At 68.6% G+C, this 47318-nt stretch carries 50 protein-coding genes, 1 tRNA gene and 2 pseudogenes; 33 read left to right on the top strand and 20 right to left on the bottom strand.

Annotation, left to right across the window (positions count from 1 at the left end; all coding sequences use genetic code 11):
* A partial coding sequence (locus HLH48_RS22995; protein ID WP_220795213.1) for a hypothetical protein occupies positions 1-181 on the top strand: 181 nt, incomplete at its 5' end.
* A 72-nt stretch (positions 182-253) separates the two neighbouring features.
* On the opposite strand, the gene HLH48_RS19525 is transcribed toward HLH48_RS22995, so the two are convergent.
* Genes HLH48_RS19525 through HLH48_RS19535 form a run of 3 tightly spaced genes read right to left on the bottom strand, consistent with a single transcriptional unit; the run spans position 254 to position 3466 of the window.
* Positions 254-1411, bottom strand: a complete 1158-nt coding sequence (locus HLH48_RS19525; protein WP_182999155.1) for a GNAT family N-acetyltransferase — start codon at positions 1409-1411, stop codon at positions 254-256.
* 17 nt (positions 1412-1428) lie between these two features.
* Complete coding sequence (locus HLH48_RS19530; RefSeq protein WP_182999156.1) at positions 1429-1893, bottom strand: RidA family protein; 465 nt, start codon at positions 1891-1893, stop codon at positions 1429-1431.
* A gap of 19 nt (positions 1894-1912) precedes the next feature.
* Positions 1913-3466: a TSCPD domain-containing protein gene (locus HLH48_RS19535; RefSeq protein WP_246387566.1), complete on the bottom strand. Its 1554-nt coding sequence runs from the start codon at positions 3464-3466 to the stop codon at positions 1913-1915.
* 220 nt (positions 3467-3686) lie between these two features.
* Between HLH48_RS19535 and HLH48_RS19540 the strand changes: the two genes are divergently transcribed.
* The 7 genes from HLH48_RS19540 to HLH48_RS19570 all read left to right on the top strand — a co-directional run bounded on the left by HLH48_RS19540 (position 3687) and on the right by HLH48_RS19570 (position 8457).
* Positions 3687-4055, top strand: a complete 369-nt coding sequence (locus HLH48_RS19540) for an NADH-ubiquinone oxidoreductase subunit NDUFA12 family protein (RefSeq protein WP_182999158.1) — start codon at positions 3687-3689, stop codon at positions 4053-4055.
* 103 nt (positions 4056-4158) lie between these two features.
* Positions 4159-4701: an outer membrane lipid asymmetry maintenance protein MlaD gene (gene mlaD, locus HLH48_RS19545; RefSeq protein ID WP_182999159.1), complete on the top strand. Its 543-nt coding sequence runs from the start codon at positions 4159-4161 to the stop codon at positions 4699-4701.
* The gene (locus HLH48_RS19550) at positions 4698-4922 is read left to right on the top strand and encodes a hypothetical protein (RefSeq protein WP_182999160.1); all 225 of its coding nucleotides are present in this window, start codon (positions 4698-4700) and stop codon (positions 4920-4922) included. The genes mlaD and HLH48_RS19550 overlap by 4 nt, the downstream gene beginning before the upstream one ends.
* Positions 4919-5755 (top strand): DUF2155 domain-containing protein, encoded by an 837-nt coding sequence (locus HLH48_RS19555; protein ID WP_343065452.1) that lies wholly within the window; start codon positions 4919-4921, stop codon positions 5753-5755. The genes HLH48_RS19550 and HLH48_RS19555 overlap by 4 nt, the downstream gene beginning before the upstream one ends.
* An 82-nt stretch (positions 5756-5837) precedes the next feature.
* Positions 5838-6596, top strand: coding sequence for a trehalose-phosphatase (otsB, locus tag HLH48_RS19560; protein ID WP_182999161.1), 759 nt, complete (start codon positions 5838-5840; stop codon positions 6594-6596).
* Positions 6584-7933 (top strand): alpha,alpha-trehalose-phosphate synthase (UDP-forming), encoded by a 1350-nt coding sequence (locus HLH48_RS19565; protein WP_182999162.1) that lies wholly within the window; start codon positions 6584-6586, stop codon positions 7931-7933. The genes otsB and HLH48_RS19565 overlap by 13 nt, the downstream gene beginning before the upstream one ends.
* Positions 7930-8457 (top strand): disulfide bond formation protein B, encoded by a 528-nt coding sequence (locus HLH48_RS19570; protein WP_182999163.1) that lies wholly within the window; start codon positions 7930-7932, stop codon positions 8455-8457. The genes HLH48_RS19565 and HLH48_RS19570 overlap by 4 nt, the downstream gene beginning before the upstream one ends.
* On the opposite strand, the gene HLH48_RS19575 is transcribed toward HLH48_RS19570, so the two are convergent.
* Positions 8411-8587, bottom strand: a complete 177-nt coding sequence (locus HLH48_RS19575; protein WP_182999164.1) for a DUF1328 domain-containing protein — start codon at positions 8585-8587, stop codon at positions 8411-8413. The two genes, HLH48_RS19570 and HLH48_RS19575, sit on opposite strands and share 47 nt — an antisense overlap.
* Positions 8588-8771: 184 nt before the next feature.
* On the opposite strand from HLH48_RS19575, the gene HLH48_RS19580 reads away from it, so the two are divergent.
* Together HLH48_RS19580 and HLH48_RS23370 are read left to right on the top strand one after the other, a co-directional pair.
* On the top strand, positions 8772-10823 hold the full coding sequence (locus tag HLH48_RS19580) for an NAD(+) synthase (protein WP_182999165.1): 2052 nt from the start codon (positions 8772-8774) through the stop codon (positions 10821-10823).
* An 807-nt stretch (positions 10824-11630) separates the two neighbouring features.
* A pseudogene (locus HLH48_RS23370) lies at positions 11631-11893 on the top strand (hypothetical protein).
* 244 nt (positions 11894-12137) lie between these two features.
* On the opposite strand, the gene HLH48_RS19585 reads toward HLH48_RS23370, so the two are convergent.
* Both HLH48_RS19585 and HLH48_RS19590 read right to left on the bottom strand, forming a co-directional pair.
* Positions 12138-12308 carry a metallothionein gene (locus HLH48_RS19585; protein ID WP_182999166.1) on the bottom strand — a complete coding sequence of 57 codons (171 nt, stop codon included), beginning with the start codon at positions 12306-12308 and terminating at the stop codon, positions 12138-12140.
* Positions 12305-12631, bottom strand: a complete 327-nt coding sequence (locus tag HLH48_RS19590) for an ArsR/SmtB family transcription factor (RefSeq protein ID WP_182999167.1) — start codon at positions 12629-12631, stop codon at positions 12305-12307. Before HLH48_RS19590 ends, HLH48_RS19585 begins: the two co-directional genes overlap by 4 nt.
* A 466-nt stretch (positions 12632-13097) precedes the next feature.
* Here HLH48_RS19590 and HLH48_RS19595 point away from each other — a divergent pair, with 466 nt between their 5' ends.
* Entirely contained in the window at positions 13098-13355 is a 258-nt protein-coding gene (locus HLH48_RS19595; protein WP_182999168.1) for a type II toxin-antitoxin system ParD family antitoxin, read from the top strand.
* On the top strand, positions 13352-13648 hold the full coding sequence (locus HLH48_RS19600) for a type II toxin-antitoxin system RelE/ParE family toxin (RefSeq protein ID WP_182999169.1): 297 nt from the start codon (positions 13352-13354) through the stop codon (positions 13646-13648). The genes HLH48_RS19595 and HLH48_RS19600 overlap by 4 nt, the downstream gene beginning before the upstream one ends.
* Before the next feature lie 475 nt (positions 13649-14123).
* On the opposite strand, the gene HLH48_RS23380 is transcribed toward HLH48_RS19600, so the two are convergent.
* Complete coding sequence (locus tag HLH48_RS23380; RefSeq protein WP_306309933.1) at positions 14124-14378, bottom strand: NAD(P)-dependent oxidoreductase; 255 nt, start codon at positions 14376-14378, stop codon at positions 14124-14126.
* A 136-nt stretch (positions 14379-14514) separates the two neighbouring features.
* Between HLH48_RS23380 and HLH48_RS19610 the strand changes: the two genes are divergently transcribed.
* Positions 14515-14736, top strand: coding sequence for a LysR family transcriptional regulator (locus tag HLH48_RS19610; protein ID WP_182999171.1), 222 nt, complete (start codon positions 14515-14517; stop codon positions 14734-14736).
* A 99-nt stretch (positions 14737-14835) separates the two neighbouring features.
* On the opposite strand, the gene HLH48_RS19615 is transcribed toward HLH48_RS19610, so the two are convergent.
* Together HLH48_RS19615 and HLH48_RS19620 are read right to left on the bottom strand one after the other, a co-directional pair.
* Positions 14836-17550 carry a TonB-dependent receptor plug domain-containing protein gene (locus HLH48_RS19615; RefSeq protein ID WP_343065453.1) on the bottom strand — a complete coding sequence of 905 codons (2715 nt, stop codon included), beginning with the start codon at positions 17548-17550 and terminating at the stop codon, positions 14836-14838.
* A 377-nt stretch (positions 17551-17927) separates the two neighbouring features.
* Positions 17928-20732 (bottom strand): glycosyltransferase, encoded by a 2805-nt coding sequence (locus tag HLH48_RS19620; RefSeq protein ID WP_182999173.1) that lies wholly within the window; start codon positions 20730-20732, stop codon positions 17928-17930.
* Between the two features lie 165 nt (positions 20733-20897).
* On the opposite strand from HLH48_RS19620, the gene HLH48_RS19625 reads away from it, so the two are divergent.
* From HLH48_RS19625 to HLH48_RS19635, 3 genes are all read left to right on the top strand, one after another.
* Positions 20898-22250 carry a beta strand repeat-containing protein gene (locus tag HLH48_RS19625; protein ID WP_182999174.1) on the top strand — a complete coding sequence of 451 codons (1353 nt, stop codon included), beginning with the start codon at positions 20898-20900 and terminating at the stop codon, positions 22248-22250.
* A gap of 9 nt (positions 22251-22259) precedes the next feature.
* Positions 22260-24974 carry a glycosyltransferase gene (locus HLH48_RS19630; protein WP_343065454.1) on the top strand — a complete coding sequence of 905 codons (2715 nt, stop codon included), beginning with the start codon at positions 22260-22262 and terminating at the stop codon, positions 24972-24974.
* A gap of 292 nt (positions 24975-25266) precedes the next feature.
* Entirely contained in the window at positions 25267-25536 is a 270-nt protein-coding gene (locus HLH48_RS19635; RefSeq protein WP_182999175.1) for an HU family DNA-binding protein, read from the top strand.
* Between the two features lie 129 nt (positions 25537-25665).
* Here HLH48_RS19635 and HLH48_RS19640 read toward each other — a convergent pair.
* From HLH48_RS19640 to HLH48_RS19660, 5 genes are all read right to left on the bottom strand, one after another.
* Positions 25666-25740 (bottom strand) — tRNA-Gln (locus HLH48_RS19640).
* A gap of 78 nt (positions 25741-25818) precedes the next feature.
* The gene (locus HLH48_RS19645) at positions 25819-26469 is read right to left on the bottom strand and encodes a TetR family transcriptional regulator (protein WP_182999195.1); all 651 of its coding nucleotides are present in this window, start codon (positions 26467-26469) and stop codon (positions 25819-25821) included.
* 105 nt (positions 26470-26574) lie between these two features.
* Positions 26575-27399 (bottom strand): pyrroline-5-carboxylate reductase, encoded by an 825-nt coding sequence (gene proC, locus HLH48_RS19650; protein WP_182999176.1) that lies wholly within the window; start codon positions 27397-27399, stop codon positions 26575-26577.
* A complete protein-coding gene (locus HLH48_RS19655) occupies positions 27396-27899 on the bottom strand; it encodes a type III secretion system chaperone family protein (RefSeq protein WP_182999177.1) in 504 nt (167 codons plus the stop codon). Before HLH48_RS19655 ends, proC begins: the two co-directional genes overlap by 4 nt.
* A gap of 192 nt (positions 27900-28091) precedes the next feature.
* Complete coding sequence (locus tag HLH48_RS19660; RefSeq protein ID WP_182999178.1) at positions 28092-28415, bottom strand: accessory factor UbiK family protein; 324 nt, start codon at positions 28413-28415, stop codon at positions 28092-28094.
* Between the two features lie 139 nt (positions 28416-28554).
* Between HLH48_RS19660 and rfaD the strand changes: the two genes are divergently transcribed.
* From rfaD to HLH48_RS19730, 14 genes and pseudogenes are all read left to right on the top strand, one after another.
* On the top strand, positions 28555-29535 hold the full coding sequence (rfaD, locus tag HLH48_RS19665) for an ADP-glyceromanno-heptose 6-epimerase (RefSeq protein WP_182999179.1): 981 nt from the start codon (positions 28555-28557) through the stop codon (positions 29533-29535).
* A 43-nt stretch (positions 29536-29578) separates the two neighbouring features.
* Positions 29579-30430 carry a prolipoprotein diacylglyceryl transferase gene (gene lgt, locus HLH48_RS19670; RefSeq protein WP_182999180.1) on the top strand — a complete coding sequence of 284 codons (852 nt, stop codon included), beginning with the start codon at positions 29579-29581 and terminating at the stop codon, positions 30428-30430.
* Positions 30427-31449 carry a class I SAM-dependent methyltransferase gene (locus HLH48_RS19675; RefSeq protein WP_182999181.1) on the top strand — a complete coding sequence of 341 codons (1023 nt, stop codon included), beginning with the start codon at positions 30427-30429 and terminating at the stop codon, positions 31447-31449. Before lgt ends, HLH48_RS19675 begins: the two co-directional genes overlap by 4 nt.
* A gap of 14 nt (positions 31450-31463) precedes the next feature.
* Entirely contained in the window at positions 31464-32279 is an 816-nt protein-coding gene (gene pgeF / locus HLH48_RS19680; RefSeq protein ID WP_182999182.1) for a peptidoglycan editing factor PgeF, read from the top strand.
* A 71-nt stretch (positions 32280-32350) separates the two neighbouring features.
* The gene (locus HLH48_RS19685) at positions 32351-33289 is read left to right on the top strand and encodes a hypothetical protein (RefSeq protein ID WP_182999196.1); all 939 of its coding nucleotides are present in this window, start codon (positions 32351-32353) and stop codon (positions 33287-33289) included.
* A 125-nt stretch (positions 33290-33414) separates the two neighbouring features.
* Positions 33415-34395: a ribose-phosphate pyrophosphokinase gene (locus tag HLH48_RS19690; protein WP_182999183.1), complete on the top strand. Its 981-nt coding sequence runs from the start codon at positions 33415-33417 to the stop codon at positions 34393-34395.
* A 78-nt stretch (positions 34396-34473) separates the two neighbouring features.
* Positions 34474-35070, top strand: coding sequence for a histidine phosphatase family protein (locus HLH48_RS19695; RefSeq protein WP_182999184.1), 597 nt, complete (start codon positions 34474-34476; stop codon positions 35068-35070).
* Between the two features lie 110 nt (positions 35071-35180).
* The gene (locus HLH48_RS19700; protein WP_182999185.1) at positions 35181-35822 is read left to right on the top strand and encodes a 50S ribosomal protein L25/general stress protein Ctc; all 642 of its coding nucleotides are present in this window, start codon (positions 35181-35183) and stop codon (positions 35820-35822) included.
* Positions 35823-35858: 36 nt separating this feature from the next.
* Complete coding sequence (gene pth / locus HLH48_RS19705) at positions 35859-36437, top strand: aminoacyl-tRNA hydrolase (RefSeq protein WP_182999186.1); 579 nt, start codon at positions 35859-35861, stop codon at positions 36435-36437.
* Complete coding sequence (gene ychF / locus HLH48_RS19710; protein WP_182999187.1) at positions 36437-37531, top strand: redox-regulated ATPase YchF; 1095 nt, start codon at positions 36437-36439, stop codon at positions 37529-37531. Before pth ends, ychF begins: the two co-directional genes overlap by 1 nt.
* A 188-nt stretch (positions 37532-37719) precedes the next feature.
* Positions 37720-38979: a glutamate-5-semialdehyde dehydrogenase gene (locus tag HLH48_RS19715; protein ID WP_373320189.1), complete on the top strand. Its 1260-nt coding sequence runs from the start codon at positions 37720-37722 to the stop codon at positions 38977-38979.
* A 2-nt stretch (positions 38980-38981) separates the two neighbouring features.
* A pseudogene (locus tag HLH48_RS19720) lies at positions 38982-39599 on the top strand (nicotinate-nucleotide adenylyltransferase); the annotation flags it as partial.
* 138 nt (positions 39600-39737) lie between these two features.
* Positions 39738-40190, top strand: coding sequence for a ribosome silencing factor (gene rsfS, locus HLH48_RS19725; RefSeq protein ID WP_264812371.1), 453 nt, complete (start codon positions 39738-39740; stop codon positions 40188-40190).
* Between the two features lie 15 nt (positions 40191-40205).
* Entirely contained in the window at positions 40206-40661 is a 456-nt protein-coding gene (locus HLH48_RS19730) for a 23S rRNA (pseudouridine(1915)-N(3))-methyltransferase RlmH (protein ID WP_182999198.1), read from the top strand.
* A 266-nt stretch (positions 40662-40927) separates the two neighbouring features.
* Here HLH48_RS19730 and HLH48_RS19735 read toward each other — a convergent pair whose 3' ends face one another.
* The 4 genes from HLH48_RS19735 to HLH48_RS19750 all read right to left on the bottom strand — a co-directional run bounded on the left by HLH48_RS19735 (position 40928) and on the right by HLH48_RS19750 (position 44146).
* On the bottom strand, positions 40928-41713 hold the full coding sequence (locus tag HLH48_RS19735) for a CHAP domain-containing protein (RefSeq protein ID WP_373320188.1): 786 nt from the start codon (positions 41711-41713) through the stop codon (positions 40928-40930).
* Between the two features lie 303 nt (positions 41714-42016).
* A complete protein-coding gene (locus HLH48_RS19740; protein ID WP_182999190.1) occupies positions 42017-42367 on the bottom strand; it encodes a RidA family protein in 351 nt (116 codons plus the stop codon).
* Between the two features lie 70 nt (positions 42368-42437).
* Complete coding sequence (locus HLH48_RS19745) at positions 42438-43067, bottom strand: nucleotidyltransferase family protein (RefSeq protein WP_182999191.1); 630 nt, start codon at positions 43065-43067, stop codon at positions 42438-42440.
* A 5-nt stretch (positions 43068-43072) separates the two neighbouring features.
* Positions 43073-44146, bottom strand: coding sequence for an XdhC family protein (locus HLH48_RS19750; RefSeq protein WP_182999199.1), 1074 nt, complete (start codon positions 44144-44146; stop codon positions 43073-43075).
* Between the two features lie 175 nt (positions 44147-44321).
* Here HLH48_RS19750 and HLH48_RS19755 point away from each other — a divergent pair, with 175 nt between their 5' ends.
* Both HLH48_RS19755 and HLH48_RS19760 read left to right on the top strand, forming a co-directional pair.
* Positions 44322-45002, top strand: coding sequence for an MBL fold metallo-hydrolase (locus HLH48_RS19755; RefSeq protein WP_272502289.1), 681 nt, complete (start codon positions 44322-44324; stop codon positions 45000-45002).
* Positions 45003-45081: 79 nt separating this feature from the next.
* Positions 45082-45546, top strand: coding sequence for a DUF192 domain-containing protein (locus HLH48_RS19760; protein ID WP_246387575.1), 465 nt, complete (start codon positions 45082-45084; stop codon positions 45544-45546).
* A gap of 106 nt (positions 45547-45652) precedes the next feature.
* On the opposite strand, the gene HLH48_RS23000 is transcribed toward HLH48_RS19760, so the two are convergent.
* Together HLH48_RS23000 and HLH48_RS23835 are read right to left on the bottom strand one after the other, a co-directional pair.
* Entirely contained in the window at positions 45653-45970 is a 318-nt protein-coding gene (locus tag HLH48_RS23000) for a TIM-barrel domain-containing protein (RefSeq protein WP_220795217.1), read from the bottom strand.
* Complete coding sequence (locus tag HLH48_RS23835; protein WP_220795215.1) at positions 45879-46415, bottom strand: hypothetical protein; 537 nt, start codon at positions 46413-46415, stop codon at positions 45879-45881. Before HLH48_RS23835 ends, HLH48_RS23000 begins: the two co-directional genes overlap by 92 nt.
* Here HLH48_RS23835 and HLH48_RS19775 point away from each other — a divergent pair.
* Positions 46382-47318, top strand: a 937-nt coding sequence (locus HLH48_RS19775; RefSeq protein ID WP_408871473.1) for a substrate-binding domain-containing protein, incomplete at its 3' end; no start/stop codon positions are given. The two genes, HLH48_RS23835 and HLH48_RS19775, sit on opposite strands and share 34 nt — an antisense overlap.

Here is a 47318-nt window from a genome sequence, read left to right on the forward strand (position 1 = left end):
GATCTGCTCAAAACGCAGATCGAAAACGAACCCAAAAGTAGTCAATCAAATCGCCAAAAACCTGAAATCACCAGCCAAGCGTATCAATCAAGGGTTCTTCGATCCCTCCAGATTCGAATGGAACATACTGCGGATAGCGGCGCTATGGGCAGGACCGCGGGAAGACTTGGACGCAGGCTGAGCGCGGGCCGGACGGCAAGGCCCATCGCGCCAGCATCAAGCGCGGACGCGCCCTGCCGCACGATAAGACGGGCTAGTCCTCGCCCGCTGCGCGATAGGGCGACTGCGCATCCAGTTCCGCCATTTCGTGCAGCATGGCCTCGCGTTCGTGGACCACGAAATCGGCTACTGCGCGACGCAGGCCTGGGTGGGCGATCCAGTGGGCGGAATAGGTGGGGGTGGGGCGATAGCCGCGCTGGATCTTGTGCTGGCCCTGGGCGCCGGCCTCGACCCGGCGGAGGCCGTGGGCGATGGCGAAATCGATGGCGCGGTAATAGCACAGCTCGAAATGCAGGAACGGGTAGTCGCCGTCGCTGCCCCAGTTGCGGCCGTAGAGCGTGTCCGTGCCCATCAGGTTCAGCGCGCCGGCGACCGGCGTGCCGTCGCGTTCGGCCAGCATCAAGACCACGCGGTCGCCCAGCCGTTCCGACAGCAGGGGGAAGAATTCGGGCGTGAGATAGGCGCTGCCCCATTTGCGATCGACGGTGGCGGTGTAGAACCGGTAGAAATGCGCCCAGAGATCGGCGGTGATCGCGCGGCCCTGCACGGTGCGGAAGGTCAGGCCGCACTGGTTGGCGTCCCGTCGCTCGCGCTTCAGGACCTTGCGCTTGCGCGAGGCGAGGGTGGCCAGGAAATCGTCGAAGCTGGCATAGCCGCGATTGTCCCAGTGGAACTGGACACCCAGCCGTTGCAGCCAGCCGGCCTCGCCCAGCAGGGTATACTCGTCCTCGGTGCAGAAGGTGACGTGGACCGAGGACACGCCCAGCTCGTCGCCGGCCTGGCGCAGGGCGCCGGCCAGCGCCTGGCGCAGGCCGGACCGGTCGGCCACGTCGTCGCGCACCAGCAGCCGGGGGCCGGGCACCGGCGAGAACGGCACCGCGACCTGCAATTTGGGATAGTAATCGCCGCCGGCCTGTTCGAAGGCGCGTGCCCAGCCATGGTCGAAGACATATTCGCCATAGGAATGCGACTTGGCGTACATCGGCGCCGCCGCCAGCAGGCGGCCGGCGGCGTCGCGGATCGCGGCGTGCTGCGGCAGCCAGCCGGTGCGCCGGCCGGTCGATCCGCTGTCTTCCAGCGCCGAGAGAAAGGCGTGGCTGACGAACGGATTGTCGGAACCGGCGCAGGCATCCCACTCCGTCGCCGGGATGTCGGCGATGGCGGCGTGCAGGCTCAGGGTCAGGGCGGTCATGTCCGCGCCGTCCCGGGTCAGGCGATCTCGAACAGGCCTTCGACCTCGACCGCGGCGTCCAGCGGCAGGGACGGCACGCCGATGGTCGAGCGCGCGTGGCGCCCGGCCTCGCCGAAGATCGCGACCGCGAGGTCCGAGGCCCCGTTCATGACCGTGGCATGCTGGGTGAAGTCGGGCACGCAGGCGATGAAGCCGCCCAGGCGCACCACGCGGCGCACCCGCGACAGGTCGCCGATCGCGGCGCGGACCTGCGCGATCACGTTGATCATGCTGTAGCGGGCGGCTTCGACCCCGACCTCGACCGCGACATGCGCGCCGAGCTTGCCGGTGGCGAACAGCTTGCCGTCGACCAGCGGCAACTGGCCGGAGACGACCAGCAGGTCGCCGCTGCGTACGGTGCCGACATAGGTGGCGACGGGGGCGGAAGGGACGGGCAGGACGATGCCGTGCCGGTCCAGGCGGGTTTCCGGGGTCTCGGTCATGACGGAAGGCTCCTTGTCCTTAGCCGACCAGGCGAAGTCTGCCGCGCCGGCTGGGGGTGTTCCCCCTGGTCTCGGGGAAATCCAGCGGCAGCATCGGCGACGGGATGTCGGTCAGGTCGTCCTGATGCGGCGCGTCGGGCAGCTTGTGGCCCAGATACGCATCCGACAAGGCCCGGAACGCATAATCCAGCATCGACGTCGCATAGGAGGCCACCGGATCGCCCTCCACGGTGCCGGCGGGGCCGAAGCGGGTATAGGCGAACGCATCCACATACGCGCCCAGCGGCGCGCCGTATTGCAGGCCGATGCTGACGGCCTGGCCCAGCGCGTCCAGCAGGCCGCGCGTCATCGGCCCCTCGCGCGCCGGGGTGATGGCGACCTCGCCCAGCGATCCGTCCTCGTACTCCCCGGTGCGCACGAACAGGCGGTGGCCGCCGACGCTGGCCTTCTGCGTGAAGCCGCCGTGGCGGGCCGGCAGGTGCCGGCGCACGCCGCGATCCAGCGCCAGCCGGGCGCGCAGCGGCAGGGCGGTCGGGTCCGGCCGGGCGGGCATGCGGTCGACGAAGCCCGCCAGCGCGCGGTGCATCGCCCCGTGGGCCGCGGCATCGGGCAGGGGCAGCACGCTTTCGCCCGCCAGGGCGGCGGCGAAGGCGGCCTCGGGCGTCAGGCCGCGCGCGGTCAGGCGCGCCAGCGTGCTGGCGGCCAGCCGGCCGTCGGGCCGCAGCGGCGAGAAGACGGGGGCCAGGCCGCATGCCTCCGCCCCCAGCAGCGCGTCGATCGGGCCCGGCGCGGAAAAGCCGGTCTCGATCCGGGGCAGGGGGGTGTCGGTCTCGACCGCCGCGTCGCGCCAGACGGTGCGCGCGGTTTCCGCCAGGCCGGGCACCGCGCTGCCGGGCGCGGCGCTGCGCGCGGGCGGCAGCAGCAGGGTCTCGGCCCCGCATCCGGCATGCGCGACCGAGGTGGCCAGCGACGCCAGGCTGCAGGCCACGTCGCGGGCGGCGTCGCTGTCGTAATCCAGCCCCAGCGCCGCCAGGCAGGCATCGAGATTGCTCAGCAGCAGGTCGCCCGCCACCGGCGCCGGCTCGGCCAGGTGCAGTTCGGGCGGGGTGGCCACCGCCTTGCGCCCCTGCCGTGGCGGCGGGGGGGCGAGGTCGGGGAACGGGAGTTCGCCATTGCGCAGCGCGGCCTTGCGTTCGGCCACGTCGCGCAGCACCTGGCAGAGCAGGCGCAGCGCGGCGACGAAATCCTCGGCCAGGAAGCCGCTGCCGGGCTGTACGAAGCCCGCCAGATTGACGACGAAGCCGGGCCGCCGGTCGTGCTGGCCGGTCCACAGCGACTCGGTCGGCGCCGCCTGGCGGAGCATGAGCAGGCAGGACAGCGAGCGGGCCTGCGGGGCCAGGGGCCCCACGGCCAGATCGTCCACCCAGCGCCCGGCCTCGGCCGCCAGGCGCGCGGGCCCGCGGCCGGGAGCCAGGCGCGCCAGGGCCGCCGCCGCCTCGTCGTCCCAATCGGCGGGCAGGGTGACGGCGCGGGGGGCGTCGTCCGGGTCGGCGGCGGCCTGCGTGGTACGCATGCGGACGCCGTTCCAATGGCTTCGGGCTGTCATGGCCACTACTCTAGGCCCGCTTCGGGAGGGGGCGGAAGCCGTATATGGTAGGTGCGGGATGATACACACCACTGTATATTGTGGATATGGGGGATAAGTCGGAGGGACTGCGTTCCCGGTTTTGTGAAGAGGCGAGTCGCCGGGCGGCGGGTGGACCGGCCGCCGGAAAGCGGTCTATCCTGCGGCCATGGCAAATCTCGGCACCCGCATCTACACCAGGTTCAAGGGTCGGCTGGTCGGCAAGGATGCCGATGGCCGCAGCTATTACGAGGCGCGCACCGCGAATCGGACCGGCGGCGGGCTGAAGCGGCATGAGCGCTGGGTCATCTATCACAAGGGTGAGGACGCATCGGTCGTGCCGCCCGAATGGTGGGGCTGGCTGCATCATGTCGACGAGGCGCCGTTGCCCGAGAGCGCGCGCCAGCCGTGGCAGATTCCCTATACGGGAAACCTGACCGGCACGGTCGATGCCTATCGGCCGCCCGGCAGCGATTATCGCGGCGGTCGCCGCGCCCCCTCGACCAGCGATTACGAGGCCTGGCTTCCCGAAGGGTGAAACGGCGGGCGGAACCTGTTAAGGTCCCGCCGGGAGGTTGCCCGGGACACGCGATCCCGGGACACGCGATCTCGCCGCTGTGAATTTGGGGACAGAGTCAGATATGGTCAGTGCGGTCGCAGGCCGGAATTCGGCCGAACTTGCCGCAGGGTGCGGGGTTCTTGTGCTGCTGTGCGGCCTTCTGGCCCTTGCGGTGGTCGACAAGGGCCGCCGGCACGAAACCGGTTATCGGCTGCATGCCGCCTTCGACCATATCGACGGGTTGTCGGTGGGGTCGGACGTACGTCTGGCCGGAGTCACGGTGGGGCAGGTCGTCGACGAGCGGGTCGATCCCTCCGATTTCAAGGCGGAGGTCACCTTTACCGTCCGCCCCGATGTGCGCCTGCCGGTCGACAGCGCGGCCATCGTCACCAGCGACAGTCTGCTGGGCGGCAAATATATCGCCCTGTCGCCCGGGGGCAGCGACACGATGCTGCGGGCCGGCGGCGAGATGACCCAGACCCAGGGGGCGATCAGCCTGGAGCAACTGCTCAGCCGCTTCATCTTCTCGGTGACCGACACGATGACCAAGGCCAACCAGTCGCGCGCGAACCAGGGGGCCGCCGCCTCCCCGGGAGGCCACGCCGGAGGAAGCGACCTGCCATGAGCGATGCCGCCCTTCCGCCGCCGCCGGCCGTGTGGCGCCAGCCTGACGGCAGCCCGGTCTCGTGCCAGGACAAGATCCGGGTGCTGAGGGAGAATTATGCCGAACTGTGCGAGGTCATGCGCGATACGTTCGAGGATGCGGTGCTGATCGGTGTCGACGAGGACAGCATGCGGGGGCTGATCATGGAGGTCGCGGCGGCGCTGCGGAGCCCGCGATCGTGAGGCGGGACGACCGGAGCCTGCGTCGTCCGGCATCGCGCCGGGCCGGGGCCTTTCATGTGCCGCTGGCCGCCATGCTGGTCCTTGCGGCGTGGGCGGGGGGCGCGCGGGCGCAGCAGATCGTGGTTCCGCCCCCGATCTATCCCGCCGATACCTGGCAGGGGCGCAGCATCGCCACCGTGCGGGTGCTGGACACGCTGGATTCCAGCGTCCAGGTGCTGACGATTCCGGTCGGGCAGGATGCGGCCTTCCGGGCGTTGACGATCCATGTCGGGGCCTGCCGCGACCGGCCGCCGACGCTGGCCCCGGATGCCGCGGGGTGGCTGACGGTGCGCGACACGCGCCAGGACGGGCCCGGTTTCGACGGCTGGATGCTGGCGGGCGAGCCGTTTCTGGGCGTCTTCCAGGACCCGGTCTATGCCGTGCGCCTGATCGGGTGCGCGGGCGACCCGGTGGCGCCGGTTCCGCCGCCGCTGGCGGTTCTGGCGGCGGCCACCGCCGTGCCGGGCGACCAGGCGGCGGGAGCGCAGGGGGGTGGCGCGCCGGTGTCTGGGCCGTCGCCGCTGGCGGCGCCCGGGTCATCATCGCCGGCGGCGCCCGGGTCATCATCGCCGGCGGCGTCTGGACCGGCCTTGCCGGCGGCTCCCGCCGCGTCGCCGGCCGGCCAGCCCGTTATCGTGCCGGCCGCTCCCGTGCGTGCGCCGGCGCTGAGGGGTGCGCCGCTTTCGCTGTCGCCGCCCGACGATTCGGCCTCCGTCGCGCCGCCGGCGCAGTCGCGGCCCCAGCCCCTGTCGCAGCCTCAGCCGGGGCAGCCGCAATCTCTCCTGCCCCCCTGATGGGGGCGGGTGCTCGCCTGTCCCGCCGCGATCGGTGCGGGATGACAGTCCAGCCTTCGGCCCCAAGGAGTCCAGAATGCCCATGAGCCCGACGGATTATGCCGGCCCGGCCGGCCGATTCATGCCGCCTCCCGCCGAGGCCGCCCTGCTGCTGGATTTCGACGGTACGCTGGTCGATATCGCGCCGACCCCGGAATCGGTGGTGGTGCCGCCCGGCCTGCCGGATGTCCTGCGGCGGCTGCGCGAGAAATGCGGCGGCGCGCTGGCGGTGATTTCGGGCCGCGCGGTGGATCAGATCGATCATTTCCTGGGCGACGCGCCCTTCGCCGTGGCCGGCGAGCACGGGCTGGCGGTGCGGCACCGCCCGGATGGGCCGATCGTGCGGACCGAGCAGCCGGCCATGCCCTCGACCTGGCTGCCGGCCGCCGAGGCGCTGGCCGCCCGGCACCCCGGCGTGCGGATCGAGCGCAAGCCGGCGGGCTTCGTCCTGCATTTCCGCGCGGCGCCGGAAGTGGCGGACCTGCTGCGCGAGGCCGCGGAGTCGTGGGTGGCGAGCACCCATGGGCGCTTTCATGTCCAGGCGGCCAAGATGGCGTGGGAGATCCGCCCCCACGGGGTGGACAAGGGCCATGCGGTGGCGGCGCTGATGCAGTCGCCGCCCTTTGCCGGGCGCCATCCGGTGTTCGTCGGCGACGATGTGACGGATGAGGACGGCATCCGCGCGGCCGAGGCGCTGGGTGGAGCGGGCTTCCGCATTCCCCGCGATTTTCCCGATCCGGCCGCCTTTCGCGCGTGGCTGGCGGCGCTGTCGGCGGGAGGGATGGCGTCATGGGGCGGCTGATCATCGTATCCAACCGGGTGCCGTCGCCGCGCGAGCGCCTACAGCCGGCCGGCGGCCTGACGGTGGGGTTGAAGGACGCGCTGCGCGGCGGCTCGTCGCTGTGGTTCGGCTGGTCGGGCAACCAGTCCGAATGCGAGGGCGATCCGGTGGCGGGCATCGACGAGGTCGATGGCGTGACCTATGCCACGATCGACCTGACGGCGCGGCAGCATGAGGGATTCTACCAGAATTTCTCCAACGGCATCCTGTGGCCCCTGTTTCATTACCGTGTCGGGCTGATGAGCTATTCCCGCCGCGACTGGCAGACCTATCTGGAGGTCAATGCCATGTTCGCGCGCTGCCTGCGGCCGCTGCTGCGGCCCGACGACGTGATCTGGGTCCATGATTACCACCTCTTTCCGCTGGGCCAGGCGCTGCGCGACCTGGGTGTGACGGGGCGGATCGGCTTCTTCCTGCATATTCCCGTCCCGCCCTGGAGCCTGGTGCGCTCGATGCCCGGGGCGGAGCTGCTGCTGGAGGACATGCAGGCCTACGACCTGATCGGGGTGCAGACCGAGGAGGACGCGGACAATCTGAACCATGCCTTCCGTGTGAACGGGCTGACCGAGCGGGCGGGGGCCTTTCCGATCGGGATCGACCCGCACGAATTCCGCGAACAGGCCGAAGCCGGGGTCCGGCGCGAGGAGGCCGAGCGCCTGCGCGCCAGCCTGCGGGGGGCGGCGCTGATCCTGGGGGTCGACCGGCTGGATTATTCCAAGGGCCTGCCCGAGCGCTTCAGGGGCTATGAAGCGTTCATGGCCCGTTACCCCGAGCATCGGGGCAAGGTGACCTTTCTCCAGGTCGCGCCGGTATCGCGCGGTGACGTGGAGGAATATCAGCAGCTCCGCCGCCAACTGGACGAACTGACGGGGCGGATCAACGGGGCCTATGCCGAGTTCGACTGGACGCCGATCCGCTACCTGACGCGGCCGGTGGCGCGGGACATCCTTGCCGGGTTCTATCGCATGGCCGATGTGGCGCTGATCACGCCGCTGCGCGACGGGATGAACCTGGTGGCGAAGGAATATGTCGCGGCGCAGGACGCGGCCGATCCCGGCGTGCTGGTGCTGTCGCATTTCGCGGGCGCGGCCCCGGAAATGGACGAGGCGGTGCTGGTGAACCCGTACGATGCCGACGAGATCGCCGATGCGCTGCACCAGGCGCTGACCATGGGGCTGGAGGAGCGCCAGCGGCGCTGGACCCGCCTGGACGAGGATGTGCGCCGGACCACGGCGGGATTCTGGGCGCGGGATTTCCTGCATGCGCTCGACGAGGCGGCGCCGGTGGCGACCCCATGATGCGGCGTGGGTATGGCATGGGGCGGGGCGGCATGGGACGGGGGCCAGGCGTGGTGCTGGCGCTGGCGGGGCTGGCCGCCCTGGGAGTGGCCGCGTGGGCCGAGCATGGGCTGGGCGAGGTGCCGTGCGGGCTGTGCCTGTGGGAACGCTGGCCGTGGCGCGTGCTGGTGGTGCTGGGCCTGTTCGCCGCCCTGGCGCGCGGCCAGGGGGCGCGGGCCATGCTGTGGCTGGCCGTTCCGGTGATGCTGGCGGCCTGCGGCCTGTCGGCGGTTCATGTCGGGGTGGAGCAGGGGTGGTGGCCCAGCCCGCTGCCGGAATGCCGCGCCCCGGTGTTTCACCCCGGCAGTTTCGCCGAACGGCTGGCGGCGATGCCGCTGCGCCCGGCGAAACCCTGCGACGCGCCGAACTATCTGATCGGCGGGCTGCCCCTGTCCATGACCGCGATGGACGGGGTATACGCGGCCTGCGTGCTGCTGGTCATAGCGTTCTGCCTCTTCCGCGGCCGAAGATCAGGCCGACGATGAACAGGACGAGGAAGATGAAGAACAGGATCTTGCCGATATAGGCGAAGTCGGCCGCGAAGCCGCCGAAGCCGAGGGCGGCCGACACCAGGGCCAGGACCAGGAAAATCAGCGTCCAGCGTAGAAAATCCATCCGGATATCCTCCGATTCATGTGTCTGGACCGGGCGGTCCGTCAGGGCTTCAATAGCGCGCCGTCGCCAGGGTTGCGTTTCCCCCCGGGCGATTCCTGCGCTACGACCCGTTATGGCGTGGTTGTGATGGGTTTTCGGGCCTGTCGGGCGCGGTTCGGGTATTTCAACAGGCGGGTGACAGATCGTGCCGGATTTCCGCTCTCTCTACCGTCAGGGGTTCGCGCGGGTGGCGGGGTGTACGCTGCCCGTGGCGCTGGCGGACCCGGCGGCCAATGTTGCGCGGATGGCCGACATGGTGCGCGCGTGCGACGCCCAGGGCGTGGCGCTGGCCGTCTTTCCCGAACTGGGCGTGTCGGGCTATGCGATCGACGATCTGCGCCAGCAGGACGTGCTGCTGGACGCGGTCGGCGGCGCGCTGGCGGCGCTGGCGGCGGCGACCGCCGGCCTGATGCCGGTGGTGGTGGCCGGGGCGCCGCTGCGGTGGGGCGACGCGCTGTATAATTGCGCGGTGGTGCTGCATCGCGGCACCATCCTGGGGGTGGTGCCCAAGAGCTATCTGCCGAACTACCGCGAATTCTACGAGGCCCGGCATTTCGTCGCCGGGGCCGGGCTGCGCGGCCAGACGATCCATGTCGCTGGCCAGACCGCCCCGTTCGGCACCGACCTGCTGTTCGAGGCCGAGGACCTGCCCGGCTTCGTGATCGGTGTCGAGATCTGCGAGGATGTGTGGGTGCCCGTGCCCCCCAGCACGGACGCGGCGCTGGCGGGAGCGACGGTGATCGCCAACCTGTCGGCCAGCGACATCACGGTGGGCAAGGCCGAACAGCGCGACCTGCTGTGTCGTTCGCAATCGATGCGGGCAATGTGCGCCTATGTCTATGCCGCGGCGGGCGAGGGGGAATCGACCACCGACCTGGCGTGGGACGGGCAGGTCTCGATCTATGAAAATGGCGGGCTGCTGGCTGAGACGGAGCGTTTTCCGCAGGGGCCGCACCGCGCGGTGGCCGATGTCGACCTCGACCTGCTGAGGCAGGAGCGCGCGCGCATGGGGACGTTTGCCGATTGCCGGACGGCGCGGCATGGCGACGCGTGGCGGCGGATCGGCTTCGCGCTGGCGCCGCCGGCGGGGGATCTGAGGCTGTTGCGCCGGATCGAGCGTTTTCCGTTCGTGCCCAGCGACCCGGCGCGGCTGGAGCAGGATTGCTTCGAGGCCTGGACGATCCAGGTCTCGGCGCTGAAGCAGCGGCTGGTGGCCACCGGCGCGCGGCGCATGGTGATCGGGGTGTCGGGGGGACTGGATTCGACCCAGGCGCTGCTGGTGGCGATCCGGGTCGCCGACGAGCTGTGCCTGGGGCGCGACGCGGTGCTGGCCTATACCATGCCCGGGTTCGGGACCAGCCCCGGCACGCAAGCCAACGCCATGGCGCTGATGCAGGCGCTGGGGGTGGCGGCGGCCGAACTGGATATCCGCCCGACCGCGCGGATGATGCTGGAGGAGATGGGCCACCCCTTCGCCCGGGGCGTGCCGCAGTACGACGTGACGTTCGAGAACGTGCAGGCCGGGCTGCGCACCGATTTCCTGTTCCGCCTGGCCAACCAGCATGGCGGCATCGTGATCGGCACCGGTGACCTGTCGGAACTGGCGCTGGGCTGGTGTACCTATGGCGTCGGCGACCAGATGTCGCACTACAACGTCAATGCCGGCCTGCCCAAGACGCTGATCCAGCATCTGATCCGCTGGGTCGTGGCCTCGCGCCGGGTCGAGGACGGGGCGGCGCGGGTGCTGGAGGCGATCCTGGACACCGAGATTTCGCCCGAACTGGTCCCTGCCGGCGCCGGCGAGGCGCTGCAAAGCACCGAGGCGACGATCGGGCCCTATGCGTTGCAGGATTTCACGCTGTACCATGTGCTGCGTCATGGGTTCCGGCCCTCGCGCATCGCCTACATGGCCGAGATCGCCTGGCGCGATCCGGCGGAGGGGGCGTGGCCGCCGGGCTTTCCCGCCGATCGGCGCGTGGCCTACGACCTGCCTGCCATCCGGCACTGGCTGTCGGTGTTCCTGAACCGCTTTTTCGGGTTCAGCCAGTTCAAGCGCTCGGCGATGCCCAACGGGCCGAAAGTGGTGGCCGGTGGCGCGCTGTCGCCGCGTGGCGACTGGCGCGCGCCGTCGGACGGGAATGCGCGGCTGTGGCTGGAGGAACTGGAGCGCAACGTGCCCCGGGCCGAGAGCGTGTGAAGGGCTCTTCCTGCTCCGGTGAAAGAGAAGGAAGAGGATTTCATTCTCTCGTTCGTCGGTCATGAAGCCGATGGCATGGCGCATCACCGCGGGAATTTGCCAGGACCCGCATCGTCGCAACCATGTCCATCATAAATCGCTCTTAAGATCAGAAATCACCATTCATCTCAGCAAGGCGGCCTTCACCGGACGGATACGGTCTCCCGCCTCCCGGTTTTTTGAGACACTCGATAAGCACATGAGGAACGTGCGGAGGTGTTGCGATGACGAACGACCTGAAGAACGAGCCGAAACGGCCGGGACATGGCGGACGGATGTCGCGATCATGCGCGGCGCAAATCCGCACGAAGCTGGCACGACGAGGGCATCGCCCGGGCCGAAGGCGGTTATCTCAAACTTCTCCTTGAAAGGGTGAGAATAGAGGGGGAGTTCTGCTGCAAAAAATCCTACTGTGCAGGCTGGAAGGGCAGAAAACCGCTCTCAAACTGAAAAGCCTGCACACGACCGACCCGGCCCGCACACAGAAAGACAGGGCGCGACCGCGCTTTGTCGCCCGACGTGGCCGGCTGTTTTGTCTTGCCATCCTCTTTTTATTCTTTCTGATGTCGGTCGAATACCTGAATCTCTGCTGAAAAATCCGTGCTGAGGTAGTGGAAACCCACAGTGATGGCCAATGGACCGCGCTGCGTTACTCTTGATTCCCCAAGCATCGGATTGCGAACCAGAAATATGCACTCCTCTTGCTGCCGATCTGCGCGGATTTCGTCATTCGGCCGCCGTGTCTGCATCATTGGACGTGGACCGAAAATGACCGGTCAGCGGCGCGTGATTGCTTACGTTCTGTCCGAGGCGGATGACCATCCCGACGTTGAGGAACTGTAGCGCCGCGCCTGTCTATCGGACCGTCCGGATTTTTGAGGAACAGGGCATTCTCCAGCGTCGGAATTGTGGCAGCGGTCGCGCCCGCGGAACTGGACGCGCTTTCGCAGACAATCGCGGAGCGGATTGGGTATGATCTGGTCACGACACGACTGGAAATGTACGGACAAACGGGAAAAGCATGCGCCTGATGATGCGCGGGGGAACCGTCTTGCTCCTTGCGTCCTGAGCCATACAGGCATGCCCGGTTTTGCTGGCCTTGCTGCCTCCGGGGCGAGCGCGCAGCGCGGGAGCGCCGTAGGCCGTCCGTAGGACGGCGGAGTGTGTCGCGAAGGACCAGCCGGAAAGGACAGGGCAGGGCGGCGGGGGTGATCGTGGTTGTCAGATCTGGTCCTGCCAGCCCGCAGGCCCGCAGGCCAGCAGGACCAGCTAAAATCAGCCGTGACAGGCGCATCCGGCGTGATGGCATCCGGCTCCATCCTTGTGATGCGTCGCACAAGCGTCGTCACAATAGATGCGGCCATCTTTCTTGATGCCATTGCTGACGCTGACCACGCACACGCAGTCAGGGCAGGCACATTTTACGGATTCAATGGTAACGCTCATGAGTCTTCTCCTTCGGTGATGGCTTCATCCACGTCATGCGGTTCGGTGACGTGTTCGATCATGTTGGTCAGCATTTGCCGGACATGACAGTCCGGCAGGTCATAGAACACCTGTTTGCCGCGCCGCGTTCCCTTGAGCAGGCGCGCGCTGCGGAGCAGACGGAGATGATGCGAAGTCAGTGAGGGACTGAGGTCCAGTGTTTCCGCGATGTCTCCGACGCTCATGGGCTGGGAGAGGCACGATGCGACAATGCGCAGCCGGTTCGGATCGCCAAGCAGGCGGAACATTTCTCCGAGTTCGGTGGCATGATCCGGTGTCAGCATCTTCTTTCCAAACAAGTGAACAGGTATTCATTTATAGACATGAAGGCAGGAGAGCAAGCTTTTTTCCGGAGGAATGGGACGGTGAGAGGCTGGGAGGGGGAAGAATTGAGCGGGCAAGCCATACGAATGGGCCCGGTTTCGCCGGCCTTGCTGGCTCCGGGCGAGCGCGGCGCGGGAGCGCCATAGGCCGTCCATGGGACGCCGGACCAGGCCGCGAAGGCGCGGTGCGATGGACTGGTGTTTGCCCTGGCGGGTGCGTTGGACCGTCAGATTGCCCGTGAAGAGTGCCCCCAGCGGAAACTCGGACGGGCCGCCAACGACAATCGTCCTCTTCCCGACCTTCGTCCGGCGGGAAGGACAGGCCGGAAAGAGAAGAGGTCACTTGCCGCCGGACGCGCTTTTCCGTTGCGGCACGCCGGTCTAATAACTATTATCAAAGCCCGATCGATCTTCAGGGAGACGGATCATGATCAGCGCCGATCTGGGTGAGCAGCTTGAGCGCTTCGTCACGGACATGGTGTCCTCCGGGCGCTACAACTCCAAGAGTGAGGTTTTGCGCGAAGGCGTCCGCCTGATCCAGGATCGCGAAACCCGTCTGGCGGCGCTGGATGCCTCAGTGATGCGCGGGCTGGCCGAAATCAACAGCGGCACCGCCAAACCGGGTGACGCTGTATTCGACCGACTGGAAGCGAAGTATCGCGCGATGGCTGAACACGGGCAATGATCGTCCGCTTCACGTCGGACGCCGAGGACGATCTGGAAGCCATCGGCGATTACATTGCGCGCGACAACCCGATGCGGGCTGTCGGTTTCCTACGGGAACTGAAAGCCTGCTGTTTGGAACTGGTTTCTCTGCCGCATGCTTGGCCGCTTGTTACCCGTTACGCTTCGAAGGGCATTCGACGACGGATTTATGGAGATTATGTGGTATTCTACCATCCCGGCCCGGCGGCGCTGACGATCCTTCGCGTGCTGCATGGAGCCAGGGATTATGCGGAGATCATCCTGGATCAATAACCTGCCGGTCTGCGCGGTCCGACCGGACAAGGAGGAAACCGCCATGACCCGTGTAGTTCTTTATGTCCGCTATTCGTCCGGCAATCGGAGGGCGGCCTCCATCGAGGACCAGTAGCGGCTTTGCGATGAAATGGCCGTCCACGCGGGCTGGCCCATTGTGCAGGACCTACCGGGACGCAGCCATCTCCGGGACCAGCATGATCCTGAGCCCCGGCAGCGGCGCAAAGGCGGAACATTCCGCCCTTATGATAAAGGCCATCGCCTGTCGCCGATGCCTGCACCTGGACGGATTTGCAGGCCCCGCTCGACCATCTGGACACGCTGCCGCTCGGCCCCGACATCGTGCCGATGATCCCGCATTCCATGGCGCGCGACGCATCGCCCAGGTGGATGCCGGCGCGGTCGCGCGAATCGCGGCCGTCGGTTCCGTCATCCGTCAGACCATATTCTTTCGTGATCCTTTCGTGGGGGAGCGTCAGTATCCGCGCGCGGTGTCGTATAGAAGGGCTGGGCGCTGGCCTCGCTCGCACTGCGCGATGACGTCGGCGATATAACGGGCGTGGTCCTCGCGCGAGGCTTCCGACGCCGCGTGGGGTGTGATGGTGATTCGGGGATGGTCCCACAGGGGCGAGCGGGTATCCAGCGGTTCGTGACGGAAGACGTCCAGCACCGCGCCGCCCAGATGGCCGGAATCGAGGGCGGCGGCCTGCCCGAGATGGCCGAAACCCATGATTCCGACGGGGGTTTCGGCGGCGACCCGGGTAATCAGGTCCCGTCGGAAGATATGGCGTTCCTGCGGACATGTTGTCCGAGGATTTCGTGACCTATGATGCCGACCAGGTCGGCGCGCCCCTGTCGTTCCTGACATGGTTTCGCGAGACGGAGGGATTCAACGGCCGGCCGGTCGCGTCATCGGCTGCCTGCCGGAGCATATCGCGCAGCCCGATGTGGAGAACGGCCAGCTCTGGCGGCTACCGCCCAAGGCCGGGGTCGCCGATGCCGATATCCGCCTGATATGGAATGAGGCTGCGCAATATTCCAGGGCCGAGCAGACCTTCATCGACGAAATGAACAAGTTCTTTTCCTGACGGGGGCATGTGCCAGGCGCGGTCAGGCGGGCCCCGGTGTGAGGGGCGCGCACCCAGCCTGCCGGCCAACGATACCGATCGGTCCTGTGGCCCCCGGTCCTACTGGAGTTCCAGGCGAATGCCGCCGCGGAAGGTCCGTCCGAGCAGGCTGCTGTAGGTGCTGTCGGCGGCGAGGCCGCTTTCGGGCACGATGACCGGACCCGCATTGGCCAGGTTGGTGACATTCAGGAAGACCTGCATGTTGCCGAAATTACTGTATTTGAGCTTGTAGGTGAAGTTCATGTCGAAATAGAAGTTTCCCTTGACATGATTGTAGTCGATCGTTGGGAAGTAGGCGTTGTAGGCGGGGCAGTTGGTGGTGCATTGCACGTAGCTGTTCGAATAGTTGCCGGCGCTGATGCCGCGGGCGACGGCGGTCACGTTGAAGCGGGACGTGTCGTAGGACGCCGAGAAGCGATAGATCCATTTCGGCGGCCCGGTGGTGATGTCGCCCGCCGTGTCGATCGCGGGGCTGAGGCCGGAATCGGCGACATAGCTGAGATAGTTGCTGGCCTGACCGTGCAGCGTGAAGAACCCGTCCGCCTTGGGCAAAATACGACGGACCGGGAACTGGTATGTCGCGTCGATGTCGATGCCGCTGGTCGTGATCTGGCTGAAATTGAAGGGGCTGGCGCTGAAGAGCAGGTCGCGCTGGCCCGAGGGGTCGGGGCGGAACGCGGAGCAGAAGCTCTGATTGCCCTGGTAGCACTGATCGATGATATCCTGCGAGTAGAACTGCTGGATGGCGTTTTTCAGCCTGGTATGGAACCAGTCCACCGAGATGGAAAGACCGGGCGCGAAGCGCGGCGTGATGACCGAGCCGACCACCGTGGTATCGGCTTTTTCAGGCTTGAGCTGGCTATTGCCCGTCGTCGTTTCCAGGACGGTGTCGGTGTTTCCGGTCCAGGGGTCCAGGACGGTGGTCGTGCGCGATGTTCCGGCCTGGTACAGCTCGTTGATGTTCGGGGCGCGGATGTCACGCGATCGGGTGGCACGGAACAGGATGTCCGGGACGGGCTGCCAGACGGCGCCGATTTTCCATGTCGTGACGTAGCCGGACGTGGAATAGTCGGTGCCGCGCACCGCGCCGTTGAAGGAAAGCCCCCTGGCGAGGGGAACGTTCGTTTCGAGATAGGCTTCCTTGACATCGTAGCTGCCGAAGGTCGGCAGGAAGTTGCCGACCGACCAGCCCGACTGATATTGCGCCGGCACGTAGCCGGAGACCCTTTCGTCCCGGTATTCGCCGCCCACGGCGACGTTCACGTCGCCGGCCCAGGTGGCGAAGGGCGTCATGGACAGGTTGACGCCTGAAACGATTTCCTCGAATTTTTCGTCGCGCCAGGGATTGCCCAGCGCATAGTCGATGGACGATGCCGACATCACGCCGGTGCCCAGCCAGTCGATCGGCGAGCAGCCATTGCCCGGGCTGGTCAGCGTCGAACGGCATACGATCGTGCTGGCCGGGATGCCGGCGGCGTTGCCCGCGGGCGCGCGCACGGCGTCGGTCGCGTTCGCGATCCTGGACGTGTTCATGACGTTGTAGATCTGTTCGTGCGTGCGTGTGGCGCTGTACTGGGCGTAGGCGCTCCAGGAGGCGCGCTTGCCGAACATGGTGAAATTGCCCTCGCCTCCGAACGTGTAGCGCTGCACGTTCCGCCGGTTGTCGGTCCTGCGATAGGGCATGTCATGGGCCGTCGTGCCCAGTGTCGCGGACGAGACCCCCTGGAGCGCGTCCGGGCCCAGCGCATCCATCAGATAGGCATTGTCGCCCTTCAGCTTGATGGTGGTGAGATATTGCGGGCCGGCGTTATAGATATACTCGCTCTCGTTATAGGCGCCTTCCGCATACAATGTCATCCACGGGGCCACGTCGTAGCTGACGCGGCCGTAGAGGTTCTTCCGGTCGCTGCCGGGGGACAGGCCGATATTGCGGCCATTGTCCGCCAGGGCATAATCGCCGCCGAGCGACGTGGTGGATGTCGAGTACGAGCCGTAATTATAGTGGTTAACGCTGCCGCCCGGTCCGAAATAGAGCCCCCTCAGCGAATTGGCGACCGGCCCGACCGACGCGTTGATGATGCCGCCCGGCAGGGCATTGTTGGTTCCGGCAGGGCCCCGCACGATATAGTAGGGCTGGCCGTTGCCCGCCGCATAGGCGGGGTTGGCGATGATCCGGCTGTCGTTCTCGTTCCATGAGCGGGTCACGCTGTAGATGCCGTCCTGGTGCGCATAGTCGCCGCTCAGCAGCACATGGCCCTTGTCGTGGGCGAAGCCGAAGCCACCCGCGACCGAGGTCGAGTAGTTGGTGCCGTCGCCGTAGGTCGAGACGCCCGAATCGGCATTGACCTTCAGGCCGGTATAGGTCTTGTCGAGTATGAAGTTGGTCACGCCCGCGACGGCGTCCGAGCCATATTGCGCGGATGCGCCGCCCGTCACGACGTCCACCCTCTTCACGAGCTGTTGCGGCAGCGTGTTGATATCGACGATGCCCGTGATGGCGGACGGCGCGGTACGCCGGCCGTCGAGCAGCACGAGCGAACGGACCGCGCCGAGATTGCGCAGGTTGAGGGCATTGATGCCCGCCGTCCCGCCACTGAGCGCCAGGCGGGAGTTCTGCGGCGTCGTGCTGCCCGCGAACTGGGGCAGCTCGTTGACGAGATCCGCGAGATTGTTGGTCGGCGACTGGTTCTGGATGTCGCTCAGCGTCAGGGTGCTGACGGGTGTCGGCGTCTTGGCATGGGCGTTGGCGATCCGGCTTCCGGTCACCGTGATCACTTCGTCGTTCGTCGATTTGCCCGCTATGGGCGCGCCGGGTGACGTGTTCGCGTTTCCGCTTTTCCTGGCCTTGGCGTCTTTGGTCTCTGTATCCGACACGGGCGCGGCGGATGCCGTGTTGAGGGAAATAACGGCTGCTCCGACGAGAAGTGATAGTTTACTCAGACGCCGAACGACGAACATAAAAATATCTCCCACACGCGCAAAGCGACCGCGTATCACTTCATTATGATTTCATATCAAATGTAAATTCGGGGATAGCTTATGTCGATATCGAAATTACATGCACTCAATAACTCTGGGTTAAGGTCTGTGGATCGAATCCGGAGCGGCCTCGATGGCCGGTGCATGGTGCTGACGCGCGGCGCGGGCGCCCGTCAGGCCCGGCTTCTCGCCTCCGGCGCGGTCAGGCGGACCCAGGGGTGGCGGGCGCGCAGCAGGGCGACCACGCGTGCCTTGTGGGCCGCGCGCTCGGTGACGGTGTCGGTCATCGCAGCGTCGTGGACGCGGTATTCGGCCAGGATCTCGGGCACCTGCACGCCGGCGATGCCCAGTTCGGCCAGCGAACACCACAGATCGTAATCCTCCCACCCCATCGCGTCGCGCGATACGTAGTAGCCGCCGGCCGCCGCCCAGGCCCATTTCGCCACCAGCGCCATCGCATCGACGACATTGCCGCCGACCAGCCGGCCCGGATGCCAGGGTTGCTCGCCCATTACCCCGTCGGCCCGGCCGAAACGGCGGATGATCGGGTGGGCGAAACCCGCCTCCTGCGCCCGGGCGGCCTCCAGCAGGCGGCCGCAGGCGTCGGGCAGCAGGCGGTTGTCGGCATCCAGTTGCAGGACATACTCGGTCTCGGCGGCGGCCATGCCGATGTTGCGCGCGCCGCCCAGCCCCGCATTGGCGCGCGCGCGCAGGAATTGCAGCCGGTTGAAGCGCATGCCGTGGCGGGCCATCCAGCCGCTGACCAGGGTTGGCGTGTCGTCGGTCGAGCCGTCATCCACCACGATCAGGTCCAGCGGTTCCAGCGTCTGGCGGCGGACGGACTCCAGGGCCTCGATGACGTGGTCGGCATATTGATAGGCGGTGATGACGACGCTGACGGCCGCCTGCCGCAACTGGTCGTGGTGCAGCAGGGTCTCGCTGTCGGGGATGGATGGCAGGGCGCGGACCCGGCCGGCGCCGCGTGCCAGCGCCAGCGCCCCGGACCGCGCGGCGGCCTGACCGCCCGTCAGGCCGCCGATCGCGTTTTCCAGCAGCGCGGCCTGGCGCTGCGGGCCGTATTCCCACAGCACGGTGTGCAGCGCGTCGCGCGCCATGCGGGCGCGCAGGGCGGGGCGGTCCACCAGCCCGAGCAGCGCGTACTCCCATTCCGCGTCGCTGTCGGCCAGCAGGCCGGTGACGCCGTCGCGGATCGCGGCGCGGAAAGGCGGCGTGGGCGAGGCGACGGTGCAGGCGCCGGCCAGGGCGGCTTCGAAGAATTTCAGCTCGCTCTTGGCCTCGCAGAATGGATTGCCGGTCTCCAGCGGCGCGATGGAGATGTCCAGCCGCGCCAGTTCGTCGGGCAGGGCGTCCAGCGTGACCATGTCCCGCCATTCGATCTGGGCGGCGCGGGCGTGCAGGGCGGGGAATTCCTCGGTCAGCAGCAGCGGGCGACCGCCCCCGGGCTCGCGGAACAGGACCAGCCGGACCTCCGGCCGCTGGTCCATGACCGCCAGCACGCCCGGCAGGGCGCGGGCGAAATCGCGCTGGTGGGTACGCGATCCGGTGGCGTAGCCGATCCGCACCAGCCCGTCGGGCAGCGTGGCGGCGCGGCGGCGGGCGGCCAGGCGCGACCTGGCCAGCGTCGGCTGGTCATGGATGTTGGGCACCACCATCGTCAGGCTGGTGTAGGGGCGCATCCGGTCGGCCAGGCTGTCGGTGGTGGCGATGCCGAAATCGCAGAGCCGCAGGGTCCGCTGCATGTCGTCATACATGCGCTCGATCCGCGCCACCGGGGCGTCGCTGAGGCGGATGCCGTCGATCACGTCGCCACGGGCCAGCGCGGGTTCGAACACCAGGTCGTCGGCATCGAAGGCCAGCAGCGCGCCGCGCGCGCGCGCCAGGCCGATCAGCGTATCGACATGGCCGCTATATTCCACGCGCCACAGCACGATCAGGTCGGCCCATGCGATGTCCTCGGGGCCGACGGCGGCGCAGTCGCGACAGCGGGTGTCGTAGCCGGCCGCGCGGCAGGCGGCGGCGTTGCGATCGACACGATAGGTCGTGCCCGGCGTCGCCGGCTCGCCGGAGACGAACAGGACCGTGCGGATCGGCCGGCGGGCGGGCTGGGGCGCGGGCGTTTGCGGGGCGGCGGGGCGCGGGCGGGCCAGGCGCGCCCACAGGGTCGGCGCGGGCGGCGGGGCGGGTGCCGGGGTGGGGGCCGGTGCCGGGGCGGGCGGGAGGTCGAGGGCGGACGCGTGGCGGTCGCGCTCCAGCCGCAATTCCATGAGGTCCAGCCGGGTTCGGCTGAGGGCGGCCCGGGTCCGGGCCAGTTCCGCCCGGCTGTCGGCCAGGGCGCGGCGGGTGGCCCAATGCGCGCCGATGGCGGCGAAGCGGCTGGCCAGGTTGGCGGCCACGCCGTCGCCATGCGTCCGGTTCAGCGCGCCGCACAGGGATGCCAGCGGATCGGCGCGGCCCTTTCCGGGGACGGCCAGGACCAGGCCCCCGCCCAGCGGCAGGGTGGCGGCCGGGATGTCGGCCAGCCAGCCCAGCCACGCGGCATGCCGGTCGCTCGCGCGATCCAGCCCGTGCAGCAGCAGCGCGCCGCGCGCCGATAGCAGCGGGGCCAGCAGATGCGGCGCCGGCTCGCCGGCTTCCATCGGCGGCAGGGAAACCCACAGCAGGTCGCAGGCGCCGGCGGCGATCCGCTCGGGCGCGGCATGGCAGGCCATCGGCAGGCGCAGCCGGCGCGCCCGTTCGTCGAGCAGCGCGCGCAGGGCCGGTCGCTCCGGGACCAGGCCGACGAGGTGGGGCCGGGCGAGGGTGACGACCCAGCCCAGGAACGGCAGCACCGCATTGATGGCGGGGTCGGGGTCCAGGTCCGGGGGCGTCATGAAATAGGGATCGAGCGCGTCGCATCCCAGCAATTCAGGGCCGCCCGCCAGAGGTTGGACGAGGGGGTGCCAGTCGTCTGCGTCCATGGAAATCCCGCGTGCCCCTTATTTTTCGGTCGTGGCTGATTTTTCGATTTTGTACGACAGGATGTTAATATTTTGGGAAGGTATCCACGTTTACATGATCCCGTCATTCCGGATGGGCCGCGTCGCACGATGCGCGCCTGATCCGGTCAAGCCAGGGAGCGGGTTGTGGCGATTGTAACCGTGATGGGTGCCGCGGGCACGAATGTGAACGTGACGGTCGACGGCGGCGATACGCTCGCCCTGGCCAACATGTATGCGAAGACGCTGCAATCCACTGCGGCGGGCAAGAGCTTTTCGAATCTGCAAAACGGGTTCAATACCGCCGGAGGCGCCAATTCGGTGGGCGTGGTCACCGTCGGCGGCGCGTATGCGCTGGACGGGGCCTATGTCAACATCGTGGCCGGCGCCCTGTCGTCCGGCGAGTCGGACGACTCCGTGCTGAAGGCGCCGGTCGCCATCGACGCGCGGCAGGTCACGACCCCGGTGGATGTCATTGCCGGCTCGCTGGGCGGGACGACCTTCCTGGGCGGCGCGGCGGGCGGCAGCTTCCTGGCGACGGCCGGGGACAATGTCTTTATCGGCGGCACCGGCAATTTTACCATCGACATGGGTGCTGGCAACGATCTGATCGTGTCCGGAAACGGCAACAACACCATTAACGCCGGAAGCGGCGAAAACCAGATTTTCCTGGGGAGCGGCGCCAACTCCGTCGATTCGATGGGGTCGGACACCATCGTCGGCACCCTCGGCACCCAGTCGGTCACCATCGGTGCCGGCAGTTCGCTGGTGCAACTGGGCGCGAATGCGACAATCGTCGACACCGCCTCCAAGAGTGTCGTTTCGGTGGGAGGTGGCAGCACCGTGTCCGGCGGCGCGCAGGACCAGGTTTCGTTCACCGGGGCGTCGGGCACGATCAGCGGCGCGGTTTCCGATACGATTTCCGCGGCCGGGAATCTCCAGGTCGTCCAGGGGGTCGGCAACACGATCAGCGTCAGCGGCAGCCTGACCTTCCTGAACGGCACCGGCATGACCAGCGTGGTGGCGGGCCAGTCCACCATCTTCGGCGCGGCCGGCCTGAGCATGACGCTGGGGACGTCGGGGCCGACCCTGTTCGTGGCCAACGCGGGCAACCAGACCATCGACGGCGCGCAGGCCAGCACGCCGCTTCATGCCTTCGCGGATGATGGCGACGTGAACTTTGTCGGCGGGTCGGGCAACGATACGCTGGTGGGCGGCACCGGCAGCGCGACGATGACGGGTGGCGCGGGCAACAATCTGTTCGCCTTCACCAACGGGCCCAGCAGCGGGGGTGACAACGTCATCACCGATTTCGGCAGCTCCGCGGGCAACCTGGTCGCGCTGTACCAGTATGGCTACCAGAACAATAACGGATTGCAGGCCATCCTGTCCGCCGCGACCGTTTCGGGCGGCAACAGCACGATCCAGTTGAGCGACCACACGCAGATCACCTTCGTCGGCGTGACCGACCTGAAGGCCAGCGACTTCACCCTGAGCTGATCGCGGGCCGTGGACGGTTCCGCCCCCGGCCTGCCGCTTTCCGACGATGGCGGCGTCGGCCAGGCCGCCATGCGGTTGCAGGCCGAGCGGGTCGCGGCGTTGCGGGCGGAAGTCGACCAGTTGCGTCATCAGATGGCGGTGCAGGACCGGGCCCTGTCCGGCCGCCTGCTGCGCGTGGCGCGGATCGTCCGGGCGTTGACGCGCGGACGCGATCCGTTCGGCCGGCCACTGGGCGAGGCGATGGCCCGGCTGATGGCCCGGATCCGGCGGCATGGCGTCCGCCCGGCCCTGGGATATGTCGGGCGCGCGCTTTTCCCCCGTGCGCGCGAGGCCCTGCCCCGCGCGGTGCCGGGCGCGGGCCCGCCGGCGGATCCGGTCGCCTGGACGCCGCTGATCCTGATCGTCGCGGAACTGGGCCTGAGCCAATGCGCGAAATATCGCGTCTGGCAGCGCGTCGAGCAGATGCGCCTGCTGGGCTGGCCGTGCCGGGTGGTGGATTGGCGCCATACCGCCGAGGCGCTGGGGGCCCTGCAATTCTGCTCGGGCGTGGTGTTCTATCGCGTGCCGGCCTTCGCATCGGTGCGGGGGATGCTGGACGAGGCGCGCCGCCTGGCCCTGCCCTCCTGGTGGGAGGTCGATGACCTGATCTTCGACCAGGATCTCTACGGGCTGAACGGCAACCTGGCGACGCTGTCGAAACGGGAGCGCGCGGAGCTGATGTCCGGGGCCGGCCTGTTCCGCGCCTGCATGCTGGGCTGCGGGGGCGGCATCGCCTCCACCCCCGTCCTGGCGCAGGTGATGCGCGATGCCGGGATGGCCGAGGTGTCGGTGATCGACAACGCGCTCGACAGGGAAACGCTGGATGCGGCGCAGGCCGCGCTGGCCGCGCTGCCGGCGCGCGCGGATGACGACGGCGCGCCGGTCGTCGTCATCTACGGGTCGGGCACGCGCACGCATGACGCCGATTTTCTGGCGGCGGCGCCGGGACTGGCGGCGGCGATGGCGGAGGATGCGCGGCTGGTCCTGTGGATCGTGGGCGACCTGGCCCTGCCGGCGTGCATCCGCGCGCTGGGCGGACGGGTGGTGGCATTGCCCGGCCGGTCCTATGCCGACTATCTGGCGCTGCTGGCGCGGGCGGATATCGCGATCGCGCCGCTGGAAGACAGCGTCTTCAACGATGCCAAGAGCAACATCAAGTATCTGGAGGCCGCCAGTGTCGGCGTGCCGCTGGTCTGCTCGCCCCGGCGGGCCTTCGCCGATGTCATCGTCGACGGGTGGACCGGCCGGCTGGCCGCGACCGACGCGGACTGGCGGCGGGCGCTGATGGACCTGGCGGGGGACGCGGCGCTGCGGCGCGGCATGGGGCGGCGGGCGGGGGCCGACATCGCCGTCCGCTATGCCCCCGCGCGGGTGGCCGAAACCCAACTGCGTGCCGTGTTCGGCGCGCCGCCCCCGACCGCGCGGGACGGGCGGCTGCGGGTGCTGTGCGTGAATGTCTATTACCCGCCGCAGAATTTCGGCGGTGCCACGCATGTCGCCGTGGAAATGGTGCAGCGGCTGCGCGATAGCGGCCGGGCCGATCTGTCGGTGTTCACCACCCGCCCGGGTGCCGCGTACGACCCGGACCGGCCGGCGGCGGCGATGCGCTACAGCCATGGCGGCGTGCCGGTGGTGGCGGTCGACCTGCCGCCCACCGCCGATCCGATCATGATGTTTCACCATCCGGCCGCCATCGCGCTGTTCGACCAGCATGTCGCGGCCTTTCGCCCGGACGTGGTGCATTTCCATGCCATCCAGGGGCTGGGGGTCGGGCTGGTGGATGTGTGCCGGGCGCGCGGTGTCCCTTATGTCATCACGCTGCACGATGCCTGGTGGCTGTGCGACCGGCAGTTCATGGTGCGTGCGGACGGGCGGTTCTGCGGGCAGAAGCGGATCGACCCGCGCGCCTGCCAGCGCTGCCGGCCGGAGGCGCGGCATCTGGATGATCGGGCGCTGCTGGCGGGGGCGGCGTTGCGCGACGCGGCGCTGCTGCTGAGCCCCAGCGCCAGCCACCGCGACCTGCATCTGGCCAACGGCGTCGATCCGGCGCGGATCGTGGTGCATCGCAACGGATTCCGCTGGCCGGTCGCCCCGCGGTCGCGGCGGGCCGCCGGCAGCCCGCTGCGGTTCGGCTATGTCGGGGGGGTGGAGACGGTCAAGGGCTATCCGCTGGTGCGCGCGGCGTTCGAGGCGCTGGAGCGGGACGACTGGGTGCTGCGCCTGGTCGATGCCAAGACGGTGCTGGGCATGAACGCGATCGATGTCGCCGACTGGCGGGCACGCGGCGCGGTGGAGGTGTTGCCGGCCTATGACGGCGCGACGATCGACGCTTTTTTCGATTCCATCGACGTGCTGCTGTTTCCCTCAAGCTGGCCCGAGAGCTACGGCCTGACGGTGCGCGAGGCGCTGGCCCGCGATGTCTGGGTCATCGCCTCGGCGCCCGGCGGCCAGGCCGAGGACATCGTGGCGGGCGTGAACGGCACGTTGATCGGCCTGTCGGCCGAGCCGGACGAGCTGGTGGCGGCGGTGACGGCGTTGCTGGACCGGCCGGACCGCCTGGCGGGCCATGTCAATCCATGCAAGAGCGCGTTGGTCACCTGGCAGCAACAGGCGGTCACGTTGCTGGAACTGCTGCGGGCCGCCGCCGGGTCATGGCCCGCGGGATTGCCGGCCGGGCGCGGCTGATCTACAGCAACGGCGCGGGATCGTCCTTGGGGCCGCGCGGCCGCCGGACGGCAAGCGGTTCGCTTCCGTCATGTTCCGTCGTCTCTTGTCCAGTTTTGCGCGAAATCGGGCGGTTTCGCGAAGGGGTGGCTATTTTGCTGTTCGTGTCAGCAAGATTCTCCATGCATCGAAGAATTTTGTGGCATAAGCTTTAACAGCGCGCTAAAAGCCGCGTCCGATATTGCCGGGCGTCGCGGGGGACCTTGTCCGTTGCGGCTGTATTTGCAAACGCTGGCAGGAGAAGAGAGAACAGATGAGCAAAGCCTTCATTGCGGCCGTTATCCAGGATTCGATCGATTGCACGGGGGTTGCCGCCAATCAGGCCGCGTCCGACCTGATTTCCGCGATCGTCAAGGAACTGAAGAAGGAAGGCGGGTTCACCCTGCCGTCGTTCGGAACGTTCACGGTCAAGAAGACCAAGGCGCGCAAGGCGCTCAATCCGCGCACCGGCGAGCCCGTGAAGGTCAAGGCCGGCAAGACCGTTCGTTTCAAGGCCAGTCCGAACCTGAAAAAGGCGGTCTGAGCCCGCCGCCACGGCCGCCGCGCGGCCGTGGCACGCCGAGCGGCGCGCGCCGTCGCGCGTGGTGTCGGAAATCCCGTGTGCGTGTCTTCCGGAATGTGGATGACGGGCGGCTTCGCCGGCTCGCGCGCCTGGCTGGGGCGGGAGGACTCGAACCTCCGAATGGCGGAATCAAAATCCGCTGCCTTACCACTTGGCTACGCCCCACTGGACCGGATCGTGTCGGCCACGCGTCCTTCTAGAGGGAAGGACGGGGCCACGTAAAGAGGGTTCTGCGTCGCGGGATCACCGGGGCTCGGCCTGCGGGTCCAGCGGCAGGTCGATCGCGGGGTCGATCGGCTCCATGGCCGGGCCGGCCGCCGGGGTGGCGGCGCCGCGCCGCGCCAGCAGGCTGCCCAGCCGGCCGGCGCGGTCCAGCGCCTGGTCCAGCGCCGCCATGGTGCGGGACATGTCCTCGGTATCGTCGCGTTCCCAGGCCCGCATCGTGTAGGTCCAGACGCCGATCAGGCCTTGCAGGCGCAGCGCGCCGAGCGGCCCGGAGGTGTCGAGGCCCGCCGCCCCGGCCATCCAGCGCATGCTCTGGGCCGTCGTCGCGGCCAGGAACAGCGCCAGCGCCGGGTCGAACGGCAGGGCGCGCATCACCGCGCGCACGCCCTCGCGATATTGTTGCAGGACGTCGAAGCGACGCATCAGCGCGTCGAACAATTGTTCGCGCACCGTGCCGGTGCTGCCGTCATCGACCAGGGCCGATTCGTCGGCCAGCCGACCCAGCTTCAGCAGGATGGCGGTCTTGGCCGGAAAGCGGCGCCGTGCCTCCTCCAGCGGCATGCCGGCATCGCGCGCGGCATCGACGACGCTCAACCGCGCCCATCCGTAGAGTGCCGCGCGTTCCATGGCGGCGCGAAGCAGGGCATCGTCGAACTGATCGTTATCCATAAGCTTTCTGACGGTCACCTGGTCTGTGGCCCGATCCGGCCGATCCGGAAGGCTTGGTTTTGCATTGCGGTTAAATTACGGCGCAGCCGCGCGCAAGTTCACCGCTCAGGACGCCAGTTCTCGCGCGCGCCGCGCGGCGGCGGCGATGGCGGCCTCCATCGTCGCCGGCCAGGCCGTGGGGGCCATCAGGATGTCCAGCGCCGCCTGGGTCGTGCCGCCGGGGCTGGTGACGCGGCGGCGCAGGTCCGCCGCGTCGGATTCCGACTGCGCCAGCAGCGCGCCCGCGCCCGATACGGTGCGCCGGGCGATCCGGCGCGCCAGGCCGGCGGGCAGGCCCTGGGCGATGCCGGCCTGTTCCATCAACTCCGCCAGCAGGAAGACATAGGCCGGGCCGCTGCCCGAGACGGCGGTGACGGCGTCCATCTGCGCTTCCTCGGCCACCCACGCCACGTCGCCGACCGCCGAGAGCAGGCGGGTGCAGAGCGCGCGCTGGGCCTCGGTCGCGGCGGGGGGGGCGTAGCAGACGGTCATGCCCTGGCCGATGGCGCTGGGCGTGTTGGGCATGGCGCGGATGACGACGGCCGCTTCGGTGCCGACCGATTCCAGAGAGGCGGTCAGGCCGCCGACCGTCTTGCCGGCCATGACCGACAGGACCGGCGCATGACGGGCGAAACGCGCGATCGCGGGCAGGATCTCGGCCGCCTTCTGCGGTTTCGTCGCCAGGACGATCAGGGCGGGGGCGAAGTCGTCCGGCAGGTCGGATGCCTGCCGCGCGACCTTGTGCGGAGCGGGGATGTCGTCGCGGTGCCGGTCGAGAATGACGGACGGGGCCAGCCCGTCCGCCAGCCAGCCGGCCAGCATCGCCCCGCCCATCTGCCCGCAGCCGACCAGCAGCAGCGGCGGCAGGGGGCCGGCCGGTCCGTCGGTCATGCCTCGCCCGCGCAGTCGAGCATGGCGGCTTCCAGCGCCTCGGCCGGGGTCTTGCCGCCCCACAGCACGAACTGGAAGGCGGGGTAGAAGCGCTCGCACTCGGTGATGGCGATGTCGATCATGTCTTCCAGGCTTTCCATCGACGCGCCCGGCGCGCCGCGCAGCAGAACGGCGTGACGAAACAGCGGCATGCCGCTTTCCAGATCCATGCCGAAATGACCGATCCACAGCCGCTCGTTGGCCAGCGCCACCAGTTCGAACAGCGCCCGGCGCTGCTGGGACGGGACCTTGAGGTCGAACGTGCAGGTGAAATGCATCGCGCTGACCTCGCGCGACCAGGAGAAATAGAGACCGTAGTCGCACCATTTCCCGGGGGCCTCGGCGGCCATTTCCGAATCGTTGCGGCGATCGAACGCCCATTCATAGCCGCCGACGATCTGTTCCATCAGGTCGAGCGGGTTGGCGTCATGCTTGGGCGTGGAGGTGGAGAGGGCAGGCATGTGGGACTCCCCTAGGCCGTGGAGGGAGGGGGCCGGCGTCGCGCGTCGGACCCCGAACGTCTGCAAAACGGACCGTCTGTCGTTCCCGCCACGGGAGGGAGCGCGGTCGCGCCCCCAACCCTATGGGCGGTCCTGCCGTGCTGGCAAGCACGGGCGCGGGCGCGCGGACCGTCGGGACGAAAAATTTATCGTTCAGGCGTAGTTGCCGAAGGCGCCGCCCGGTGGTTCCGGGGCCGGAAAGGGCTGGTCCGGGGCGATCACGGCTTCCAGCGTCGCGACTCGTGCCTCCAGCGCCGCCAGGCGGGCGTCGGAATCCTCCTGGGCGGCGCGGGCGCGGCTGGCCAGTTCGCGCACGACCTCGAATTCCTCGCGCCGGACCAGGTTCAGCGTCGACAGGATTTCGTCGACCCGCGCGCGGACGATGGCGCCGACCTCCTCCCGCGCGCCGGCCAGGGCGGACAGCGCGCCGCCGGCGACACCGGCGAGATCGTCGAAAAAGCGTGGCTTGTCGGCCATGGCGGGGTCTCCTGTCTTCGCTGCCGCATCCGAGCATATAGACAGTCCGGCGCCGCAAGGCCATCCGCCAATGCGGCTGGCCGCCCCGCCCGGAAGGGAGGCTCTTCGAACCGGGGGCGATCTGGATTATAAGCGGGGCATGATCATCATTACCGGTGGGGCCGGTTTCATCGGCTCGTGTCTACAGGCGGCGCTGCGGGCGCGGGGCGAGGAGACGGTGGTCGTCGACTGGCTGGGGAGCGGCGACAAATGGCGCAACGTGGCGCGCCATGCCCCCGACCGGCTGGTGGCCCCCGAGGCGCTGGACGCCTTCCTGGACAGCCGGCCGGACGTGTCGGCCGTGCTGCACATGGGGGCGATCAGCGAGACCACCGCCCGCGACGGCGACCTGGTCTGGCGCACCAATGTCGATCTGTCGACGCGCCTGTGGCACTGGTGCGCGCGGGAGGGGGCGCGGTTCATCTATGCGTCCTCGGCCGCGACCTATGGCGGCGCCGACCGGCCCGAGCAGTTTTCCGACGATCCGGCGGGGCTGGAGGCGCTGCGGCCGCTGAACCTGTACGGCTGGTCGAAACATGTGTTCGACCGCCATGTGACGGGCTGGGTCGCCGGAGGCGCGCCCGCCCCCGCGCAATGGGCCGGGCTGAAATTCTTCAACGTCTACGGCCCCAACGAATACCACAAGGGCGGCATGATCTCGGTCGTCAAGGTCAAGTACGACGAAGTGACGCGCGGCCAGCCGGCCACGCTGTTCCGCGCCACCGTGCCGGGCATGGCCGACGGGGCGCAGGCGCGCGATTTCATCTGGGTGGGGGATGTGGTCAACGTCATGCTGTGGCTGCTGGACAATCCGCAGGTCAGCGGCCTGTTCAATTGCGGCACCGGCGTCGCGCGGACCTATCTGGACCTGGCGCATGCGGTCTGCGACGCCGCCGGCCGGCCGCGGCGGGTCGCCTTCGTCGATATGCCCGAGGCGCTGCGCGGGCAGTATCAATCCTATACCCGCGCCGACATGACGCGGCTGCGCGCGGCGGGATACACTAGGCCCTTCACGTCGCTGGAGGATGGGGTGCGCCGCTACGTCCACGACTATCTCGCCACCGCCGACGCGTATCTGTGACGCGCGACCGGTCCCCCCTTTCTCCGCCGTCGAGGGACGCCGCATGCTGCCTGTACTGATCTTTCCGCAATTCGATCCGGTCATGGTGCATGTCGGGCCGCTGGCGATCCGCTGGTACGCCATGGCCTATATCACCGCGCTGCTGGTCGGCTGGCGGCTGGTGCGTCGGCTGGTCACCCTCGCGCCCCGCGCCGCGACGCCCGAGCAGGTGGACGACTTCCTGACCTGGGCCACGCTCGGCGTCGTGCTGGGGGGGCGGCTGGGTTATATCCTGTTCTATCAGCCGCGAACCTATCTGGCGCACCCGCTGGCCGCCTTGCAGGTGTGGCATGGCGGGATGTCCTTCCATGGCGGCGCGCTGGGGGTGGTGCTGGCGCTGGCGCTGTTTTCCTGGCGCAACGGGTTGAGCTTCCTGGCCTTTTCCGACCGGGTGACCGTGGTGGTGCCGATGGGGCTGGGGCTGGGCCGGGTGGCGAACTTCATCAACGGCGAATTATGGGGCCGTGTCGCGCCGGCCGACCTGCCGTGGGCGATGATCTTTCCGCAGGCCGGCCCGGAGCCGCGCCATCCTTCGGAACTGTACGAGGCGCTGCTGGAGGGCGCGGTGCTGTTCGCCGTGATGTGGCTGGTGGCGCGGAATCGGCGGATTCGCGAGCGGCCGGGCTTCCTCGCCGGGCTGTTCCTGTTCGGCTATGCCGTGGCGCGCAGTTTCTGCGAATTCTTCCGCGAGCCCGATGCGTTCATCGGCTTCCTGCCCTTCGGCACCACCATGGGGCAGATCCTGTGCGTTCCCATGGCGATCGCGGGCGCCGGGCTGATGGCGCAGGCGATGGTCAGGCCGCCGCGCCCGGTGCTGATGCGGATCGACGCGGAAGCCGAGGCCGATCGCGCATGAGCGGCGTCGCGCCGGAACGGCTGGACCGGTTCATGGCGCGGGCCAACGCGGCCTATTACGCCCGGCGCGACCCGTTCGCCGATTTCGTCACCGCGCCCGAGATTTCGCAGATGTTCGGCGAGATCCTGGGCGCCTGGGTGGCCGTGACCTGGCAGGGGATGGGCCGGCCGGACCCGTTCCTCCTGGCCGAGGCCGGGCCGGGGCGCGGCACGCTGATGGCCGACATGACGCGGCTGCTGGCGCGGGTGGCCCCCGATTGCCATGCCGCGGCCCGGGTGCATCTGGTCGAGACCTCGCCGCGCCTGCGCGACGCGCAGCGCGCGGCGCTGGCGGAGCGCACGGCCCATCCCGTGGCCTGGCACGACCGGATCGCGGACCTGCCCGACGGGCCGATGATCCTGCTGGCCAACGAATTTCTCGATGCCCTGCCGATCCGCCAGTTCGTCCGCGCCGGGGCGGGGTGGAACGAGCGTTTCGTGCAGGGGGTGGGGTTCGTCGACCAGCCGGCGGCGGACCTGCCGGAGGGGCCGTTCGACCGGCCGGTGCCCGAGGGCGAGATCCTGGAATGCTGCCCGGAGGCGTTGGAGATCGCGCGCGGGCTGGCGGCGCGGTTCGCGCGGGCGCCGGGCACGGCGCTGGTCATCGATTACGGTTATGACGGCGCGCTGTGGGGCGACAGTCTGCAGGCCCTGCGCGACGGCCAGCCGGACTGGCCGCTGGCCGATCCCGGACAGGCCGACCTGACGGCGCATGTCGATTTCGCGGCGTTCGCAGGCGCGGCGGCGGGGGCGGCCTGCCATGGCAGCGTGACGCAGGGGGCGCTGCTGACTGCGCTGGGCCTGTTCGCGCGGGCCGGGCAACTGGCGCGCGGCCGCTCGCCGGTCGAAGCCCATGCGATTCACGATGCCGCCCAGCGGCTGGCGGCGCCGGACCGGATGGGCAGGCTGTTCAGGGCGCTGGCGATCACGTCGCCGGGCCTGCCCGCGCCGCCCGGCTTCGCGGTCGGGCCCGGCGCGTGACCAGTGAGGACGCCATGAACCAAGAGAATGCCGAGGGGACGATTCCGTCCGACGCGATCCTGCGTCACGCGCTGCTGGGCGACGTGCCGCATGGGTTCTTCACCCGGATAGGCGGGGTGTCGCAGGGACCGTATGCCAGCCTCAACTGCTCCACCCGTTCCGGCGACGATCCGGCGGCGCTGGCGGAGAACCGGCGGCGGGTCGCGCGGGCCGTCGGCATGGAGCCGGCGCATCTGCTGGGTGTGACGCAGGTGCATGGCGACGGGGTGGCGACGGTGACGGCGCCCTGGCCGGTGGGGCAGGGGCCCGCGGCCGACGCCATGGTGACCGCCGTGCCCGGTCTGGCGCTGGGGGTGATTACCGCCGATTGCGGGCCGGTGCTGTTCGCTTCGGCGGATGGCGCGGTGGTGGGGGCGGCCCATGCCGGCTGGCGCGGGGCCGTGGGCGGCGTGCTGGAAGCGACGCTGGCGGCGATGGCGGCGCTGGGGGCGCCGGCGTCCACGGTGCGGGCGGTGGTCGGACCCTGCATCGGGCGGGACAGCTACGAGGTGGGGGCCGACATGCGCGCCCAGGCGCTGGCGGCCGATCCGGCGGCGGGCGCGTTCTTTCACGCCGGGCGGCGGGTGGATCATTTCCAGTTCGATCTGGCGGCCTATTGCGTGGCGCGCCTGCGCCGCGCGGGAATCGGCCCGGTTGCTGCCCTGGGCGTCGATACGCTGGGCGACGCGGCGCGTTTTTTCAGCCATCGGCGCCGGACCCTGGCCGGGGGCGGGCCGATCGGGCACCAGATTTCGGTCATCGCGCCGGCGGGTGCTACAGGGACGGCATGATGCGCGTGTTCATTCTGCCTGGCTTCCGCCAGACCGACCTGCCGGATGTCGGCGGCCGCCTCCCTGACCTGATGCGTCGTCTTGCCGGCGCGACGGCCGCCGCCAGCCTGCTGCTGCTGTCCGGGTGCCTGGACGTGCCGCATCCGTTTCGCGATCCCGGCCGGGTCGGGCGGTCGCTGGCCCGCAACGCGCCGCCCGCGCGGCTGGCGGTTCCCGTGCCGCCGGCGGCGCTGCTGGGGGATGCCGCCGCGCGGGAGTGGAGTCGCGACCTGGCCGCCGCCCTGCTGGAGCAGACGGTGCCGGCCATGGCCCAGCCGGTGCGGCCGGGCGACTGGTGGCTGCGGCTGGGCGCGGTGACGCGCGGTGGGCAGGTGGTCCCGACCTGGAGCGTCATGACGCCGGCCGGCGTGGTGCGCGGGTCCGGGGAGGGGGCCGGGATTGCCGCCGATGCCTGGGCCGCCGGCGATGCCGACACGCTGCGCCAGTCCGCGCGCCAGATCGCGCTGCCGATCGCGGGCGCGCTGACGGGCATCCAGGCCGACCAGATGGCGCAGGACCCGCACAGCCTGAAACATCGGGCGGCGCGGATCTATTTCGCCGGGGTGAAGGGGGCGCCGGGCGACGGGAACGTGTCGTTGGCCCAGGCCTTCGTCGCGTCCCTGCGCGACGCCGAGGACGCGGTGCAGGATATCCCGCGCGATGCCGATTTCACCGTCTCGTGCGTCGTGACGGTCAGCGAGGTCATTCCCGGCGGGACCGGGCACCCGCAGCAGCATCTGCAACTGGTGTGGCGGGTGGTCGATGCCCAGGGCAAGGAATCGGGGGCCGCGACGCAACTGCACGATATCGACGCCCATTCGCTGGACGGCCATTGGGGCGAGGTCGCCATCGCCGCGGCGCAGGAGGCGGCGGCGGGCGTGCGGCAGGTGATTTCGCGCTATTCCGGGCGGGACAACACGCCGCTGCCCCCGCCGGCGGGAACTGGCTCTGTGGCGAACGCGCCACGGTAGGGGCCGCTCGGCGTTGGCCGCGCGGCCGGAATGCGCGGTCGATACGCGAGACGGATGACAGGACGGGGCGCGGTTGCTAGAACCCGCGCGCCAGCCATGAGTGCGTCGCCCGGGAGCGTTGCCAGATGAAGATCGTCGCCTGTAACAGCAATCTGCCCCTGGCCGAGAAGGTGGCGGCGGAATTGCGGATGCCGCTGTGCAACGTCTCGGTCCGGCGTTTCGCGGACATGGAAGTGTTCGTGGAAATCCACGAGAACGTGCGCGGCGAAGACGTCTTCATCATTCAGAGCACCTGTTCGCCGACCAACGACAACCTGATGGAACTGCTGATCATGCTCGACGCCCTGCGTCGCGCGTCGGTCCGTCGGGCCACGGCGGTGATGCCCTATTTCGGCTATGCGCGGCAGGATCGTAAATCCGGTTCGCGCACGCCCATCAGCGCCAAGCTGGTGGCGAACCTGCTGGTCGAGGCCGGGGCGCATCGCATTCTGACGATGGACCTGCATGCGATGCAGATCCAGGGCTTCTTCGACATTCCGGTGGACAATCTCTATGCCGCGCCGCTGTTCACGCGCGATATCAAGGGGCGGATCGAGCCTAGTTCGCTGCCCTACGAGGCGCCGCCGCTGGAGATCCCGGGCGGGTTCGGGAACCTGATGATCGTCTCGCCCGATGTCGGCGGCGTGGTGCGGGCCCGGCAACTGGCGCAGCGGCTGAATGTGGACCTGGCGATCATCGACAAGCGGCGCGAGCGGGCCGGCGTGTCCGAGGTGATGAACGTGATCGGCGACGTGCGCGGCCGCTCCTGCATCCTGATCGACGATATCGTCGATAGCGGCGGATCGCTGTGCAATGCCGCCGTGGCCCTGATGAAGGAAGGCGCGGTGGCGGTCGAGGCCTATGTGACCCATGGCGTGCTGACCGGCAGCGCGGTGTCGCGAATCGGGCAGTCGCCGATCCGCATGCTGACGCTGACCGACAGCATCGCCGAGACCGAGGCCGTGGCGAACGCCGCGAATATCCGCCAGATCAGCACCGCCAACCTGCTGTCGCGCGCCATGCGGGCGGTGTCGGACGAAAGCTCGGTCTCCTCGCTGTTCGATTGAGGGCGGCGCCGTCGCGGATTGACCGGGGGCACGCGGACGACCTATCGGGGAGGGGACGAACCGACAGGAGTGCCCGGAATGACCCATCTGATCGCCCGGCCGTACTGGTATCTGCGTCATGGCGAGACGGACTGGAATGCCGAGGGGCGTTCGCAGGGCCGGTCGGACATTCCGCTGAACGCGCGCGGCATCGCCCAGGCCGAGGCGGCCGGCGCGCTGCTGGCGCGCGACGAGTCGGATTATGCCCCGATCGCGCGCATCGTGTCCTCGCCGCTGGTCCGCGCCCTGCGCACCGCGCAGATCGTGGCGCGGGCGATGGCGGCGCCGGGGGCGGATGCCCTGCCGGTCGCGGTGGATGACGGGTTGCAGGAAGTCTGTTTCGGCGACCAGGAAGGCCTGCCGATGGGCGATTGGTACGATAGCTGGATCGCCGGCGCCTTCACGCCCCCCGGCGCCGAACCCTTTGCCGCGTTGCGCGCGCGGGCGGTGGCTGCCGTCAATCGCGCGCTGGATGGCGAGGGGACGGTGCTGATCGTCTGCCATGGGGCGATGTTCCGCGCCCTGCGCTCGGCCATGGGCCTGCCGGCCAATGTGCGCCTGCCCAATGCCACCCCGCTGTGGATTCGGCCGCCGGAGCGCGGCGCGGCGGCGTGGAGCCTGGATATCATGGGCTGATCGCGGCTTTCTGCTGCCGAAATATTTGCCTCGGTCCGGCTTTTCCGTTACACGCCCCCACGCGCGGGCACCCCTGGAGGCCTGCGTGACAGGTTTTCAGGAGCAGTACAGTGACCCAATTTACGAAACTCGAGGCTTCTTCGCGCGCGAAGGCTGGTAAGGGGGCAGCGCGCGCGACGAGGCGGGCCGGTCAGGTGCCGGCCGTGATCTATGGCGCGAAGCAGGAACCCACGCTGATCGCGCTGGACCCCCGCCTGGTGGCGCGCGAGATGCACAAGGGCGGCTGGCGTTCGCGCGTGTACGACATCGCCGTCGATGGCGTGTCGTCCACCGCGCTGATGCGCGAAATCCAGCTCCATCCGGTGACCGACAACCCGGTCCATGTCGATTTCCAGCGTCTGGCGGCCGGCGAGCGCGTGCATGTCGAGGTGCGCATCCTCTTCACCGGTGAAGACAAGTCCCCGGGCATCAAGCGCGGCGGCGTGCTGAACATCGTCCGCCACAGCGTGGAAGTCAGCGTCGATCCGGCGAACATCCCCTCGTCGTTCACCGTCGATCTGTCGCAGCTCGACATCCACGACAACGTGCGCTGGGACGATCTCCAGGGTACGGCGGACGTGACGCCGGTCCTGCAGATCCCGAACTTCGTCATCGCCACCGTCGCGGCGCCCAGCGTCGACGACACCGCCCCGGCGGAAGCCGCGGCTCCGGCCGCCAAGGCGGCTCCGGGCAAGGCCGCGGCGAAGAAGTAAGACCGGTCGCCACGGCCGGACGACGGGGAAGACGCCATGCTGCTCTGGACCGGGCTCGGTAATCCTGAGCCGGGCATGAGCCGGCATCGGCATAATGTCGGCTTCATGGCCGTCGACCGCATCGCGTCCCGCCATGGCTTCGCGCCATGGCGGAAACGCTTTCGCGGCGAAATCGCCGAAGGGCGGGTGGGCACGCACAAGGTGCTGCTGCTCAAGCCCATGACCTACATGAATCTTTCGGGCGAAAGCGTTCAGCAGGCGGCTTCGTTCTACAAGATTCCCATCGGCTCCATCACCGCCTTCCACGACGAGCTGGACCTGGCGCCCGGCAAGGTGCGGGTCAAGCGCGGTGGCGGGGCGGCGGGGCATAACGGCCTGCGGTCGATGGACAGGATGCTGGGCGGCCAGGATTACTGGCGGGTGCGCCTGGGTATCGGCCATCCCGGCGTGCGCGAGCGCGTGACGGGCCATGTGCTGGGTGATTTCTCGAAAAGCGACCTGGACTGGCTGGAGCCGATGCTCGACGGCCTGTCCGACACGGCGCCCGCCCTTGCGGACGGGCAGCCCGAACTGTTCATGACCAGGATGGCCATGCTGGCCGGGGAGAAGGGCTGATGGGCTTCAATTGCGGTATCGTGGGCCTGCCGAATGTCGGCAAGTCCACCCTGTTCAACGCCCTGACCGAGACGGCTTCGGCCCAGGCCGCGAATTATCCCTTCTGCACCATCGAGCCGAATGTCGGCCGGGTGGCGGTGCCCGATCCGCGCCTGGAGGCGCTGGCGGCGATCGGCAAGTCGCAGAAGATCCTGCCGACCAGCCTGGAATTCGTCGATATCGCCGGCCTGGTGCGCGGGGCCTCGCGCGGCGAGGGGCTGGGCAACCAGTTCCTGGCCAATATCCGCGAGGTCGATGCCATCATCCATGTGCTGCGCTGTTTCGAGGATGACGACATCACGCATGTCGAAGGCGCCGTCGATCCGATCCGCGATGCCGAGATCATCGAGACCGAGCTGATGCTGGCCGACCTGGACTCGCTGGAAAAGCGGATCGTCGCCCTCCAGAAGAAGGCCAAGGGCAATGACCGCGAGGCCGCCGCCCAGGTCGCGCTGATGGAGCCGCTGATCGCCGCCCTGCGCGAGGGGCAGCCGGCGCGCACCGCGATTCCGGCCGGGCAGGAAGAGGCCGTGCGCCGCCTGCAACTGATGACCAGCAAGCCGGTCCTGTATGTCTGCAATGTCGAGGAGGCCTCGGCCGCCACCGGCAATGATTTCTCCGAGCGCGTGCGAGCCCGCGCCGAGGCCGAGGGTGCGGCCTCCGTCGTCGTCTCGGCGGCGATCGAGGCCGAGGTCAGCCAGTTGGGTGCCGAGGACCGCAAGGAGTTCCTGGAAGGGCTGGGGCTGGCCGATAGCGGGCTGGACCGGGTGATCGCCGCCGGCTACCGGCTGCTGGGGCTGCGGACCTATTTCACCGTCGGCCCGAAGGAAACCCGTGCCTGGACGATCACGGCCGGCACGCGCGCGCCGCAGGCCGCCGCCGTGATCCATAATGATTTCGAGCGCGGGTTCATTGCCTGCGAGACCGTGGCTTATGAGGATTACGTCCGCTACCAGGGCGAGGCCGGGGCCAAGGAGGCGGGCAAGCTGCGGATCGAAGGCCGCGACTATGTCGTGCAGGATGGGGATGTCCTGCTGTTCCGCTTCAACGTGTAGGGGCGTCTGCTTCTTTTTCTGAAGAAAAAGAAGCAAAAAGACTTTGATCCGGTCGGGGGCGTCTTATGTGCCGCGCACAAGGCTCCTGACCGAATTAAAGTTTTTTGGTTCTTTTTTTCAAAAAAGAACGGAAAATCGGTTCGCATATCGAGGCAGGGAGGCCGGCTATGAACGCAGTCACGTCCGTCATGGAAGCAGAGGGCCAGTGGGTCCCGGCCATGCCGGAACTGGCCGCGCGGGCCCGTGCCGCCGCCCGGGTCCTGGCGCAGAGTTCGTCCGAGACCCGCAATGCCGCCCTGTGCCATGCGGCGCGGGCCCTGCGGGACCGGCAGGATGCGATCCTGGCGGCGAATGCGCTTGATCTTGCCGCCTCCACCGCGACGGCGTCGTTCCGCGATCGGCTGACCCTGACCCCGGCGCGGGTCGAGGCGATGGCGGCGGGTCTGGAAGATGTGGCGAAGCTGCCCGATCCGGTCGGGCGGGTGCTGGCGGAATGGACCCGGCCCAACGGGCTGCGGATCAGCCGGGTGGCAACGCCGGTGGGCGTGATCGGCATGATCTATGAAAGCCGCCCCAATGTCGGGGCCGATGCGGCGGGCCTGTGCATCAAGTCGGGCAATGCGGTGATCCTGCGCGGCGGGTCGGAGAGCCTGCGCAGCGCGCGGGCGATCCATGGCGCGATGGCGGCCGGGCTGCGCGCCGCCGGCCTGCCGGAGGCGGCGGTGCAGATCGCGCCGGATGCCGACCGGCGCCATGTGGCGGATATGCTGGGGGCGGCGGGGCTGATCGACCTGATCATTCCCCGTGGCGGCAAGTCGCTGGTCGAGCGTGTGCAGCGCGAGGCGCGCGTGCCTGTTCTCTCGCATGCCGAGGGGTTGTGCCACACCTATGTTCATGAGGCCGCCGATCCCGACATGGCGCGGGCGCTGGTGGCCAATGCCAAGATGCGCCGGACCGGGATCTGCGGCGCGACGGAGACGCTGCTGATCGACGCCGCGGTGGCGCCCGCCCTGCTGCCGGGCATCGTCGCCGACCTGGCGGCGAAGGGCTGCGCCTTTCGGGCGGATGCGCGGGCCCGGGCGATCCTGCCGGACCTGCCGCCGGCCAGCGAGGCCGATTTCGCCACCGAATGGCTGGATGCGGTCCTGTCGATCGCCGTCGTTGACGGCGTGGAGGACGCGCTGGCCCATATCGCGCGGTTCGGCAGCGCGCATACCGAGGCGATCGTGACCGAGGATGCACAGGTTGCCGCGCGGTTCCTGAACGGTACCGACAGTGCGGTGGTGATGTGGAATGCCTCGACCCAGTTCTGCGATGGCGGGGAATTCGGCTTCGGGGCGGAAATCGGCATCGCTACCGGGCGTTTCCATGCCCGGGGGCCGGTCGGGCTGGAGCAGTTGACGACCTTTCGCTACGAAGTCGTGGGGACGGGGCAGATTCGCCCCTGACCATGACAGCGCTTCCGGTCTGGGGAGATGGCCGCCGTATCCGGGTCGGCCTGCTGGGGGGATCGTTCAATCCGGTTCATGCCGGGCATCTGCATCTGGCGCGGCGGGCGTTGCGGCTGCTGCGGCTGGATCAGGTCTGGCTGATGGTCTCGCCGGGCAATCCGCTGAAACCGGCCCGGGGGATGGCGCCGCTCGCGGAGCGGCTGGCGGCGGTGGCGGCCCGGGTCGACGGGCGGCGCATCATCGCCACCGATATCGAGCGTCATCTGGGCACACGCTATACGGTCGATACGCTGGCGCTGCTGCGGCGGCGGTTTCCCAATGTGGAATTCGTCTGGTTGATGGGGGCGGACGGGCTGGCGGAACTGACGCGCTGGCGGCGCTGGCGGCATCTGGTCTCGATGGTGCCGTTCGCGGTGCTGCCCCGGCCGCCGTACAATCCGGCGGCGCTGCGGGGGCAGGCGGCGCTGGCGCTCGCCCGCTGGCGGCGTCCGGCGCGGCAGGCGTCGATCCTGGCCGATCGCGCGCCGTGCGCCTGGGCCTTTCTTCCTGCTCCGCAGACCGGTATATCAGCAACGGAATTGCGTGCCACCGCGTTGAAACGTGCGATGGCGCGGCAAGGTGATCCCGCACAGGATGAAGCAGGAGTAACAGTCATCGCCAGGAAGCCTCCGGCCGATACGGGTACCACTCGTCGCACGGCACCCAAGAAGACAGCCGGCACGACCGGCAGAAAGACGCCGGCCGGACTGGCCGTGGTGCCGGGTGCCGCGCGGGCACCGGGCACGCCCCGCAAGAAGGCCGCCGTCGCCGGCCCCGGCAAGGCCGTGAACCGTGAACCGGCCGAAATCAGCAAGCTGGAAAAATATCTGACCGTCATCACCGAGAGCCTGGCCGACGACAAGGGCGAGGATATCGTGGTGCTGGACCTGACGGGGCGCGCCTCGTTCGCCGACCGGATGGTGATCGCCACCGGTATCGCCGACCGGCAGATCTCGGCCATGGCCTCTCATCTGGAGCGCAAGCTGGGCGAAGCGGGGCTGAAGCGGGTGCTGATCGAGGGGGCGAACGGCTCCGACTGGGTGCTGATCGATGCCGGCGATATCGTCGTTCATCTGTTCAAGACCGATGCCCGGGCCCAGTACGGCCTGGAACGCATGTGGGGGGCCGATCTGGACGTGCCGCCCGGCGGGGCGCGGGAAGCCGAGTAGGAACGCGGTCCGGTGATGCGGCTGATCGCGGTCGGGCGCATGAAGGACCGGGTGGAGCGCGACCTGTTCCAGCGTTATGCCGACCGGCTGACGCCCCGGCTGGAGATGGTCGAGGTGGCCGAGGGCAGGGGGGCGGCGGCGGAAATCAAGCGTCGCGAGGGGCAGGCCCTGCTGTCCGCCCTGCCTGAACGGGCGTTCGTCGTGGCCATGGACGAAGGGGGGCGCGCCCATGCCAGCCTGGATTTCGCCCGGCATGTCGAGCGCTGGCTGGGCCTGTCGCGGCCGGTCTGTTTCCTGATCGGCGGAGCGGAGGGGCTGGATGGGCCGGTTCTGGCCCGGGCCGACGATACATTGTCGCTGGGGCCCATGACCTGGCCCCACATGCTGGTGCGGGGGCTGCTGGCGGAGCAATTATACCGTGCGCGGGCGATCGCCTCGGGGCATCCCTATCACCGCGCCGGACGCCCCTGAAAAAGCCTGCTTGTGAATGCGGGCTGGCGGCGATCCGACGCGCGTTTCCTGCGCTCCGATGCTCACGGCCATTGAGGCCGTTCCGCTTCGGTGCTCGGAAACACACGACGGGTGTGCCGCTGCGCGGCACTCTTGCTCACCAGCCCGCATTTTCAAGCAGGCTTTTCGCATGTGAGGTTTGAAGCCAGGCGCCGGTCGGGCTGTCGCCACGCGGAACGGCTGCACATCAGCCCACCTTCTAAGGCAGGCTTTTGGTGCGGAGCGGCTTAGCGGATGGCGCGGTTCGGAGCGTCTTCGCGGAAGGCGTGGCCGTAGATGACGCGGGGCAGGCTCTCGGGGGCCTCGGCGACCTCGGTCGTATGCATCGGGTGGCGCAGGTCGCTCGGCGCGTCGTTGATGGTCCGCGGGATCGAACGCTCGCTGCTGGCGGTCATGATCTGCCCGCTGCCGTCCGGACGGGCATAGATGAACCCGTAGGTCGGATAGATGCTGCCATAGGCGCCGCTCTTGTTCAGCGCGACGCGCACCGCCGTCCAGTCATTGTTGGGCGAGACGTCGATCACGGCGACATTGCGGCTGATGCCCCGCTGGGCCCAGTGCGACTGGTCGATGACGATGGTGCGGCTGTCGACAACCTGGCGGACGACCGCGACATGACCCAGCGGCATGCGCCGGTTGGCGCGGAAATTCAGGATGCTGCCGGATTCGGGCGCCGCGCCGCGGGCATAGACGCCGGCGGCATTGTACCACCAGTTGGCGGCGTTGCCGCGCAGCATCACGTTGGAGGCCGACTTGGCGAACGCCACGCACTGGATCACATGGCCGCCCTCGTAATGCCGGCCGTGGCGGAAGGCGACGTGGTGGCCATGGCGCACGGCCGAAACGGGATGGACCGCATAGGCGGCGTGGACGATAGGGGCCTGATGCGCGGTGTGACGCACCGTCCGGCGGGCATCCGCATGTGAGGAGAAGACGAGGCCCAAGGACGCCGCTGCTACGGAAAAGAGGAACGCACGTCCCAAGCCACCAGCCCTCATACGCCCAGACCTCATACGCACTGTCGTTGCCCGGACAGGGGTAGCAACCAGGCTGCAACCCTGACAAGCCGCTGCCGCATTTCTCCGGCTCGTTCGATGACATTTTCAAAAAACTGCCTGCCTGAATCTCGAAAATAGGAATATATTCCTTATCGAAATGGCCAGGTCACGGTTTTTCAATGAAAAATGAGAATTGGGCGGATTGGGGTGGACGGAAGGTCCGGGGCGATCGGGGGAGGAAGGGGAATCGGGACCCGTTGCAGAAAAGCGACATCCGGCATGGCCGGCGGGTCCCGTTCCCGTGAGGCGGTCGCGGACTTACTTGGTGCAGATCAGCATGATCTCGACCAGCACCTGCGGGCTGGCCATCGTGGCCTGGACGCAGGCGCGGGCCGGCGCGCCGTCCTTCGGCAGCCACGCGGACCACAGGACGTTCAGGGCGTCGCGGTCGGCGATGTCCTTCAGCCAGATCTGCGCCTGCAACAGGCGGGTCTTGTCGGTGCCGTGCAGTTCCAGCGCTTCGTCGATCTGCTCCAGGATGTCGCGCGTCTGGGCGGAGACGTCGCCCGTCAGGTCGCGCGCGACGAAGCCCTGGGTAAACAGGAAACCGTGATATTCCACGACCTTGGACAGGATCGCATTCGGTTCCGTGCGGATGATCTTGCTCATTGGGGCCAGTCCTTCATGTTGGCGGCCACCGGGCCGCGCCTGCCCTTCTCCGACACCCGGCCCGGGGCGGTCAACCGCCCTCGGCGGGGGACGAGGCGGCAAACCTGTCCAGCCGGTCGGGCGTGTCGAAATCCTCGTGGATCGTCTCGTCGGCCGCCACGATCGCCGCGCGCGGGCCCAGCGCGCGAATCAGCGCGCCGCCGCCCCGGTCGCCCTCCAGGGCCATCAGGTGCGGGATCATCGTCCGGTCCCACAGGACCGGGTGGCCCTGGCGGCCGCCGTGGCAGGGAATCGTGGCCGGTGGATTGTCCTGCCGATGGCGGGCGATCAGCCGGGCGACCAGCAGGGGGTTCAGGGTCGGCATGTCGCCCAGGCAGACCAGCACGCCGCCGGGCGCCGGGTCGCCGATCGCGCGCAGGCCCGCGCGCAGGCTGGCCGACAGGCCCGCCGCATGGTCGGCCGCGATCGTCACCTCGATCGGCCGGGCATAGGGTGCATGGGCGTCGATCGCGGCCCGCAGGTCGGCCGCGCGATGACCCAGCACGACCACGACGCGTTCGACCGTGCTGGCGCACAGCGCGCGCAGGGTGCGCGCGACCATCGGCGTGCCGGTTGCGTCGGCGGCCAGCAGCTTGTGGCGCGGGGCCGACCGCGACGACCGGCCGGCCGCCAGTACCAGGGCGGCGATGGCGGCCGTCATCCGGTTCAGGTCCAGCCGGGGTGGCGGCCCAGCGGCGCGTCGCGGCGGACCGCCACGATTTCGGCCAGGATCGACAGGGCGATCTCGGGCGCGCCGACCGCGCCGATCGCCAGCCCGACCGGCCCGTGGATCCGAGCCGTCCTGTCGGGGCCGAAGCCGGCCGCCGCCAGCCGGTCCAGCCGCGATGCCTGCGTTCTGCGTGACCCCAGCGCCCCGATATAAAAGGCCGGGCTGCCCAGCGCCGTCCGCAGGGTCGGATCGTCCAGCTTGGCGTCGTGCGTCAGGGTGACGATCGCGGTATGGGTGTCGATGGCCAGGGTTTCCAGCGCCTCGTCCGGCCATTCGGTGACCAGCGTGATGCCGGGAAAGCGGTCCGGCGTGGCCAGTTGCGTTCGCGGGTCGATCACGGTGACCGCGAAGCCCATCGTCGCCGCCAGCGGCGCCAGCACCTGCGCGATATGCACCGCGCCGACGATCAGCAGCCGATGGGGCGCCGTCAGCAGGTGCAGGAACCAGGCTTCGTCATCCGGGCCCGTGACGCGGCGGCTCCGCCCGTCGCGCAGCGCCTGCTCCAGGAGCGGAGCCAGGCGCGGATCGATCGGGCCGCCGGCCTGGTCCGCCAGATCGTTCCCGTCGGTGCGCGCGACCAGGACATGGTGCATGTCGGACAGGCGTGTCGCCAGCAGCGCCGGCTTCCGCCGCCGCCGCAGGTCCGTCGCCGCGCGCAGGGTGGCCAGCGGCAGGGTGCCGCCTGGTCCGACCGATTGCACCAGCACGTCCAACTCGCCACCGCAGGCCAGGCCGACCGACCAGGCCAGGTCCGACGTCACGCCATAGGACAGCAGCCTGTGCCGGCCGTCCTGCATCGCGGTCATCGCGGCATCGAAGACCGACGCCTCGACGCATCCGCCGCTGACCGATCCTTCGATCCGTCCGCCGCCACCGACCGCCATCATGCTGCCCGCCGGCCGGGGGGAACTGCCCCAGGTGGCGATGACGGTCGCCAGGGCCGCCGGCTGCCCGTCCCCGGCCCAGGAAAGGGCCAGGTCCAGCGGATCATGAAGGAGGGGCTGCGACATCATCCCGGCACTCTATCAGTGCGGATATAGACAGGCCAGCGGCGCCTGCCGCAGGGCAGGGTGGTCTTGCTCCGCCGGCTGCCGGCTCGTACACAGCGGAACCCTGTCCGGACCGCCGGCGGAAAAGCCGGTCGCGGACCCGCCTTCGTGGCGCGTGAGCCGAGGAGTCGTCATTATGTCGTTGCCATCCGTTCCGGATCTGGCCGGCCTGGAACTGGCCATCGTGCCGGTGACCGCTTTCGGGCAGAATTGTTCGATCCTGTGGGACCCGGCCACGCGCCACGCGGTGGTGGTCGATCCGGGTGGCGACGTGCCCGTCTTGCTGCACGCGCTCGCGGCGCGCGACCTGACGGTGGAGTGCATCCTGCTGACGCATGGCCATCTGGATCACGCGGGCGGGGCGGATGCGCTGCGCGCCGAGCTGGTGCGTCTTCAGGGCGGGACGGTGCCGATCATCGGGCCCGATGCGCGCGATGCGTTCCTGCTGTCCGATATCGCGGCGCAGGCCGCGCGCTACGGGCTGACGGGCATGGGCGACGTGACGGTGGACCGCTACGTGACCGATGGCGACGTCCTGCCGCTCCTGGGCCGGTCGCTCGCGGTGCTGCATGTTCCCGGCCATACGCCCGGTCATGTGGTGTTCCACGACCCCAAGGCACGCTTTGCCTTCGTGGGCGATACGTTGTTTCGCGGCTCGGTCGGGCGCACCGATTTTCCTTATGGCAATGGCCCGCAGCTCCTTCAGGCGATCACCGATCGTCTCCTGCCGCTGGGTGACGACGTGACGATCCTGCCTGGTCATGGCGATATGACCACGATCGGCGCCGAGCGTCGTTCCAACCCGTTCCTGCGCTGACACCGTCGGCGAATTGAAGAAAGAACACTGGATGATGTGGGATATGCGCAAATGCGCCGCCGCGTGCGGCCTGGTCCTGATGCTGGCCGGGGGGCACATGGCGGCCGCGGCCCGGGCGGAAGACGATACCCCGACCAAGGCGCAGGCCGAACTGCCGCGCGAGGCTTTGACGATCGAGAGCGCGAAAGGGGTGAAGCACGTCTTCTCCGTCGAGCTGGCCACCACCCCGCGCCAGCAGCGCGTGGGCGAGATGTTCCGTACCTCGGTACCCGCCGATCGCGGCATGCTGTTCGTCTGGCCCTATCCGCAGCAGAGCGACATGTGGATGGAAAATACGCTGGTATCGCTGGACATCGTCTTTATCGGCGAGGATGGCCGGATTACCGCGATTGCCGAAAATGCCGTGCCGCAGAGCCTGGCGCGGATCAGCAGCCATGGCCCGGCGCGCGCGACGCTGGAATTGCAGGGCGGCATAACCGAAAAGCTGGGCATCGTCGTCGGCGACAAGGTGGAGAGCAAGGCACTCGCCGCCCCGGCGGGGTAGATCATCGCGGCGGACGGTGTGTGTCCGCCCGTGACTGCGATGACGTCAGCGACGCTTCTTCGCAGTCACCCAGGGCCTGCATGTCTTTCCCTTTACGGCCGGCCCTTTATGGTCGGAGAGGAATGGCGACCTGCGCCTCACCCGGCGTCGTCAGCGTAAAATGCAGCGCATGGGCGGTCGGGTCATAACGAAGGTAGATACCTGCCGGAGGTCGCCCGCAGGGGCCCGGTCGATCCTTGCGGGCGCTCCAGTAATCGTACCACGCTCCGGGCGGCAGCATGACGGCGTCATTGTCCGTCTGTTCCAGGAATTGCGGCGGCGCGACCAGCAGGTCAGGGCCCCACATGAATTCGCCCGGCGCCTGTAGGTCCAGCGCGAACCCGTTTGCGGCATTCGGGAATTCCAGGAATAATGGCCGCATCATCGGTATTCCGGCGCGCGACTGCGTTTCGGCCACCGTGTAGATATAGGGCGTAGATTAGGGCAGCATTCGGTAGCGCGCTTCGATATATCGCCGTCTGATGGCTTCCTGGGCCGAACCGTCCACCCATGGTTCCTGCATGCGCGTTACCGAAGGACATTTGCCGTGCGTCATCAACCCCGAAATCGAAGGTCGAGCGCCAGGTATTGTCCATGAACACGCCCGACGCGTGACCGGAATCATAAATCAGAAAGAACGGAATATCCTTGTAGAGCGGATCCTGGCGTTCCTGGAAGGTATAGGAATCGGTGTTCCAGTTCTGGTAGGTTGCGCCGCGGCGGTCCAGTGGGCCCGGCTTGTCGCCCAGGTCGAAGATATGCGCGGTGGGTGACAGCGATTTGACCAGACCCCGCCGTGCTGGCGGTGCTTCAGGGTGTGGCCGTGGCATGCGAACAGCGCGGCGTCGCCCTTCTGATCCTGTCGGCCAAGGTGAATGGCGAGGGCGCCGGGCCGCAGCAGCCGGTCATGAATGTGTTGTCTCATGCCGCGGTGGACGGGATCATCCTGCATGCGCTTTCGGGTTGCGATGATGTCGTCACCATCGCGCGGCAACGTCAGGTTCCGCTTGTCATCATAGATCAGCCGCAGCCTCGGGATGTGGCGCTGGTGTGTATTGATGACCGCCGCGCGGCGTATGAAATTGCGCGGGAAATCGTGCAGCGCGGCCACAGGAGGGTTGCCGTCATCGCTTTGCGTGGCGATCGGAGCGGCAGGTGCGGGTTCATGACTCAGGAGCGGATCGCTGGCATGCAGTCGAGCACGTCGCGCCTGAGACCGGCCGGTTTCATGGCGGCGTTCGCAGAGGTCGGGATTGCGCCAGAGGCCGTTCCGGTCTGGGAGGCGAGCGAAAGTTCGGAAGCCGCCGGGAGGGCGGCTGCCGAAGCGATTCTGGCGCGCAGTGGGGAACGGCCCACAGCCATCGCGGCAATGAGCGATCGCCTCGCGATCGGTGCGCTGTCGCTGTTGAAGGAGCGGGCGATCCGTCTTGGAACGGATATCGTGATGACGGGATTCGACGATATTCCGGAGGCCGCGATCCATGGATTGGCAACGGTTCGCCAGCCTTTCATGCAGAAAGGAGAGGCCGCCGTGAAAGCGATCCTGGATGGGCTGGATCCATGTGTCGTGCCGTTGGACTTTACGATCGTCCGTCGATCATCGCTGGGCGAGCCCGGCGGATCGTCTGTCCACGGCCCCACTGTTTGGTGCGACCAACGGGATTGCGAGCTTGTATACGCGCGACGGCTCTCCCTTTCGTGCGGTTCGTCGTGCTGGTTTGCGTGCGGCGGAT

Origin of the sequence: Gluconacetobacter sacchari (assembly GCF_014174255.1) — a bacterium.
GTDB classification, from domain to species: Bacteria; Pseudomonadota; Alphaproteobacteria; order Acetobacterales; family Acetobacteraceae; genus Gluconacetobacter; species Gluconacetobacter sacchari.

Coding starts and splice junctions, on each gene's coding strand:
- HLH48_RS19620 (WP_182999173.1), bottom strand. CDS start 20,732: ATGGACGCAGACGACTGGCACCCCCTCGTCCAACCTCTGGCGGGCGGC.
- HLH48_RS19745 (WP_182999191.1), bottom strand. CDS start 43,067: ATGACGGCCGCCATCGCCGCCCTGGTACTGGCGGCCGGCCGGTCGTCG.
- HLH48_RS19735 (WP_373320188.1), bottom strand. CDS start 41,713: ATGAGGTCTGGGCGTATGAGGGCTGGTGGCTTGGGACGTGCGTTCCTC.
- otsB (WP_182999161.1), top strand. CDS start 5,838: ATGAGCCCGACGGATTATGCCGGCCCGGCCGGCCGATTCATGCCGCCT.
- HLH48_RS19655 (WP_182999177.1), bottom strand. CDS start 27,899: ATGCCTGCCCTCTCCACCTCCACGCCCAAGCATGACGCCAACCCGCTC.
- HLH48_RS19575 (WP_182999164.1), bottom strand. CDS start 8,587: ATGGATTTTCTACGCTGGACGCTGATTTTCCTGGTCCTGGCCCTGGTG.
- pgeF (WP_182999182.1), top strand. CDS start 31,464: ATGAACCAAGAGAATGCCGAGGGGACGATTCCGTCCGACGCGATCCTG.
- HLH48_RS19535 (WP_246387566.1), bottom strand. CDS start 3,466: ATGCGTACCACGCAGGCCGCCGCCGACCCGGACGACGCCCCCCGCGCC.
- mlaD (WP_182999159.1), top strand. CDS start 4,159: ATGGTCAGTGCGGTCGCAGGCCGGAATTCGGCCGAACTTGCCGCAGGG.
- pth (WP_182999186.1), top strand. CDS start 35,859: ATGCTGCTCTGGACCGGGCTCGGTAATCCTGAGCCGGGCATGAGCCGG.
- HLH48_RS23835 (WP_220795215.1), bottom strand. CDS start 46,415: ATGCCACGGCCACACCCTGAAGCACCGCCAGCACGGCGGGGTCTGGTC.
- HLH48_RS19540 (WP_182999158.1), top strand. CDS start 3,687: ATGGCAAATCTCGGCACCCGCATCTACACCAGGTTCAAGGGTCGGCTG.
- HLH48_RS19570 (WP_182999163.1), top strand. CDS start 7,930: ATGATGCGGCGTGGGTATGGCATGGGGCGGGGCGGCATGGGACGGGGG.
- HLH48_RS19695 (WP_182999184.1), top strand. CDS start 34,474: ATGACCCATCTGATCGCCCGGCCGTACTGGTATCTGCGTCATGGCGAG.
- HLH48_RS19715 (WP_373320189.1), top strand. CDS start 37,720: ATGGAAGCAGAGGGCCAGTGGGTCCCGGCCATGCCGGAACTGGCCGCG.
- HLH48_RS19635 (WP_182999175.1), top strand. CDS start 25,267: ATGAGCAAAGCCTTCATTGCGGCCGTTATCCAGGATTCGATCGATTGC.
- HLH48_RS19645 (WP_182999195.1), bottom strand. CDS start 26,469: ATGGATAACGATCAGTTCGACGATGCCCTGCTTCGCGCCGCCATGGAA.
- HLH48_RS19750 (WP_182999199.1), bottom strand. CDS start 44,146: ATGTCGCAGCCCCTCCTTCATGATCCGCTGGACCTGGCCCTTTCCTGG.
- HLH48_RS19755 (WP_272502289.1), top strand. CDS start 44,322: ATGTCGTTGCCATCCGTTCCGGATCTGGCCGGCCTGGAACTGGCCATC.
- HLH48_RS19690 (WP_182999183.1), top strand. CDS start 33,415: ATGAAGATCGTCGCCTGTAACAGCAATCTGCCCCTGGCCGAGAAGGTG.
- HLH48_RS23000 (WP_220795217.1), bottom strand. CDS start 45,970: ATGATGCGGCCATTATTCCTGGAATTCCCGAATGCCGCAAACGGGTTC.
- HLH48_RS19610 (WP_182999171.1), top strand. CDS start 14,515: ATGGTTTCGCGAGACGGAGGGATTCAACGGCCGGCCGGTCGCGTCATC.
- HLH48_RS19685 (WP_182999196.1), top strand. CDS start 32,351: ATGCGTCGTCTTGCCGGCGCGACGGCCGCCGCCAGCCTGCTGCTGCTG.
- HLH48_RS19740 (WP_182999190.1), bottom strand. CDS start 42,367: ATGAGCAAGATCATCCGCACGGAACCGAATGCGATCCTGTCCAAGGTC.
- HLH48_RS19585 (WP_182999166.1), bottom strand. CDS start 12,308: ATGAGCGTTACCATTGAATCCGTAAAATGTGCCTGCCCTGACTGCGTG.
- HLH48_RS19590 (WP_182999167.1), bottom strand. CDS start 12,631: ATGCTGACACCGGATCATGCCACCGAACTCGGAGAAATGTTCCGCCTG.
- HLH48_RS19760 (WP_246387575.1), top strand. CDS start 45,082: ATGCTGGCCGGGGGGCACATGGCGGCCGCGGCCCGGGCGGAAGACGAT.
- HLH48_RS23380 (WP_306309933.1), bottom strand. CDS start 14,378: ATGGGTTTCGGCCATCTCGGGCAGGCCGCCGCCCTCGATTCCGGCCAT.
- ychF (WP_182999187.1), top strand. CDS start 36,437: ATGGGCTTCAATTGCGGTATCGTGGGCCTGCCGAATGTCGGCAAGTCC.
- lgt (WP_182999180.1), top strand. CDS start 29,579: ATGCTGCCTGTACTGATCTTTCCGCAATTCGATCCGGTCATGGTGCAT.
- HLH48_RS19675 (WP_182999181.1), top strand. CDS start 30,427: ATGAGCGGCGTCGCGCCGGAACGGCTGGACCGGTTCATGGCGCGGGCC.
- HLH48_RS19595 (WP_182999168.1), top strand. CDS start 13,098: ATGATCAGCGCCGATCTGGGTGAGCAGCTTGAGCGCTTCGTCACGGAC.
- HLH48_RS19550 (WP_182999160.1), top strand. CDS start 4,698: ATGAGCGATGCCGCCCTTCCGCCGCCGCCGGCCGTGTGGCGCCAGCCT.
- rfaD (WP_182999179.1), top strand. CDS start 28,555: ATGATCATCATTACCGGTGGGGCCGGTTTCATCGGCTCGTGTCTACAG.
- HLH48_RS19525 (WP_182999155.1), bottom strand. CDS start 1,411: ATGACCGCCCTGACCCTGAGCCTGCACGCCGCCATCGCCGACATCCCG.
- HLH48_RS19660 (WP_182999178.1), bottom strand. CDS start 28,415: ATGGCCGACAAGCCACGCTTTTTCGACGATCTCGCCGGTGTCGCCGGC.
- HLH48_RS19530 (WP_182999156.1), bottom strand. CDS start 1,893: ATGACCGAGACCCCGGAAACCCGCCTGGACCGGCACGGCATCGTCCTG.
- proC (WP_182999176.1), bottom strand. CDS start 27,399: ATGACCGACGGACCGGCCGGCCCCCTGCCGCCGCTGCTGCTGGTCGGC.
- HLH48_RS19600 (WP_182999169.1), top strand. CDS start 13,352: ATGATCGTCCGCTTCACGTCGGACGCCGAGGACGATCTGGAAGCCATC.
- HLH48_RS19730 (WP_182999198.1), top strand. CDS start 40,206: ATGCGGCTGATCGCGGTCGGGCGCATGAAGGACCGGGTGGAGCGCGAC.
- HLH48_RS19565 (WP_182999162.1), top strand. CDS start 6,584: ATGGGGCGGCTGATCATCGTATCCAACCGGGTGCCGTCGCCGCGCGAG.